Origin of the sequence: Mesorhizobium argentiipisi (SeqCode) (assembly GCF_037179585.1) — a bacterium.
Lineage (GTDB): Bacteria > Pseudomonadota > Alphaproteobacteria > Rhizobiales > Rhizobiaceae > Mesorhizobium > Mesorhizobium argentiipisi.
Genome location: NZ_JAPYKO010000015.1, coordinates 54,862 through 110,351 on the forward strand (window position 1 = coordinate 54,862; position 55,490 = coordinate 110,351).

General features: G+C 64.1%; 55 protein-coding genes, 1 tRNA gene and 1 pseudogene (1 of these 57 running past the window's edge). 27 read left to right on the top strand and 30 right to left on the bottom strand.

From position 1 onward, the window contains the following. Positions 1 to 640, bottom strand: the 5' portion of a protein-coding gene (locus tag O7A05_RS20610; RefSeq protein WP_112128661.1) for a response regulator transcription factor. The gene continues 44 nt to the left of window position 1, outside the view; only the first 640 of its 684 coding nucleotides appear in the window; it begins with the start codon at positions 638 to 640; its stop codon lies off the left edge, out of view. A gap of 147 nt (positions 641 to 787) precedes the next feature. Between O7A05_RS20610 and O7A05_RS20615 the strand changes: the two genes are divergently transcribed. After that, on the top strand, positions 788 to 1,321 hold the full coding sequence (locus tag O7A05_RS20615) for a L,D-transpeptidase family protein (RefSeq protein WP_337094809.1): 534 nt from the start codon (positions 788 to 790) through the stop codon (positions 1,319 to 1,321). Between the two features lie 73 nt (positions 1,322 to 1,394). Here the strand turns inward: O7A05_RS20615 and O7A05_RS20620 are convergent, their stop codons facing one another. After that, positions 1,395 to 1,655, bottom strand: coding sequence for a hypothetical protein (locus O7A05_RS20620; protein ID WP_224640078.1), 261 nt, complete (start codon positions 1,653 to 1,655; stop codon positions 1,395 to 1,397). Positions 1,656 to 1,785: 130 nt separating this feature from the next. On the opposite strand from O7A05_RS20620, the gene gcvA reads away from it, so the two are divergent. Beyond that, complete coding sequence (gene gcvA, locus O7A05_RS20625; protein ID WP_337094810.1) at positions 1,786 to 2,706, top strand: transcriptional regulator GcvA; 921 nt, start codon at positions 1,786 to 1,788, stop codon at positions 2,704 to 2,706. Between the two features lie 206 nt (positions 2,707 to 2,912). On the opposite strand, the gene O7A05_RS20630 is transcribed toward gcvA, so the two are convergent. From O7A05_RS20630 to tsaD, 6 genes are all read right to left on the bottom strand, one after another. Continuing rightward, entirely contained in the window at positions 2,913 to 3,338 is a 426-nt protein-coding gene (locus O7A05_RS20630) for a DUF1761 domain-containing protein (RefSeq protein WP_337094811.1), read from the bottom strand. A 51-nt stretch (positions 3,339 to 3,389) separates the two neighbouring features. Then, positions 3,390 to 4,088 carry a class I SAM-dependent methyltransferase gene (locus O7A05_RS20635; protein WP_337094812.1) on the bottom strand — a complete coding sequence of 233 codons (699 nt, stop codon included), beginning with the start codon at positions 4,086 to 4,088 and terminating at the stop codon, positions 3,390 to 3,392. Further along, entirely contained in the window at positions 4,043 to 4,468 is a 426-nt protein-coding gene (locus tag O7A05_RS20640) for an EVE domain-containing protein (RefSeq protein ID WP_224531891.1), read from the bottom strand. The genes O7A05_RS20635 and O7A05_RS20640 overlap by 46 nt, the downstream gene beginning before the upstream one ends. A gap of 90 nt (positions 4,469 to 4,558) precedes the next feature. Continuing rightward, a complete protein-coding gene (locus O7A05_RS20645; protein WP_337094813.1) occupies positions 4,559 to 4,855 on the bottom strand; it encodes a YciI-like protein in 297 nt (98 codons plus the stop codon). Positions 4,856 to 4,871: 16 nt separating this feature from the next. Then, positions 4,872 to 5,873, bottom strand: a complete 1,002-nt coding sequence (locus tag O7A05_RS20650; protein WP_337094814.1) for an NAD(P)H-dependent glycerol-3-phosphate dehydrogenase — start codon at positions 5,871 to 5,873, stop codon at positions 4,872 to 4,874. After that, a complete protein-coding gene (gene tsaD / locus O7A05_RS20655; RefSeq protein ID WP_337094895.1) occupies positions 5,870 to 6,955 on the bottom strand; it encodes a tRNA (adenosine(37)-N6)-threonylcarbamoyltransferase complex transferase subunit TsaD in 1,086 nt (361 codons plus the stop codon). The genes O7A05_RS20650 and tsaD overlap by 4 nt, the downstream gene beginning before the upstream one ends. Before the next feature lie 226 nt (positions 6,956 to 7,181). Here tsaD and hemC point away from each other — a divergent pair, with 226 nt between their 5' ends. The 6 genes from hemC (at position 7,182) to O7A05_RS20685 (ending at position 13,242) form a co-directional block, all read left to right on the top strand. Continuing rightward, complete coding sequence (gene hemC, locus O7A05_RS20660) at positions 7,182 to 8,105, top strand: hydroxymethylbilane synthase (protein ID WP_337094815.1); 924 nt, start codon at positions 7,182 to 7,184, stop codon at positions 8,103 to 8,105. A 1-nt stretch (position 8,106) separates the two neighbouring features. Further along, a complete protein-coding gene (locus tag O7A05_RS20665) occupies positions 8,107 to 8,820 on the top strand; it encodes a uroporphyrinogen-III synthase (protein WP_337094816.1) in 714 nt (237 codons plus the stop codon). A gap of 100 nt (positions 8,821 to 8,920) precedes the next feature. Beyond that, positions 8,921 to 10,396 (top strand): COG4223 family protein, encoded by a 1,476-nt coding sequence (locus O7A05_RS20670; RefSeq protein WP_337094817.1) that lies wholly within the window; start codon positions 8,921 to 8,923, stop codon positions 10,394 to 10,396. Positions 10,397 to 10,405: 9 nt separating this feature from the next. Continuing rightward, positions 10,406 to 11,983 (top strand): heme biosynthesis protein HemY, encoded by a 1,578-nt coding sequence (locus O7A05_RS20675; protein WP_337094818.1) that lies wholly within the window; start codon positions 10,406 to 10,408, stop codon positions 11,981 to 11,983. A gap of 44 nt (positions 11,984 to 12,027) precedes the next feature. Continuing rightward, positions 12,028 to 12,507 carry a tellurite resistance TerB family protein gene (locus tag O7A05_RS20680; protein WP_224712204.1) on the top strand — a complete coding sequence of 160 codons (480 nt, stop codon included), beginning with the start codon at positions 12,028 to 12,030 and terminating at the stop codon, positions 12,505 to 12,507. Positions 12,508 to 12,525: 18 nt separating this feature from the next. Continuing rightward, complete coding sequence (locus O7A05_RS20685) at positions 12,526 to 13,242, top strand: glutamine amidotransferase (RefSeq protein ID WP_337094819.1); 717 nt, start codon at positions 12,526 to 12,528, stop codon at positions 13,240 to 13,242. Between the two features lie 46 nt (positions 13,243 to 13,288). On the opposite strand, the gene O7A05_RS20690 is transcribed toward O7A05_RS20685, so the two are convergent. Further along, positions 13,289 to 13,495, bottom strand: coding sequence for a hypothetical protein (locus O7A05_RS20690; protein ID WP_337094820.1), 207 nt, complete (start codon positions 13,493 to 13,495; stop codon positions 13,289 to 13,291). Positions 13,496 to 13,637: 142 nt separating this feature from the next. Between O7A05_RS20690 and O7A05_RS20695 the strand changes: the two genes are divergently transcribed. The 3 genes from O7A05_RS20695 (at position 13,638) to O7A05_RS20705 (ending at position 17,726) form a co-directional block, all read left to right on the top strand. Then, a complete protein-coding gene (locus tag O7A05_RS20695) occupies positions 13,638 to 15,320 on the top strand; it encodes a PIN domain-containing protein (RefSeq protein WP_337094821.1) in 1,683 nt (560 codons plus the stop codon). A 440-nt stretch (positions 15,321 to 15,760) separates the two neighbouring features. After that, complete coding sequence (locus O7A05_RS20700; protein WP_224712207.1) at positions 15,761 to 17,056, top strand: RES family NAD+ phosphorylase; 1,296 nt, start codon at positions 15,761 to 15,763, stop codon at positions 17,054 to 17,056. Positions 17,057 to 17,495: 439 nt separating this feature from the next. Then, a complete protein-coding gene (locus tag O7A05_RS20705) occupies positions 17,496 to 17,726 on the top strand; it encodes a hypothetical protein (protein WP_217574228.1) in 231 nt (76 codons plus the stop codon). Between the two features lie 87 nt (positions 17,727 to 17,813). On the opposite strand, the pseudogene O7A05_RS20710 reads toward O7A05_RS20705, so the two are convergent. The 7 genes and pseudogenes from O7A05_RS20710 to O7A05_RS20740 all read right to left on the bottom strand — a co-directional run bounded on the left by O7A05_RS20710 (position 17,814) and on the right by O7A05_RS20740 (position 26,799). After that, positions 17,814 to 19,052, bottom strand: a pseudogene (locus O7A05_RS20710) (MFS transporter). Between the two features lie 157 nt (positions 19,053 to 19,209). After that, positions 19,210 to 20,310 (bottom strand): aminotransferase class I/II-fold pyridoxal phosphate-dependent enzyme, encoded by a 1,101-nt coding sequence (locus O7A05_RS20715; RefSeq protein WP_337094822.1) that lies wholly within the window; start codon positions 20,308 to 20,310, stop codon positions 19,210 to 19,212. 232 nt (positions 20,311 to 20,542) lie between these two features. Continuing rightward, on the bottom strand, positions 20,543 to 21,004 hold the full coding sequence (locus O7A05_RS20720; protein WP_337094823.1) for a Ros/MucR family transcriptional regulator: 462 nt from the start codon (positions 21,002 to 21,004) through the stop codon (positions 20,543 to 20,545). Positions 21,005 to 21,211: 207 nt separating this feature from the next. Continuing rightward, the gene (locus tag O7A05_RS20725) at positions 21,212 to 21,916 is read right to left on the bottom strand and encodes an ROK family protein (protein ID WP_337094824.1); all 705 of its coding nucleotides are present in this window, start codon (positions 21,914 to 21,916) and stop codon (positions 21,212 to 21,214) included. A gap of 17 nt (positions 21,917 to 21,933) precedes the next feature. Beyond that, positions 21,934 to 23,310 carry a glucose-6-phosphate dehydrogenase gene (gene zwf, locus O7A05_RS20730; protein WP_337094825.1) on the bottom strand — a complete coding sequence of 459 codons (1,377 nt, stop codon included), beginning with the start codon at positions 23,308 to 23,310 and terminating at the stop codon, positions 21,934 to 21,936. Positions 23,311 to 23,323: 13 nt separating this feature from the next. Further along, complete coding sequence (gene gnd / locus O7A05_RS20735) at positions 23,324 to 24,337, bottom strand: phosphogluconate dehydrogenase (NAD(+)-dependent, decarboxylating) (protein ID WP_337094826.1); 1,014 nt, start codon at positions 24,335 to 24,337, stop codon at positions 23,324 to 23,326. Between the two features lie 50 nt (positions 24,338 to 24,387). Further along, positions 24,388 to 26,799 (bottom strand): glucan 1,4-alpha-glucosidase, encoded by a 2,412-nt coding sequence (locus tag O7A05_RS20740; RefSeq protein WP_337094827.1) that lies wholly within the window; start codon positions 26,797 to 26,799, stop codon positions 24,388 to 24,390. Between the two features lie 184 nt (positions 26,800 to 26,983). On the opposite strand from O7A05_RS20740, the gene O7A05_RS20745 reads away from it, so the two are divergent. From O7A05_RS20745 to O7A05_RS20760, 4 genes are read left to right on the top strand one after another with little or no spacing between them, the layout of a single operon-like run. Further along, complete coding sequence (locus O7A05_RS20745; protein WP_337094828.1) at positions 26,984 to 28,000, top strand: ABC transporter substrate-binding protein; 1,017 nt, start codon at positions 26,984 to 26,986, stop codon at positions 27,998 to 28,000. Between the two features lie 46 nt (positions 28,001 to 28,046). Beyond that, positions 28,047 to 29,510: a sugar ABC transporter ATP-binding protein gene (locus O7A05_RS20750; protein WP_337094829.1), complete on the top strand. Its 1,464-nt coding sequence runs from the start codon at positions 28,047 to 28,049 to the stop codon at positions 29,508 to 29,510. A 1-nt stretch (position 29,511) separates the two neighbouring features. After that, a complete protein-coding gene (locus O7A05_RS20755; RefSeq protein WP_337094830.1) occupies positions 29,512 to 30,489 on the top strand; it encodes an ABC transporter permease in 978 nt (325 codons plus the stop codon). A gap of 3 nt (positions 30,490 to 30,492) precedes the next feature. Continuing rightward, positions 30,493 to 31,440 carry an ABC transporter permease gene (locus O7A05_RS20760; RefSeq protein WP_224518417.1) on the top strand — a complete coding sequence of 316 codons (948 nt, stop codon included), beginning with the start codon at positions 30,493 to 30,495 and terminating at the stop codon, positions 31,438 to 31,440. Between the two features lie 3 nt (positions 31,441 to 31,443). Here O7A05_RS20760 and ppa read toward each other — a convergent pair whose 3' ends face one another. From ppa to O7A05_RS20785, 5 genes are all read right to left on the bottom strand, one after another. Further along, positions 31,444 to 31,977 (bottom strand): inorganic diphosphatase, encoded by a 534-nt coding sequence (ppa, locus tag O7A05_RS20765; protein WP_125004240.1) that lies wholly within the window; start codon positions 31,975 to 31,977, stop codon positions 31,444 to 31,446. 332 nt (positions 31,978 to 32,309) lie between these two features. Next, the gene (locus O7A05_RS20770; protein WP_040991512.1) at positions 32,310 to 32,819 is read right to left on the bottom strand and encodes a GNAT family N-acetyltransferase; all 510 of its coding nucleotides are present in this window, start codon (positions 32,817 to 32,819) and stop codon (positions 32,310 to 32,312) included. Between the two features lie 104 nt (positions 32,820 to 32,923). Continuing rightward, positions 32,924 to 33,562 carry a TPM domain-containing protein gene (locus O7A05_RS20775; protein ID WP_337094831.1) on the bottom strand — a complete coding sequence of 213 codons (639 nt, stop codon included), beginning with the start codon at positions 33,560 to 33,562 and terminating at the stop codon, positions 32,924 to 32,926. A 6-nt stretch (positions 33,563 to 33,568) separates the two neighbouring features. Beyond that, entirely contained in the window at positions 33,569 to 34,393 is an 825-nt protein-coding gene (locus O7A05_RS20780; RefSeq protein ID WP_337094832.1) for a TPM domain-containing protein, read from the bottom strand. 229 nt (positions 34,394 to 34,622) lie between these two features. Then, a complete protein-coding gene (locus O7A05_RS20785; RefSeq protein WP_337094833.1) occupies positions 34,623 to 35,270 on the bottom strand; it encodes a LemA family protein in 648 nt (215 codons plus the stop codon). A 242-nt stretch (positions 35,271 to 35,512) separates the two neighbouring features. On the opposite strand from O7A05_RS20785, the gene O7A05_RS20790 reads away from it, so the two are divergent. From O7A05_RS20790 to O7A05_RS20815, 6 genes are all read left to right on the top strand, one after another. After that, positions 35,513 to 35,764 carry a hypothetical protein gene (locus tag O7A05_RS20790; RefSeq protein ID WP_337094834.1) on the top strand — a complete coding sequence of 84 codons (252 nt, stop codon included), beginning with the start codon at positions 35,513 to 35,515 and terminating at the stop codon, positions 35,762 to 35,764. A gap of 12 nt (positions 35,765 to 35,776) precedes the next feature. Next, on the top strand, positions 35,777 to 36,661 hold the full coding sequence (gene pdxY / locus O7A05_RS20795) for a pyridoxal kinase PdxY (RefSeq protein ID WP_337094835.1): 885 nt from the start codon (positions 35,777 to 35,779) through the stop codon (positions 36,659 to 36,661). Beyond that, positions 36,658 to 37,422, top strand: a complete 765-nt coding sequence (locus O7A05_RS20800; protein ID WP_337094836.1) for a DUF429 domain-containing protein — start codon at positions 36,658 to 36,660, stop codon at positions 37,420 to 37,422. The genes pdxY and O7A05_RS20800 overlap by 4 nt, the downstream gene beginning before the upstream one ends. 138 nt (positions 37,423 to 37,560) lie before the next feature. After that, entirely contained in the window at positions 37,561 to 38,202 is a 642-nt protein-coding gene (locus O7A05_RS20805) for a carbonic anhydrase (protein ID WP_337094837.1), read from the top strand. 10 nt (positions 38,203 to 38,212) lie between these two features. Then, positions 38,213 to 38,731: a nuclear transport factor 2 family protein gene (locus tag O7A05_RS20810; RefSeq protein ID WP_337094838.1), complete on the top strand. Its 519-nt coding sequence runs from the start codon at positions 38,213 to 38,215 to the stop codon at positions 38,729 to 38,731. 87 nt (positions 38,732 to 38,818) lie between these two features. Next, positions 38,819 to 40,867, top strand: coding sequence for a M3 family metallopeptidase (locus O7A05_RS20815; RefSeq protein WP_415927033.1), 2,049 nt, complete (start codon positions 38,819 to 38,821; stop codon positions 40,865 to 40,867). A gap of 166 nt (positions 40,868 to 41,033) precedes the next feature. Here the strand turns inward: O7A05_RS20815 and O7A05_RS20820 are convergent, their stop codons facing one another. From O7A05_RS20820 to O7A05_RS20835, 4 genes are all read right to left on the bottom strand, one after another. Continuing rightward, entirely contained in the window at positions 41,034 to 42,506 is a 1,473-nt protein-coding gene (locus O7A05_RS20820; protein ID WP_337094839.1) for a M81 family metallopeptidase, read from the bottom strand. 81 nt (positions 42,507 to 42,587) lie between these two features. Beyond that, positions 42,588 to 43,412, bottom strand: a complete 825-nt coding sequence (locus tag O7A05_RS20825; protein ID WP_337094840.1) for a carbohydrate ABC transporter permease — start codon at positions 43,410 to 43,412, stop codon at positions 42,588 to 42,590. After that, positions 43,409 to 44,278 carry a carbohydrate ABC transporter permease gene (locus O7A05_RS20830; RefSeq protein ID WP_337094897.1) on the bottom strand — a complete coding sequence of 290 codons (870 nt, stop codon included), beginning with the start codon at positions 44,276 to 44,278 and terminating at the stop codon, positions 43,409 to 43,411. The genes O7A05_RS20825 and O7A05_RS20830 overlap by 4 nt, the downstream gene beginning before the upstream one ends. Before the next feature lie 299 nt (positions 44,279 to 44,577). Next, a complete protein-coding gene (locus O7A05_RS20835; RefSeq protein ID WP_337094841.1) occupies positions 44,578 to 45,810 on the bottom strand; it encodes an ABC transporter substrate-binding protein in 1,233 nt (410 codons plus the stop codon). A 172-nt stretch (positions 45,811 to 45,982) separates the two neighbouring features. Here O7A05_RS20835 and O7A05_RS20840 point away from each other — a divergent pair, with 172 nt between their 5' ends. From O7A05_RS20840 to O7A05_RS20850, 3 genes are read left to right on the top strand one after another with little or no spacing between them, the layout of a single operon-like run. Beyond that, complete coding sequence (locus O7A05_RS20840; protein WP_337094842.1) at positions 45,983 to 46,753, top strand: SDR family NAD(P)-dependent oxidoreductase; 771 nt, start codon at positions 45,983 to 45,985, stop codon at positions 46,751 to 46,753. A 2-nt stretch (positions 46,754 to 46,755) separates the two neighbouring features. Beyond that, positions 46,756 to 47,823 carry an ABC transporter ATP-binding protein gene (locus tag O7A05_RS20845; RefSeq protein WP_337094843.1) on the top strand — a complete coding sequence of 356 codons (1,068 nt, stop codon included), beginning with the start codon at positions 46,756 to 46,758 and terminating at the stop codon, positions 47,821 to 47,823. A 7-nt stretch (positions 47,824 to 47,830) separates the two neighbouring features. Beyond that, entirely contained in the window at positions 47,831 to 48,712 is an 882-nt protein-coding gene (locus O7A05_RS20850) for a MurR/RpiR family transcriptional regulator (protein ID WP_337094844.1), read from the top strand. 396 nt (positions 48,713 to 49,108) lie between these two features. On the opposite strand, the gene O7A05_RS20855 is transcribed toward O7A05_RS20850, so the two are convergent. Together O7A05_RS20855 and O7A05_RS20860 are read right to left on the bottom strand one after the other, a co-directional pair. Continuing rightward, positions 49,109 to 49,432, bottom strand: coding sequence for a DUF167 family protein (locus O7A05_RS20855; protein WP_337094845.1), 324 nt, complete (start codon positions 49,430 to 49,432; stop codon positions 49,109 to 49,111). Next, a complete protein-coding gene (locus tag O7A05_RS20860) occupies positions 49,432 to 49,731 on the bottom strand; it encodes a YggT family protein (protein ID WP_135888880.1) in 300 nt (99 codons plus the stop codon). Before O7A05_RS20860 ends, O7A05_RS20855 begins: the two co-directional genes overlap by 1 nt. 167 nt (positions 49,732 to 49,898) lie before the next feature. Here O7A05_RS20860 and O7A05_RS20865 point away from each other — a divergent pair. Together O7A05_RS20865 and O7A05_RS20870 are read left to right on the top strand one after the other, a co-directional pair. Further along, a tRNA-Ala gene (locus O7A05_RS20865) sits at positions 49,899 to 49,974 on the top strand. Positions 49,975 to 50,153: 179 nt separating this feature from the next. Continuing rightward, a complete protein-coding gene (locus O7A05_RS20870) occupies positions 50,154 to 50,597 on the top strand; it encodes a lipid-binding SYLF domain-containing protein (protein WP_095770069.1) in 444 nt (147 codons plus the stop codon). 205 nt (positions 50,598 to 50,802) lie between these two features. On the opposite strand, the gene O7A05_RS20875 is transcribed toward O7A05_RS20870, so the two are convergent. Both O7A05_RS20875 and O7A05_RS20880 read right to left on the bottom strand, forming a co-directional pair. Next, on the bottom strand, positions 50,803 to 51,138 hold the full coding sequence (locus tag O7A05_RS20875) for a hypothetical protein (protein ID WP_337094846.1): 336 nt from the start codon (positions 51,136 to 51,138) through the stop codon (positions 50,803 to 50,805). Positions 51,139 to 51,349: 211 nt separating this feature from the next. Further along, the gene (locus tag O7A05_RS20880) at positions 51,350 to 54,385 is read right to left on the bottom strand and encodes an AsmA family protein (protein WP_337094847.1); all 3,036 of its coding nucleotides are present in this window, start codon (positions 54,383 to 54,385) and stop codon (positions 51,350 to 51,352) included. Between the two features lie 192 nt (positions 54,386 to 54,577). On the opposite strand from O7A05_RS20880, the gene O7A05_RS20885 reads away from it, so the two are divergent. Further along, entirely contained in the window at positions 54,578 to 54,862 is a 285-nt protein-coding gene (locus O7A05_RS20885; RefSeq protein ID WP_337094848.1) for a hypothetical protein, read from the top strand. A gap of 33 nt (positions 54,863 to 54,895) precedes the next feature. Here the strand turns inward: O7A05_RS20885 and O7A05_RS20890 are convergent, their stop codons facing one another. Further along, positions 54,896 to 55,390, bottom strand: coding sequence for a hypothetical protein (locus O7A05_RS20890; RefSeq protein WP_337094849.1), 495 nt, complete (start codon positions 55,388 to 55,390; stop codon positions 54,896 to 54,898). Between the last annotated feature and the right edge of the window lie 100 nt (positions 55,391 to 55,490).

Below are 55,490 nucleotides of genomic sequence, written 5' to 3' on the forward strand. Positions count from 1 at the left end.
CGGCATTGGAAGGATCGCGCTCGATCTTCTGGCGCAACCGGTAGACATGGGTCTCCAGCGTGTGCGTGGTGACGCCGGAATTGTAGCCCCAGACCTCTTCCAACAGCACGTCGCGCGTCACCACCTTCTGGTCGGCGCGGTAGAGGTATTTAATGATCGAGGCTTCCTTTTCTGTCAGCCGCACCTTAGCGCCGCGCGGATCGATCAGCAGTTTCTGGCTGGGCTTGAACGTGTAGGGGCCGACCGAGAAGGTCGCGTCCTCGCTTTGCTCGTGCTGGCGAAGCTGGGCGCGGATGCGCGCGAGCAGCACGGCGAAACGGAAAGGTTTGGTCACATAATCATTGGCCCCGGCCTCGAGACCGAGGATCGTGTCGGAATCGGTGTCGTGGCCGGTCAGCATGATGATCGGCGCCTTGTAGCCGCCCTTGCGCAGGATCTTCACCGCCTCGCGGCCATCCATATCGGGCAGGCCGACATCCATGATGAGCAGGTCGACGACGCCGCTGCGCGCCGCGGCAACGCCTTTTGCCGCGGTCGATTCCTGCTGCACGTCGAATTCTTCGTAGAGCGCCAGCTGCTCAACCAGGGTGGCGCGCAGGTCGTCGTCGTCATCAACGATCAGAATGGTGCGTGATGTCATGGATCAATCCGTTGTTTTAAAAAGAATATTCAGTTGACCTCCCCCCATTTATGCGGAAGCTCACCGGCGCAACAGCCGATCACAGTGATTTGTTCCGTGACCCAATCATACAAGAAAAAACGTAAGCGCAATGCGGCGGGCGCATTTTTGCCGAAAGGCCTGAGCGTTTTGGTTGTGCGCGCGCGCCCCGGCAACCCCGCGCAAGGCTTCCTGCAAGCCGGCAAAACGGTGTTTCCCTGCGCGCTGGGGCGCGGCGGCATCTCCGCCAACAAGCATGAAGGGGACGGCGCGACGCCGCTGGCGTCGATGCGCATCCTGTCGGGCTATTTCCGGGGCGATCACTTTGCGGCCGGGCGCCGGACGAGGCTGCCGATGGCGCCGATCGGCCCGGATCTCGGCTGGTGCGAGGTTCCGAACGACCGCAACTACAACCGTCCGGTGAAGATCCCCTATGGCGCGAGCCATGAGCGGATGAAGCGCGACGACCGGCTCTACGATGTCTGCCTGGTGCTCGACTGGAACATCGCGCCGCGCCGTCGCGGGCGCGGCAGCGCGATCTTCTTCCATCTGGCACGGCCGGACTTCACGCCGACGCAAGGCTGCGTGGCGGTGACGGCGCGGACCATGGCGAGGCTGCTTCCGTTGCTGTCGGACAGGACGGTGGTGAAGGTGATCAGGTAGGGCAGTAGGGCAGTAGGGCAGTAGGGCAGTAGGGCAGTAGGTGTCTCCTTCGCTATTGCCTACTGCCTAATCCCTACTGCCTCTTTCCCGGTTTCTGCCACCCCGTGCCGAGCAGCCCGATCTCGCGGAGCTCCCTGTCCATCGTCTTCGCGATGTCCCGGCGTCCAGCGCCGATGTCGCGCAGCTGGCCGTCGGAAAGGTCTTCGACTGACTCGTGCGGCAGCCAGACGGCGACGCGAGCCTGGCGCAGCCAATCGCGTGCTGAACGCAGCCAAAGCGTGAAGCCGGAACGGGATTCCAGGGTGGTGCATGACTTCAGGACGATCTCAGACATGGCTCTATCCGTGTTCTCCGGACATCAAATCCGGTTTTATAGTGTTTCGATGAAGCCATGATGCCGGATTGAAAAACAAACGGGAAACGAGTAGTTCTTTTCTGATCATCAAGTTTTGTTTGGAGATCATATGTCCAAGCTGCTGCCGGGAACGCGTGCGCTGCGGACGTTCGAAGCGGCCGCCAGGCATCTCAACTTCACCCGCGCCGCCGACGAGCTCGGCCTGACGCCGGCGGCGGTCAGCCACCAGATCAAGGAAATAGAGGATCAGCTCGACCTGGTGCTGTTCACGCGCACCAGCCGCACCATCCGGCTGACGGAGGCAGGCAATGTGTTGCTGGAGGCCTCGGTCGATGCCCTCGACCTGCTGAACCGCGCCGTCAGCCGCGCCCGCAAGATGACCCGCGGCACGGCGCTGTTGAAGGTGACGCTCGACGCGCAGTTCGCGACGAAATGGCTGATGCGCCGCGTCGACGACTTCCGCCAGCAGAAGCCCGGCGTCGAGCTGCGTTTCGACATCACCTATGACGTCAGGGATTTCGAGCTCGACGATGTCGATATCGGCATCCGCTTCGGCGCCGGCAAATATCCGGGGCTCTGCGCGCATCGGCTGTTCGAGAACATCATCATCCCGGTGTGCAGCCCGGCGCTGCTGGCGTCAGGTCCGCCGCTGAAGGAGCCGCGCGACCTCTTCAACCACACGCTGGCGCATATCGACTGGTCGCGGCAGGGCGTGACCTGGCCGAATTGGAGCATGTGGATGCACGCGGCCGGCGTCGACGATTTCGACGACAGCCGCACGCTGGTCTTCGCGTCCTCGACCGATGCCACCCAGGCGGCGCTCGACGGCAACGCGGTGGCGCTCGCCGACTTTGCCATGGTGGCCAACGATCTCTCGCAAGGGCGCCTGGTGCGGCCCTTCGAGCTCGGCATCAAGGTCGCGCCGGAATTCGCCTATTTCCTGGTCTATCCCGAGGCGGCGAAGGACGACGCGCGGGTCATCGCCTTCCGCGAATGGCTGCTGGAAGAGGTGGCGAAAACGCCGACCTGAATCAGAGCATTTCGCCGTTTCATGGAAACGGTGAAATGCTCTATCTCATTGTTTTTACGCAATTCCGGACGGAAAACCGCTCACATTTTTCCTGGAATTGCGCTAAAGCGCGTCGCAATCTTTCAGATTCGCTCCATGCGCTTCAGGTTCTTGATTTTGCGCATGTCTTTATCCCGAAACCGGTTCCCACTTTCGGGAGACATGCTCTAGCCCGCCGGCGCCGCGGGCGCGCCGAACCAGCCGATGATGGCGCCGATGATCAGCGTCACCCCCAGCCAGTGGCCGGCATCGATCAGCGTCAGGGCCCAGCCGAAGCCTTCATAGCGGTGGTTGACGGTGAGCGTGGTGGCGATGAAGCCCAGCCAGAGCACGAAGCCGAACAGCAATCCCGCGATCAGATTCGGCTCGCCGCCGGTTATGGCGCCCACGACGAGCGTCAGCACGAGCGCCATGATCAGCTCGGCGATGAAGCTGACGACGAACGGAACGGCCGAGCGTTTCATGGTGGCCGGGTCGAGCTTGGCCGCTTTCAGCCAGGGCTTGCTCAGGCTCATATACCAGGCGGCGCCGAACAACCATGCGACGACGGCGGCGCCAATCACCGCCAGCCAGTTCACGACCGAAAAATCCATGCTTTTCCCCTCCAAGTCGAAAGGCGATGGAACGCTTGTTCGCCCATCGCGTCAAGCAAGGCGCCAGACGGTCGTACGCTTGACCTCGGCATCCTCCAGCACGCGCGTCACCGGAACCTGATAGACGGCAAGCGATTGCAGCCCGGTCTTGGGGAGGTAAGCGCGGCCGGGATCGCCGACGAGGATCTCGGCGCCGCGCGCCCTCAGAGACCCGAACCAGGGCAGCAGCCGGTCGGCGAAAGCCTTGTCGTAGAAGACGTCACCGGCGAGCACGACGTCCCAGCCATCGTCGGTGCCGACGCAATCCGTGCCGCGGAATTGCGCTTCAACGCCGTTGGCTTCGAGGTTGATGGCGATTGCCGTTTCGCAGAACGGGTCGATGTCGGCGGCGATTACTTGCTTCGCGCCGGCTTTCATCGCTGCGATCGCTACGAGGCCGGAACCGGAGGCGAAGTCGAGCACCCATTTGCCGAGCACGGTCCCTGGATTGTCGAGCACATAGCGGGCGAGGCCCTGGCCGCCGGCCCAGGCAAACGCCCAGAAAGGCGGCGGCAGGCCGATCTCGGCCAATTCCTCCTCGGTGCGCAGCCACAGGTCGTGCGCCTCGTCGGCGAGGTGCAGAAGCACTTCCGGCACATGTGGCGGCGCCATCAGCGCCGTGTTGTCGAGGATGAACTTTTTCGCGCTTTTCGGCGTGAGCTTCGTCACGGCGCCGGATTGAGCTCGGCCATGCGGCAGACCTCTTTCCATTCGGCCGGCGTCACCGGCTGCACGGAAAGCCGGCCGAGCCGGACCAGCGCCATATCGGCGAGCTTGGGATTGGCCTTGACCTGTTCCAGCGTCACCGGCTTCGGCACGTCCTTATAGGCGCGGATGTCGACGCATTCCCAGCGCGGATCGTCGGTCGTGGTGTCGGGATGCGCCAGCGCGCAGACCTCGGCGATGCCGACGATGTCGAGGCCCTCATTGGAATGATAGAAGAAACCGAGATCCCCGATCTGCATCGCCTTCATGTTGTTGCGGGCGGCGTAATTGCGCACGCCGTCCCACTGCGTGCCGGCCTTGCCTTTGGCCTTCAGCGCCTCGAAGGAAAAGACCGAAGGTTCGGACTTGAACAGCCAGTAGTTCATATCGCTTGTCCCGTTGCTTTGTCGCACCGCCACGCATGGCATTCCCGTCTATGCTTACTCTCTCGCCGTCATTGGGGCGAGAGCAGCCAATCATGCGCTGGTGGGCTTCTGGAAGACCCAGTTCCATGCACGGATCTCGACGCTTTTGAACAGGCCGGCCCTGGCGTAGGGATCGGCCGCGGCCAGGGCTTGGGCACCAGCCATGTCCGGCGCCTCGATCATCACCAGGCTGCCGTCCGGTTTGCCGTCGGCGTCGAGGAAGGGACCTGCAAAGGCAAGCTTGCCTTCGGCGATCAGGCCTTCCAGGAACGCCGCGTGCGCCGGCCGCGTGTCGACGCGCAGCTGCAGGCTGCCGGGCTTGTCCTTGCAAATCAACGCAAACAGCATTTTCAGCTCCGGTGGTTCATATGTCGGTTTCGGTCTTGAGCGGGCGTGTCATCAGCGCGGTCACGGCCTGGCCGATGGTCACCTTGCCGTCGAGAATGGCGGCGACGGCCGAGATGATCGGCGCCTCGATGCCGCGCTCGGCGGCGATACGGGCGGCGATGCCAGCCGTCGGCACGCCTTCGGCCAGCGGCAGGCCGGCAAGCGGCTTGCCCTGGCCGAGCGCCAAGCCATAGGCGAAGTTGCGCGATTGGGCGGAAGAGCAGGTGAGCAGCAGGTCGCCTAGGCCTGAAAGCCCCATCAGCGTCTCCGGCCTGGCGCCGAAGGCGGCGCCGATGCGGCGCAATTCGACGAAACCGCGCGTCACCATGGCGGCCTGGGCACTGGCGCCGAGACCTGCGCCGGTGACGGCGCCGGCGGCGATGGCAAAGACGTTCTTCAGCGCGCCGCCGATCTCGACGCCGATCAGGTCGTCGCTCGAATAGCAGCGCAGGTTCTCCGCCGAGAAGCGCGCGGCAAGCTCGGCCGCCAATTCCGCATCGCGGGCGGCAACCACCACGGCGGTCGGCAGGCCGCGCGCGACATCGCTGGCGAAGCTCGGGCCGGAAAGCGCCGCCACCGGATTGCCCGGCAGGCTTTCCTCGACGACCGCCGAGAGCAGCGCGCCGGTGTCGCGCTCGATGCCCTTGGCGCAGAGCACCAGCGGCACGCCTGCAGGAACGTGGTTGCGGGCATTGGCCAGGACAGCGCGCAGCGACTGCGCCGGCGTCGCGGCGAGCACGCAGTCGGCGCCGTCGAGCGCCGCGGCAATATCGCTGGTGGCCGCGATGCCGGGCGCGATCGTGATGCCGGGCAGGTAGTGCGGGTTCTCGCCGCGGGCGATGGAGGCAACGGTTTCAGCGTCGCGCGCATAGAGACGGACATCATGGCCGGCGCGCAACATGGCCAGCGCCAGCGCCGTGCCCCAGGCGCCACCGCCCAGCACCGTAACGCGCCAGTCGCTCGTGCTTCTCTTGGTCATGCCTTGGCACCACGCCGGCCAGAGCCGACCAGGGGTGCGGAAACGCTGTCGAGCGGCCAGCGCGAGCGCGGCACGAAATCGGCGGTGTTTTCGTCGGCGATGCCGGCGCGCAGCCGCTCGATGCCGGCCCAGGCGATCATCGCCGCATTGTCGGTGCAGAGTTTCTGTGGCGGCGCGACAAAGGCGAAGCTGGCCTCGGAACACAGCGCTTCGAGCGTCGCCTTGATCGTGCGGTTGGCGGCGACGCCGCCGGCAACGACCAGCGCCGGCTTTGCCTGGTCCGGGAATTCCTGGCGGAACCGGGCAAGGGCGCGGCCGACACGATCGCCAAGCGCGTCCGCCACCGCCGCCTGGAAAGAGGCGCAGATGTCGGCGACGTCCTGCTCGCTCAGCGGCGCGATCGCCGTTGCCGCCTGGCGCACCGCCGTCTTCAGTCCGGAGAAGGAGAAATCCGGCTGCGCCGAGCCTTTCATCGGGCGTGGGAAGGCAAAGCGGCTTGCATCGCCGCTGGCGGCCGCCTTCTCGACATTCGGGCCGCCGGGATAGGGCAGGCCAAGCATCTTGGCGGTCTTGTCGAAGGCTTCACCCAGCGCATCGTCGATGGTGGTCGCCCAGCGCTGGTAGTCGCCGACTCCGCGCACCGCGACGATCTGGGTGTGGCCGCCGGAAACGAGCAGAAGCAGATAAGGAAAATCGAGGCCGTCGGTCAGCCGCGCGGTCAGCGCATGGCCTTCGAGGTGATTGATGGCGATCAACGGCTTGTTGGCGGCGGCGGCGATTGCCTTGGCGGTCATCAGGCCGACGATCAATCCGCCGACCAGGCCGGGACCGGCAGTGGCGGCGATGGCATCGACCTCGTCGAGCGATACCCCCGAATCGGCGAGCGCCGCCTCGACGATACCGTCCAGCGCCTCGACATGGGCGCGCGCGGCAATCTCGGGCACGACGCCGCCGAAGGCCGCATGCTCCTCGATCTGGCTGAGCACGACGTTGGACAGGATTTCGGGCGCGGCGCCGCCGTCCAGCGCCACCACGCTGGCCGCCGTCTCGTCGCAGCTCGTCTCAATGCCCAGAACGCGGATCAATTCGTCGCTGTCCTCGAAGATTGTACAACCGGCTTTTCCCCGATAGGAGGTCTGCCGATATTGAGTGATGCCGGCCTGCAAGTGGCGGCTCTCTGCGCTTCCGGTGCTCACGTACTTTAAGTACGCTCCGCTCCGGTTCTCGCAAGCCACCACTTTCGGCTCGGCCTGACCTGAATCTCGACAAACCTCGGCCAAGGACGGGGGTTATCACGGACCGCGCGCCATGCAAACTTTGAAAATCGGAACACGCGGCAGCCCGCTGGCGCTGGCCCAGGCGCATGAGACGCGGGCGCGGCTGATGCAGGCGCATGGCCTGCCCGAGCGGGCGTTCGAGGTGGTGCCGATCTCGACCAGCGGTGACCGCATCCAGGACCGGCCGCTGTCGGAGGCCGGCGGCAAGGGCCTGTTCACCAAGGAAATCGAGGAGGCGCTGCTCGACGGCCGCATCGACATAGCCGTGCATTCGTCGAAGGACATGCCGACGGTGCTGCCCGACGGGCTGGAGCTTATCACTTTCCTGCCGCGCGAGGATGCGCGCGACGCCTTCATCGGCAAGAAGGTGAATCGGATCGCCGATCTGCCGCATGGCGCGACGGTCGGGTCGTCGTCGCTTCGCCGCCAAGCGCTGCTTCGCCGCATGCGGCCGGACCTCGACGTGGTGATGTTTCGCGGCAATGTGCAGACCAGGCTGCGCAAGCTGGACGAAGGCGTCGCCGAAGGCACCATCCTCGCTTATGCCGGGCTGAAAAGGCTCGGGCTCGAACATGTCGTCACCGACCTGATGCCGCTGGAGGTTTTTCCGCCGGCGCCGGGACAAGGCGCGATCGGCATCGAAACGCGCATCGGCGATCGCGACGTCGAGAGAATGCTGGCGGCGATCCATCATGTGCCGACCGGCCAGGCGCTCACCTGCGAGCGCGCCTTCCTCGCCGCGCTCGACGGCTCCTGCCGCACGCCGATAGCCGGCCATGCGACGGTGTCGGGCGAGAAACTGTCCTTTGCCGGGCTGATCATCTCGCCCGACGGCACGGAATCACACGAGGTCCGGCTGGAGGGCGAGGCCGCGGACGCGGCGGAGATCGGCTTGGACGCCGCGCGGACGGTTCGCGCCAGGGCCGGCGTGACATTCTTCGACGGCTGGGCCTGACATGGTCCGCGTGCTGGTGACGAGGCCGGAGCCGGGCGCGTCGCGCACGGCACGACGCCTCGAAGCCCTGGGATTTCAGCCTGTGCTGCTGCCGCTGACCGAGACGAGCGCATTGCCGGTCGAGGCGAGCATCGGCGGCGATACCGTCGCGGTCGCGGCCACCAGCGCCAATGCGGTGCGGCATGCGCCGAAAGCTCTGGTCACGGCACTTGCGGGCCTGCCTTGCCACGCGGTCGGGAAAAGGACGGCCGAAGCCTGCCGCGCGGCGGGATTTTTCGCCGTCACCGAAGGTCCGGGCGATGCCGAGGCGCTGGCCAATGCCATCGCCGGTGGCCTTGCCGGCGAGGCAATCGTCTATCTGTGCGGCCGCGTCCGCTTCTCGGGGTTCGAGCAGCGGCTGGCGGCGGGGGGCGTGCATGTCCAGGCGATCGAGACCTACGACACGACAGGTGTCGACCATGACGATGCCGATGTGGTCGCTCGCCTCTCGGACCGGCCGATCGACGCCGCGCTGCTCTATTCGGCCAAAGCCAGTTTGGCGCTGGCCAGCCTGATTGCGCGGCCGGCCTTGGGGCATCTCTTTGAAAAAACGGAATTCCTGGCGCTTTCGGCGCGTGTCGCCGAGCCGGTGGAGGAGGTTGCCGGTAACAGGGTCCGCACTGCATCCAAACCTGAGGAAGAGGCGCTGCTGGCGCTTTTGTCGCTGCCCGCCTGAGCCGCGTCATCACACCGCCCCTTTTCACCGCTTGGTGATGTGCTAGAGCATCCCCTGGACCCTTTGAACCATCCTCAAGCCAGTTCGCGGAGCCCAAAGCATGGTCAAGACGCCGAAGACGCGACATTCGAAGACCCGGCGCGAGCCGGTGACCATCGAACTCGAGCCCGGCGCTGTCTCGCGAATCACCGACGAGGATGCCGCCAAGGCCGAGGAAGGGGCAGCGCAAACCGACGAGGCGAAGGCGGAAGAGGCGGCCGCCGCTTCGCAGCCGGAGGCGCCGGAAGAGCCGATCCATGCCGAGCAGGCCGATATCGAGCCTTGGGAGCACAGCGACGTCGCCCAGGCAGCGGCCGATAAGCCCGATGCCGGCAACGACGAGCCGGAGGCGCCATATCCCGGCGGTTCCGACGCGCCGAAGAGCCAGCCCAAGGGCTTCGATTACAATTTCGAGGACGCATCCGCGCCTGGCGCCGGCGCTTCGGCATCGAAGGCAAGCGAGACACGAAGTGAGGCACGGGGCGAGGGTCGCGTGCCGCAGCCCCCACGCAGAACCGGCGTCAACGCCATCGCTGCGGGCGTTGTCGGCGGTGTGATCGCGCTTGCCGGCGCCGGCCTGCTGCAGGCGGTCGGGCTGGTCGGCTCGTCGGGATCGGGCGGAGGGCCGCTCGATAGCGTCAACGGCGAGATCGCTTCGCTGAAAAGCGAGATCGCGACGCTGAAAGCAAGTGGCGGCACCGGGACGTCGGCCAAGGTCGACGGCCTGTCCTCGGCGCTCGAGCAGGTCAAGGCCGATGTCGCGGCGCTGAAATCCTCGGCCGGCCAGGGCGGCGACGGTGCCGCGCTCAAGGCGCTCGGCGACAAGGTCGGCCAGATCGCGACAGCCGTCGCCGAACTGCAGAAGAAGGGCAATGCGGCGCCCGTCGATCTCGGTCCGCTCAACGAGAAGATCGCCGGGCTCGACGCGCTGGTGAAATCGACCGGCGACGCGGCCAAGGCCGCGGACGGCCGTGTGGCTGCGCTGGAGCAGTCCGTGTCGCAGCTTTCCGGCAAGGTCGAGGCGCAGGCCTCCCAACCCAAGATCGCGCTGGCGATCGCCGCCTCGGCGCTGAAGTCGGCGCTCGATCGCGGCGCGCCCTTCGCGACCGAGCTCGACACCTTCGCGGCGATCGCGCCCGACGCGCCCGAGCTCGCGGCGCTGCGCTCCTATGCCGAAAAGGGCGTGCCGACCCGCGCCACCATCGCTGCGGAGGCCGATGCCGCCGCCAACGCCATGGTCGAGGCGGCAAAGCCGGCCGACCAGAATGCCGGCTTCTTCCAGAGCCTGGTGTCGAGCGCTGAATCGCTGGTCAAGGTACGGCCGGTCAGCGCCGTCGAAGGCAAGGGCGTGCCGGAAACCGTGGCGCGCATGGAAGTGGCGGTCAATCAGGGCGACTACGCCAAGGCGCTCAGCGAATATGACACGCTGCCGGACGCGGCAAAGGCAGCCGGCTCAGACTTTGCCGGCAAACTGAAGGTGCGGCTCGAGGTCGAAAAGCAGCTCGAAGCGCTGATTGCCGGCGCGACGAAGGCTTAAGGAGACAAGATGATCCGCCTTCTCGTCTTCCTCGCCGTCGTCTTCGCGCTCGGGCTCGGCTTTGCCTGGCTGGCCGACCGTCCGGGCGAGATGATCGTCACCTTCAACGGCTACCAATACCAGGTCACGCTGATGGTGGCGGCGGTGGCGATCGTCGCCGTGGTCGCCGCGGTGATGATCGGCTGGTGGCTGATCAAGTCGCTGTGGAACAGCCCCTACACGATCTCGCGCTATTTCCGCGTGCGCCGCCGCGACCGCGGCTATCAGGCGCTGTCGACGGGCATGATCGCCGCCGGCGCCGGCGACGGCGCGCTGGCGCGCAAGAAGACCAAGGAGGCGGCGAAGCTGATCAGCTCCGACCGGGAGCCGCTGATCAACCTGCTCGACGCGCAGGCCTCGCTACTCGAAGGCGACCATGAGGGCGCGCGCGAGAAATTCGAGCGCATGCTCGACGATCCCGAGATGCGGCTGCTCGGCCTGCGCGGGCTTTATCTCGAGGCCGAGCGCCTCGGCGACCGCAATGCCGCGCGCCACTATGCCGGCCGCGCCGCAGCGGTGGCGCCGCAGCTTGCCTGGGCGGCGGAATCGACGCTGGAGGAACTCACCGAACGCGGTGACTGGGACGGCGCGCTGAAGCTGGTCGAGGCGCAGAAATCGACCAGGCAGATCGAGCGCGACGTCGCCAACCGCCGCCGCGCCGTGCTGCTCACCGCCAAGGCGCAGGCGCTGGTCGACAGCGACTCGAACGCGGCCCGCACCGCGGCGCTCGAAGCCAACAAGCTGGCGCCGGATTTCGCGCCGGCGGCGGTGATCGCCGCCGATCTGGTTATCCGGCAAAACGACGTGCGCAAGGGCTCCAAGATCCTCGAAGCCGCCTGGAAAGCCGAGCCGCATCCCGACATCGCCGAGCTCTATACCCATGCCAGGCCGGGAGACGCCGTGCTCGACCGCCTCAACCGGGCGAAGAAGCTGCAGGAATTGAAGAAGAACCATGCCGAGTCGGCGATGGCCGTGGCGCGCGCGGCGCTCGACGCGCAGGATTTTGCCACCGCGCGGCGCGAGGCGGAGGCCGCGATCCGCATGGATCGCCGCGAGGGCGCCTATCTTCTGCTCGCCGATATCGAGGAAGCCGAGACCGGCGACCAGGGCAAGGTGCGGCAACTGCTCTCCAAGGCGGTGCGCGCGCCGCGCGATCCGGCCTGGGTGGCGGACGGCGTCATTTCCGAGCGCTGGGCGCCGGTGTCGCCGGTCACCGGCAAGCTCGACGCCTTCACATGGCGCGCGCCGATGGAACGTCTTGGCCAGCTGATCGACAGCGACGCGGATGTCGAGGTGCCGGCGATCACGGCTGCGCCGCCTGTCCAGCCTGTCGCCGAGAAGGCGATCGACATCGTCGCCGATGCTCCGGCCGAGAAGCCGGCGCCGGTGCCGTCGAACGGCGGCGAGAAGGACGCGTCCGTTGCGGAAGCCGTCAGCGAGGCCGAAATCGGCGAGCCCGGTTCGGAGCTGCCGCCTCTGCCGGATGACCCTGGCGTCGCGCCGGAAGAAGAAGCGGAAAAATCGCAGCGCCGCTTTCGTTTGTTCTGAGGCTGTGTTCTGGGACCGAGTTGGTGGGCAGGGAAAAAACATCGATGTTCGAGCGCGTATTGTCCTTTCTGAGGGATCTGCCGGCTGGGCGCGAGGCCAAGCCGAGCGCCGACGATCCGCGCGTCGCGGCTTCGGCGCTGCTCTATCATGTGATGAACGCCGACGGCGTGCGCCAGGACGTCGAGTGGGAACGGTTCAAGCAGATCCTGGCCGAGACCTATTCGGTGAGCGGCGAGGAGCTCGATGCGCTGGCGGCGGCCGGCGAGCGCGCCGACAACGAGGCGATCGACCTCTACGCCTTCACCAGCGTCTTGAAGCGCCACCTCGACCCCGAGGCGCGCAAGGCGTTCATCGGCCTTATGTGGGAAATCGTCTATGCCGACGGCGAGCTTGACGAGCTCGAGGACAATACCGTCTGGCGGGTTGCCGAGCTGATTGGCGTCGAGCGTCGCGACCGCATCGAGGCGCGCCGCAAGGCGGCAGCAGAGGTGCCCGGCGCGCGGGGCGAATCGAGCGACGAATAGCAGGATCCTTCGCCTTCCATGCCACCCAGATCGAGGCCGAGACCAAAAATCCTGATCGTGCTGCATCAGGAGACTTCGAGCCCCGGCCGCGTCGGCCACATGCTCCTGGAAGAAGGCTTCGACCTCGACATCCGCCGGCCGCCATTGGGTGACGAATTGCCCTGCACGCTGGACGGTCACGCCGGCGCGGTCATCTTCGGCGGGCCGATGAGCGCCAATGACGAGGACGAGTTCGTCCGCCGCGAAACCGACTGGCTGGAAATCCCGCTCAAGGAGAACCGACCGTTCCTCGGCATCTGCCTCGGGGCGCAGATGCTCGCCAACCATCTCGGCGGCAAGGTCGAGGGCCACGGCGAAGGCCTGGTCGAGATCGGCTGGTATCCGCTGAAGGCGACCGAGGCCGGCAAGAAGCTGCTGCACTGGCCGGAGATGGTCTACCAGTTCCATCGCGAAGGCTTTTCGCTGCCGAAGGGAGCGACGCTGCTGGCAACCGCGGAAACCTATCCCAACCAGGCGTTCCGCTATGGCGAGAATGCCTGGGGCATCCAGTTCCATGGCGAGCTGACAAGGATGATGATGCAGCGCTGGGTGGTGCGCGGCGCGCATCGCTTCGAGTTGCCCGGCGCCCAGCCCGGCCGCGACCATCTCGGCGGCCGGCTGATCTGGGACATGCACCTCAAGCGCTGGCTGGGCGAGTTTTTGAGGCTGATTTTTGGGCGGCCGGCTGTGGGGTAGGGCGAAAGGCCATTGCTCTGAATGGTTGGGTTTGACCGAGAATGGCTTACGCCCGCCGGGGCATGGAAAGGCCGCTTTGCGCCTCCACTGGCGACATTGGGGCGAGCCGCTCAGCACCCAAAAACCAGACGTCCGATGTTCCGCGACGAGCGAGTATCGAACCGGAGCGTTTCAAGACATGATTATTGGCACGCAAGCATTCGTCTTGATCGTACAGCTCCGAGTTCAGCGGCACGGTGGCGATGATCGACATTCGTGCTTAGGCGGAATGGCTCGCCAAGTAATGACCGGCAGTTTCGTTGCGGAAATGTTCTCGCCTCGCTATATACCAATGACATCGGCGAACTCCGCGCAAGCGACGTGATTCGACCGGGTTTACCGCTCGTGAGGGTCGAATGGAGCATGTGTTTGTAGCCGATACGAATCTCTTCTTCGAGTGCAAGCGCCTGGAAGAGATTCCCTGGTTCGACCTCGCGGTGGACCCGATTGTGATCGCATTAACCAAGCCCGTTTTGGCGGAGATCGACAAGCACAAGAAGGGTGGCGGCAGAACGCGCAAGCGGGCGATCGAGATTTCGGGGCGCATACGTGGAATGCTTGCGACCCTTCCGCCGGAAGTCGTTATCCAGGAAGCTGGGCCGCGTGTCGTGCTGCGGCTCATGCCTATCATCCAGCCCGCCCCAGAGCTCGCCAGCTCACTTGACTACAGCATCAACGACGACCGGATTGTCGGGACTGTCGCCACCCTTTCGAAGGATGAGACATTCGCCTCCGTCTCATTGCTGACAGATGACAGTGTCGCGGCATCCACTGCGCAGGGCATCGGCGTCTCCTTCTTTCTGATCCCGGAGAGTTGGAAGCGACCGCCGGAAGAGACTACCGAAGCGAAGCGGATCAAGGAACTGGAAAAGGACATCTCGATCTACAGGGCGCAGGAGCCCGTCATTAGCATTGTGAACGCCTCAGGCGAGGCAACAGCGGCCAATGTGGTCCGCCGGGTCGCTTTGGCACTTAAGCCGTCCGAAATTGACCAGCTGATCGGCAAGCTGAAAGCGCGTCATCCGGCAAGGGAGAATTTTGATGCTCCGGAAGCCGAGATTCAGGCCGATGGAACCGAAATTTCCTACGAAGCGCCGGACGCTGAAGCGATCGGCAAATACTCGTCCGAAGCCTACCCGAAGTGGATCGACGCGTGTCGCTCAACCTTTGAGTCACTGCACAAGGACCGCACGGAGCCCGAGCCCGAGATAGCGCTAACATTTGGCGTTGCTAACGGCGGCACTCGACCTGCGTCAAAGATGCGCGTGTCGTTTGAGGCTATCGGCAACATCGATTTGAGTCATAACGCACATGATCCGGACGATGACGAGGATCAGAATGACGACGACCGCCAATCCGCGCTCCCCCCGATTCCCAAGCTGCCCGCACCGCCTGTTGCGCCAGCGGTCCGACGCATCGTGAAGCGGCCGCTTACTGCGTCTAAAGGGGTTGATATCGCTACACTGATGGCCGGCAGTGGTCTCAGGATCTCCGAACTGGAGAAGGCGTCGCGCGGAGTGATGAGCGGTCTTGGTCCCCAATTGGCGGCAATGCGCAGCGCGCAATCGATGTTCGACAATCTCCACGGCAAAGGAGCGCTCGCAGATCTCGCACGTGGCATAGGGCCTATGTCGGACATGATGAGAATGGCAGAGGAGCATGACCGCGTGCGCAGGTCGCTTATTCAACCCACTGGTCTTGCTAGCCCAACCTACATCGATATCCCTACTATCCGGATGCCGCCGATGCCAGAGAAGCATAATCCTGAGGGGTTTTACTACGATCGGTGGCCGAAAAGGAAACCGACCAAGCGTGGCGCTCTGACCTGCGATCTCTTCCGTCATCAGCGCGGCGAGGAATTCTTCGATGTCGACGTGCTGTTTCCCGACGATGGGGACGTCAGCGGCGCAGTGCGGTGTACCGTCGAGGCCGAGAACCTGACCAAGCCGACGGAGCTTCTGATACCCGTCAGCCGCAAGGTCGAAGCCTACAGTCTCATGGCGATCGCAGATGAGATGGTCGAACGCTGTGGCCGTTAGATCGACCCCTTAGATGTGGCGCTCGATTTCATCGAGCGCCACATCTTCTGATCGTGGATCATACAGCTGCGTGGTGCGCGTATCGGCATGGTTTGCCATGTCACGCGCTTTCTCGAAGATCTCGCCATTCTTACTGGGCTTGCGATCCGTCCCTCTATGAACGGCAGCTACCTTACAGCGGCCCCTGAAAGCCGTCGGTCCGTTCACGGCCCCGGAACTGCCGACACAAATCCTTCACATCTGGAGGTCCATAAGATTCCCGTTGGTATTGGTTTGGGTGGAAGCGAAATGGCGGCTTGCAAGCTGCACCCAGCCCAATTAGGCATTCTGCAACTTCGTTCGAGCAAAAAAGTGGCAGTCATGGACGGTTTGGGGATCACCGATCGCTGGGCTCGCGGGATCTGTGACCAGAACGATTGTTATCGACTCCGGAGAAGAACTTGAACGTCTGCCCTGATTGCTTTTCCGCAAGCGGATTGAAGAGGCGGATCCAGGAGGAGAGGCGATCTTTTCCTAACGGAGTCTCTTGCGATTTCCACTCTACGAAAAAGGGAATTCCGATTGCGGCAGTTGCCGCCATAGTTGACCCAGTATTTAGAGAGAATTTCGTGGGCGGACCGTACGACGCCTATTACGATAGATATATCGAAACTACGGGAACTGACCTTGAAGACACGCTACTCGACTTAACAGGTGCCGACGACACAAGAGTTATTGATGGTTTAATCGCCGAACTCATCGAGGCAGACAGTTATTGGCCGCCCGACGGTGAAGAAGCATTTTACGACAGTGAATATCGGTACTCGAGAGAGCAGACTGGGCTAAGCGAGCACAACCAGCTTTGGTCGGCATTTAAGACCAGTCTGATGCACCAACGCCGGTTCTTCAATACTGAAGCAGAGGACCTGCTACGGCGGATCTTTGAGGATGTGCACCAGCAGCGAGACATGAATAGTTCAGGGCCGGTCTACATGATAGTCCCTGACGGGCAAGGGTCTAGCTTCGTCCGCGCGAGGGTTGCCAACGAGCCTGCCAAGCGCGAGGAGATTAAGGCGGACCTCCCTGGGAAACTGGGGCCGCCGCCAGAGCGAATGCGAAAGCCAGGCCGCCTGAACCCGTCGGGTATTTCGGCGTTCTACGGTGCCTATGATGCCGACACCTGCATAGCAGAGCTTAGACCCAGTGTCGGCGAACTTGTAGCCGTTGCCGAATTCCGCATCACTGAGCCTATCTGCGTGTTGGACACCACGTTGTTTGGTGCCAGGCCGAAAGCATATGACCCATTTGCGGCCAAGGCCCGGAAACGAGCTGCGCAGTGGTTGTTTATGACGGGCTTCATGAACGAGATTGCTCGTCCGATCCTCCCGGACGATGTCCACTTGGACTACGTACCAACGCAAGCAGTAGCGGAGTATCTTTCGAACCGCGAATTCGAGTTCGCTCGTGGCAAGCGCACGATCGATGCGATAATTTATGGATCTGCGCAACATCCCGGTGGGCGGAACATCGCACTTCTTGGCTTGGCGTCTGTGGTAGGTTCGATAGTCGAACCGGCGAATGAGCCGCCACCATCGGGCGATTCTGACCTATGGTCGGATTGGCTTCCGCCGGAGCCTCCGCCAAGGACGCGGATCGTGCCTATTCCCGAGAGCTTTCGCGTGCATCGCGTAGACGGGGTGACTTTCAGCGCTCCGGCTCCCGAGCCTGTTAACGGCCAAGAGGAAGATGCGGACTAACTTTCGCCAATGAGGTTATCATGACTGTCTCGACTGCGATGCGCCACCAGAGGAGATGATGTCGCTCACCTGTCTGCATCGAGGACGTTTTAGGAGTAGATCAGACCGAAATAGGGCGGAAGCTGACGAGGCAAACTTTGCTTTAATGAGACAGGACGCGGAATGGCAGCTTTCCAGCGACGGCTCCCATAACCGGACCGTCCGCAACCGGCCCATCTCGGCCCTTGCCGATCCCCGGGGCCGTTGATCCTGCCGCTTATGACCGCCGCCCGATCGGTGGCGGCTGTTCAGGGGCGACCTGGCCGCAGCGCCGGGACCATAGCCCTGCAATGCCGCCGATCACCGCCGCGCGGTACCGATCAGCGGGCAGTCTCGGCGGTCTCGGCGGAGCCGCGAATCTGTGCTAAGCCGCCGCCCGATCAATTAAAGGAAGACACCTGTGAGCGAACTGACCTTGGCCGAGGCGACCGAAAATATCTATGCCTCACTGCGAGCGGACAATGCCGACCTCGATGCGCATATCGCGGCACTCAAGGCAGCGCTGGCGCGGGAGGGGAAGAAACAGGCGGTGTTCGATCCGGCCAAGCTGGTGCAGAACAACCGCGCCGGCCGCAAGTTGATGCAGGCCTATTTTCGGCAGCGGGGCGTCAGCGTGAGCTTTTCGGAGTAGAAACAGCTTCCGACCCTACCTCGCTGGTCGACGGCGCAGCGTGATTGGCCCGAACGTCGGATCCAGCGGCTTGGATTCAGAACTCAGTCAATTCCGGCTGTTGAGATGCCGCACCTGCCGCAGCGCCGGGAACAGATAGGCCCATAAGCCGGCGACGGCGATGGCGCCGATGCCGCCGATCACCACGGCGGGAACCGTGCCGATCAGCGCCGCCATGGTGCCGGCGCGGAATTCACCGACCTCGTTGGAGGCGCCGACGAAGACCTGGTTGACGGCGTTGACGCGGCCGCGCACCTCGTCCGGCGTCCAGAGCTGGATCAGCGTCTCGCGGATGTAGACGCTGAACATGTCGGTGGCGCCGAGCAGGGCAAGTGCCGCGATCGACAGCCAGGTAATGGTCGAGACGCCGAACAGCACGGTGAAGGCGCCGAACAGAGCGACGAAGCCCAGCATGATCTTGCCGGCGTGGTTGCGGATCGGGTGACCGGCAAGCCAGACGGCGACGCAGATAGCGCCGATGCCGGGCGCCGAGCGCAGCAGGCCAAGGCCCCAGGGGCCGAGCTCGAGGATATCGCGCGCATAGACCGGGAGCAGCGCCGAGGCGCCCGACAGGAGCACGGCGAACAGGTCGAGCGAGATCGCGCCGAGCACGATCTTCTCGCCCCAGATCTAGCCGAAGCCGGCAAACAGCGTCTGCATCGTCGGCTTGTCGGTGGCCGTCTGCTGGGCGGGTTTCGGGATGGTGAAGATGAGCAGCCCGGCGGCGAGCATGAGGACCGCTGCGGTGGCGTAGGCGACTTCCGCCGACACGCCGTAGAGCAGGCCGCCGGCGACCGGGCCGACGATGGTCGCCGTCTGCCAGGCCGACGAATTCCAGGCTATCGCATTGGCGAAATCTTCCTGCGGCACGAGATTGGCGAACAACGAGGACGAAGCCGGTCCGTAAAAGGCGCGGGCTATGCCGAACATGACCAGCACGAGGAAGATCGGCAGCGGGCTGGTCAGGCCGCGCAGCGTCAGAAGCAGCAGGGCCAAGGCGCAACCGGCCTCGACCAGGGTCGCGAGCGTCATGATCAGGCGGCGGCCGTAGCGGTCGGCGACGACGCCGGTGACCAGGACCAGGAGCAGCGAGGGCAGGAACTGGACGATGCCGACAATGCCGAGGTCGAACGGATCGCGGGTCAGGTCATAGACCTGCCAGCCGACGGCGACCGAGACGATCATGGTGGCGAAGGTCGTGAGGAAGCGCGCCGTCCAGTAGCTGAGGAACGGGCGGTGCCTGAACGCGGCGTAGCGCTGGTCTGGTGACGTTGCTTCGACGGTCATGGTTCGAGGGCCCCTATGCGACGATGGCCGGCGGGGCACTTCCACGGTGGGCGCTGGTCCGGCCGCAACCCTTTAGCCCAGTTCATCTTGCCATGCGCGCAAAAAATCCGGGCTGGGTCTAAGAAAAATCGAAATTCCCTGCTCTGGTGGGGGGCGTTCAGCCTCTCAATGCGGCCGAGATGGCCTTGAGCCCGCCGCGCAACTCCGCTTCCGTCGGCCAGCCGAAACCGAGGCGGAAGAAGCGCTTCGGCATCTCGAACCAGTGGCCGGGACCGACATAGGTGCTGTGCTGCTCCAGCAGCCTCGTGTAGAATTTGTCGAGGTCGAAGCCGGCATCGACGTTGAGCCGCGGGAAGCCGACGACGCCGCCTTGCGGCCGCACCCAGTCGACCAGCGGCTCGCCGTCGATCCAGTCCTGCACGATGTCGCGGCGCCTGGCCATTTCGGGGAGCAGCGAGGCGAGGAAGGCATCACGGCGTTCGAGCGTGGCGCGGGCGATCGCCTCGTCGATGACGCTGCCGCAGATGCCGATCTGCTCCTTGGCGGCGAGGAAAGTTTCCTGCAGTTGCGGATCGCGGGTCACCAGCCAGCCGATGCGGATGCCCGGAATGCCGAAGGCCTTGGACAGCGAGCAGACGCTGATGGCGGCGGGGCTGAGCGAGGCCGCCGGCGGCAACCGGGCGCCGTAGGAGAGGTCGCGATAGGTCTCGTCGACCAGCAGGCGGCATTTGCGGCTCTCGGCAAGCGCGACCAGCGTGTCGAGGTCGGCGCGTGTCATCATCGTGCCGGTCGGGTTGTGCGGGCAGGTGACGCTGATCAGTCTGGTGTTCGGCCGCAGCTCTGCGCTGACGCGCTCGATATCGAGAGCGAAGCCCTGATCGAAATCGAGATCAACATAGGAGATGGCGCAGCCGATCGCTTTCGGCGTCTCGATGTTGGTGGCGTAGTTCGGCCGCACGACCACGAGATGGTCGCCGGCCGACAGAAGCGCGGTGGCGATGATGAACAGCGCGCCGGCCGCCCCAGCGGTCACCAGCACCTCGCCGGGAGAAAGGCCCTTGTCCTGCGCGGCGATCAGCGCCCGCAGATCCTTGTCGCCGCGATGCTCGCCATAGAACAAGGTGAGGTCCGGCAGCGCGAGGCCGATGTCGGAGAGTTTCTGGTCGGCGATCGAGCTTTCGGAGAGATTGTAGCGGATGCGGCCGTAGCCATATTCCTCCGGCGCTTCCTTCTCGATCACCATCCTGGCGTAGTTCATGGCCATCTCCCCCAGTGGAGCATCTTGCCGTCTCGCGGACACGGCAAACCGCTCCATTTCTCTGTTTTTACGCAATTCCGGACGGAAGGTTACGGCGAAGGCGCCGAGCCTAACCGCTTTGCACTTTTCCTGGAATTGCTCTGGTGGCGATATCCAAGCCATAAAAGCAGGAAGCCTGCCAAGGCGGATTCCTCGGCAGGCTTGCTTAAACCATTGGTGCAGTCGCGTTATTTCAGGCCGTCGCCTTGGCCTTCCTGCCCTTGGCGGGCTTCACCGGTTCCGGTTCGGCCTTGCGGCCGAGGCCGATCGACTTAGCGAGCTGCGAGCGCGAGGCCGCATAGTTGGGAGCAACCATCGGATAGTCCACCGGCAAGCCCCATTTGGTGCGGTAGGCTTCGGGCGTCAGGCCGAAATGCACGCCGATATGGCGCTTCAGCGATTTGAACTTCTTCCCGTCCTCGAGACAGATGATGTAATCCGGTGTCACCGAGCGCCTGGGATTGACGGCGGGGACCGGCGGGGGTGCCGCGGGTTCCGCCGGCCGGCTGATCCCGCCGATCGATGAGGCGACGCTGGCGATCAGTCCGCCCAGGTCCGAAGCGGGCAGGCGGTTTTTCGCGACATAGGCCGATACGATGTGAGCGGTGAGCTCGAGCAGATCGACTTCCTTGGCTGTGCTGGTGTCCTCGTCCACGTAGTCCCTCCATTTCTGCCGCAAGGCCGCGGAACCGATCCGGTTTTCGCGGTGTGTAATATCGATGCGCTGCGAGCGTTGTTGGCGAATTCGGAATGCCGCAGGGGCCGCAGGCCGGCGAATTCCTAGTCGGCAAATCTGCCCAACGCAACGTTTTATCGCGTCAATACACGCTGTTTTGAACAATTATACTGGAATGTAACAATATCAGACGATCAGCGCCTTGTCGCGCCATAGACGAAATCCACCCTCGAAAGCGCGAGTGTTGTCGCCGCGCCGGGATTTTTCAGGCAATTCATCGAGCTTGTCGACATTGCCGCCACCGATCACGACATAATCCGGCTGCAAGGCGGCGCGAAGCCTGTCGACGACGTCGAAAACGTATTTGCGCCACTTCTTCTTCCCGTGCTTCACCAGGCCGCGTTCGCCGACGTAATCCTCGAAAGTCGCTCCCTTCTTGTAGGGCAGATGAGCGAGCTCCATGGGCTGGCCGACATTCTTGATGATCATGGCGGCGCCCAGGCCGGTTCCGAGGCCGAGGAACAGCATGCGGCCGCCGTCATAGCTGCCGATGGCCTGCATCAGCGCGTCGTTGACGAGCTTCACCGGCTTGCCGAAAGCGGCGGTGAAATCATAGCCGTTCCAGCCCTTGCCGAGATTGAAGGGATCGAGCGAGGGCTTGTTGTCGCGCACGGGGCCGGGATAACCCATCGAGATGACGTCGTAGTCCAGGCCCTCGGCCAGTTTCTTGACCGACGAGACGACCTGGTCCGGGGTCAGGCTCGGTCCGGACGCGACGCGGCGCATCTCGCCGCCTGCGCTGGTGAGGATCTTCACATGCGAGCCGCCGACATCGACGGTGAGCACGATCGGATCGCTGCTTACCGCAGCTTTCTTTGCTGCCTTCGCCATTCCGTCCTCCCCGGAAGTTACTTGGCCGGATTGATCCAGCCGTTCGGTGGACCGAAACCTTTCATGGCATCGGCCGGCCCCCAGGTCTTGGGCGCATAGATCGCCGGCGGCGTAGTGTCGCCGAGCACCGGACCGACGATGCGCCAGGCAAGCTCGGCCGCGTCCTGACGGGTGAAGAGCTGGCCATTGCCGTTCATGGCGTCGCCGATCAGCCGCTCATAGGGCGGCATGTCGCCCTTGGTGTCGTCGAGCGCGGTCAGCTCCACCTGCTCGCCGATCATGTCGTCGCCTGCGACCTTGCGCTGGGCGCCGATCGAGATCGCCACCTGCGGGTCGATGCGGAAGCGCACATAATTGGCGTCGCCCGGCTTGATCGGATCGAAGACATCGAGCGGGGGCCGCTTCAGCCGCACGATCACCTCGGTGGCGTGCACCGGCATGTTCTTGCCGGCGCGGATGAAGAAAGGCACGTCCTGCCAGCGCCAGGTGTCGACGAAGAAGCGCACTGCGGCGAAGGTCTCGACCGGCGAGTTCGGCCGCACGCCCGGCTCGGCCAGATAGCCGTCGAACTGGCCGCGCACGACATCGTCCTTGGTCAGCGTGCGGATGGCGCGCAGCACCTGCACCTTCTCGTCGATGAGGTCGTCGGCCGAGCGGCCGACCGGCGGCTCCATGGCCAGAAGCAGCAGGATGTTGAGCAGGTGGTTCTCGATCACATCGCGGATGCAGCCGACATCGTCGTAGAATTTGCCGCGGCCCTCGACGCCGAAATCCTCGGCCATGGTGATCTGCACGCTCTCGACGAAATTGCGGTTCCAGATCGGCTCGAGGAAGGAGTTGGCGAAGCGGAAATAGAGCAGGTTCTGGATCGCTTCCTTGCCGAGATAATGGTCGATGCGGAAGATCGACTGCTCGTCGAACACCAGATGCAGCACCCGGTTCAGCCAGCGCGCCGACTGCAGGTCGTGGCCGAACGGTTTTTCGATCATCAGCCGCGCGCCGCGCGCGGTGCTGGACTGCTCCAACCCTTGCACGACCGTTTCGAACATGGTCGGGGGGACGGCCATGTAATGCAGCGGCCGCTGCGCGGAGCCCAGCGCCGTCTTCAGCTTCTCGAAGGTCGCGCCGTCGCGGTAGTCGCCGCTGACATAGCGCAGCAGCGAGGCGAGCTTGGAAAAGACCTTGACGTCCACCGCGCCCAGCGCGGTGAGAATGCCGTCGCGCGCACGGTCCACCAATTTGGGGAGCTCCCAAGGATCGAAGGCGACGCCGATCACCGGCTCGCTCAGCGTGCCCTTGGCGACCATCTGGTAGAGCGCCGGGAAAATCTTCTTATGCGCAAGGTCGCCGGTGGCTCCGAAAAGCACCAGTGTGTCGGACCTCTCCTGGCTCATGCAGTCTCTCCCCTCACGCGCCGGTCTTCGGCTTCTCGACATGGCCGCCAAAGGCATAGCGCATGGCGGACAGAAGCTTGTCGGCGAATTGCGATTCGCCCTGCGAGGAGAAGCGGTCGAACAGCGCCGAGGACAGCACAGGCGCCGGGACGCCGGTGTCGATCGCCGCCTTCAGCGTCCAGCGGCCTTCGCCGGAATCGGAGACGCGGCCGCCGAACTGGGCAAGTGACGGGTCGTTCTTCAGCGCGCCGGCAGTGAGATCGAGCAGCCAGGAGCCGATGACGCTGCCGTGCCGCCAGACCTCGGCGACCTGCGGCAGGTCGATGTCGAACTGGTAGTATTGCGGGTTTTCGAGCGGACTGGTTTCGGCGTCGGCTGTGCGCTGCCTTTTGCCGGCATTGGCCGACTTCAGGATGTTCATGCCCTCGGCATAGGCGGCCATCACACCATATTCGATGCCGTTATGCACCATCTTGACGAAGTGACCGGCGCCGCTCGGTCCGCAATGGAGATAACCGAAGGGCGCCGTGCCGGCATCCTTGGGCGGATTGGCGCCCGCATCGGCGCCCGGCGCCAGCGTGGCGAAGACCGAATCAAGATGCTTCACCGCCTCGTCAGGCCCGCCGATCATCAGGCAGTAGCCCCGCTCCAGCCCCCAGACGCCGCCGCTGGTGCCGACATCGACGAAGTTGATGCCCTTAACCGCCAGCTTCGCAGCCTGGTCGACAGCGTCGTGATAATAGGAATTGCCGCCGTCTATGATGATGTCGCCCGGCTCCATCAGCGCCGCGACCTGGTCGACGATCCTGCCGGTGATCGCCGCCGGCAGCATCAGCCAGGCGCAGCGCGGCTTGGCGAGCTTGCCGACGAACTCCTCCAGCGAGGCGGCGCCCACCGCGCCGTCCTTGACCATGCCGGCGACGCTTGCCGAATTGATGTCGTAGACGACGCATTCATGGCCGTCGCGCATCAGGCGCCGCACCATATTGGCGCCCATTCTGCCCAGTCCCATCATTCCGATCTGCATGGTTTCATCCCGATTGCTTGAGGAGAGGAGAGTCCAATGGCCCTGCCGGATCACGATTGAGCGTCAATGCCGACGCTGAAGTCGACATTCTCCCAACGCATCGCCCCGGGCCAGAAAAAAGTGAAGACGATGGTGGTTCCCGGCTGCAGGCGGTCAACGGGCAAATCCACCAGATGAATGCCGAACGCATTCTCGGCCGTCTTGCTGTCCTGCACGGTCAACCATTTGTCGCTGCTCCAATGGACGACACCGGGCGCCGACAATTCGACGCGCAGCGCCTTGCCGGCCGGAATGGAGCGGATCTTGTTGTTGAAGCGCCAGATCCGCAGCGGCGAGACCGTCTTGCCCTTGATGTAGCGTTCGACGCCTTGCGGCGGCAGGTCGAAAACGGCGCCGTCGCGCAGCGAGCGCAACAGCTTGATGTGCTCGGCATGCGCCCAGACCAGCGGCATGGCGCTGCCGGACGGTTTGCCCAGCCACAGCTCGCGGTCAGGCATGTCCGGGCGATCCCAGACCTGCTCCGGCAGGAGGCCGCCCACGCCGGCCGAACGTTCGAAAGTCTCAAGCAGCTGCGCCGCTCTGTCCCTGCGGCCGGCGGCCAGCTCGTAATGGGCGCGCTCGCCGGCGAGCAGCGGCCACGGCCGGCCCCGGCCGGTGCCGCCGAAAGGCGAGCCGTCCTCGTGCTCGCCATAGCCGTCGCCGGTGTAGCGGTACCAGAGCGGGCCTTGCGGCAGGTCGCAGCGCAGCTCGGCGTCGATGGCCTTGACGGTGTTGAGGATACGCAGGTCGTCCGCGGCCCTCAGGCCAAAGCGGACCAGCGCCAGGGCGTCCGGGCTGATGATCGCCTCGGCCGGCTTGTCGCTGTCGCCCGGCGGCCGGTTCTTGATCGGCACGAAGCCGTCCTTCGGCGAGGCAACGCTGCCATCATCGGGCGGGGCGATGCGGACATAGTAGCCTTCGATTCCCGCCCTGGTGCTTGCCTGCGTGCCGGTCACATAGGTCCAGCGCTCGATCTGGTCGTTCCAGCAATCGGCGATCTCGCGCAGATAGCTTGCCGGCTCATTCTTGCCGCTGGCGTCGAGCATGTCGGCCGCCGCAAGTAAGGCGGCGATCTCGACGGCCAGTGTGAAAGGGCTGTAGCCGGCATCCTCTTCCCAGCGATCCTGGCCGGTGACGGGGCCGTTGCGCACGACATAGGCGGCCGCGTTCTCGATCATCGCCAGGAATTCGGCGAGCTTCGACTTCGGCAGATGGCCGGCGCGGCGCAAGGCATCGGCGAGCAGCAGCGGAAAGGCGCATTCATCCATCTGGATGCCGGGCCAATAGGCGGTGCCGTCGGACCAGCAATTTTGCGGCCAATGGCCGTCCGGCTGCTGGATCGAACGCAGATAGGTGAGGATCTGCAGCGCCTGCCTGCCGTCGCCGGCCGCCAGGAAGCCGCCCGCCGTCTCGACCAGGTCGCGCGGCCAGACGAGATGATAGCCGCCGAGATCGTCGTCGCCCTTGTTGAAACCCCAGGGGATCGACAGGCTGGCGACGGCGGCGCCCGGTGTCGCGATCGACAGATGCGTCGCCAGCACCGCCGTGCTGGCGCGGTAGGTGTTCAAACCGGCGGCGCCGCGGCGGTCGAGTTTTTCCAACCCTGCCTGGAATGTCCGCCAGGTCTCGACATAGGTCTTCGCGGCCGGCTCGAAACCCTGTTGCAGGCTTGCAAGCGCAAGGTCGGCGGCTTCCTCCGGCGAAGCGCCGAAGCCCAGCGCCAGCAAGGCAACCGTCCTGCCGGCCGAAAAGCCGATCTCGCCGGTCAGAGCTACATTGCCGTTTTCGGCTGTATGACAGGAAGGATCGAGGGCGCCGTTATCGTGCAGTTGCTGCCAGCCGTCGGAAAAGCCGACATAGCCGGCCGAGCAGGCGCCCCAGGGCAAGGACGAGGCGAGCGCGAGCGACACGCCGCGCCCTGTGGCGAAGAGAAAACGCTGTCCCTTGTGCTCGCCGGTCCAGGCCGTGTTGCCCATGCCGGCGTTGACGAGATGCGGCGCAAGCAGCGCGTAGACGCGATAGTCGGCCCCCGAGCCCTTGATCGCGCTGAAACGCACTTCCTGCAGCAGGACAGGTCGGTTTGAATCCGTAACGATATGCTTCTCGATCCGGTAAGTGCCGCCGGAGGCGATGTTGGTCAGCCGGTAGCCGGGCACCCCGTCCTCGAAAGGTTCGACCGTATGGGCCGCATCGCGCTTCTCTTCGGAAAAATAACCGCCGGGGCCGGTGACGATCAGCCCCAGGTCGCGCGTGCAGGCGCTGTCGAGGCGCGGATAGTAGATTTCGTTCAGGATGCCGTGGCTGGTGGTGAACCAGAGCGGGCTTTTTGCCGAGAGGGCGGTTCCGACGCCGGTCTTTGCGCTTGACTTCCAGCGCGCGGGAATTCCGGGCGCGCCTTTGGCAACGGTCGGCGTCACTGCCATGCATTGGCCTCCTGCCGCGTTCCTAGACCAGGAGTCGCCGTCTTTTCAATCGTCGCACCGCAAGTTGATCGAGCAGTGCCAATGCTTTGCAGTTGACAGCTTGCGGTTCCTCTGAGATTTGTCTGACAATAGATAAAAAACAGAGAATTCGCGGTTAGTAGCAGCAACCTCGGGAGGAACCGACATGAAGAAACTGCTCGTATTGAGTGCATTCGCGGCGATGCTCGCCTCGGGCACCGCGCTTGCCGACACCAGCGGCAAGAAGATCGCCTTCTCCAACAATTATGCCGGCAATTCCTGGCGCCAGGCGATGCTCGACAGCTATGCGATCGTCACCAAGAAAGCGGTCGACGACAAGATCGTCGCCGCGGCCGATGTCTTCACCACCGCCGACAAGGAAGTGCCGACCCAGGCCGCCCAGGTGCAGAACCTGATCCTGCAGGGCTATGACGCCATCGTCATCAACGCCGCCTCTCCGGATGCGCTCAACGGCGCCATCAAGCAGGCCTGCGATGCCGGCATCGTGGTCGTCTCCTTCGACGGTATCGTGACCGAGCCTTGTGCCTATCGCGTCGTCGTCGACTTCAAGGATATGGGCAAGCAGGAAGTCGAGCAGATGGCCAAGTTCCAGCCCAAGGGCGGCAATCTGCTGGAAATCCGCGGGCTCGCCGGCACCTCGATCGACGACGCCATCCATGCCGGCATCCTCGAAGGCGTCGCCGCCCATCCCGAGTTCAAGATCGTCGGTTCGGTGACGGGCGACTGGGACCAGACCACGGCACAGAAGGCGGTGGCGACCATCCTGCCGTCGCTGCCGGACATCGTCGGCATCGTCGACCAGGGCGGTGACGGCTATGGCGCCGCGCAGGCCTTCGCCGCCGCCGGCAAGCCGCGTCCGACCATCATCATGGGCAACCGGCAGGACGAGTTGAAGTGGTGGAAGGAGCAGAAGGAGAAGGACGGCTACAAGACCTGGTCGGCCTCGATCGCGCCCGGCGTGTCGACGCTGGCCTTCTGGGTGGCGCAGCAGGTGCTCGACGGCCGCAAGGACATCCCGCACGACCTGCTGGTGCCCTATCTCGCCTTCACCCAGGACGATTTCGAGGCCGCGCTGCCGAAGATCAAGGAAGGCGGCGTCGCCACGCACGAATACACGCAGGAAGAGGCTATCGCGGCCATCAAGGCCAACATCAAGCAATAGCGGTGGGCATATTGCGGTTCGCATTGCCAACTGGGTAAAGTTGAGGATGCTCCAGGCTATTGCGGATATCGTCAGGCTCAACGGCGCCGAAAAGCATTTCGGCGCCGTTCGGGCGCTTAACGGCGTCGACTTCCATGTCGGCGCCGGCGAATGCGTAGGGCTGGTCGGCCATAACGGCGCCGGCAAGTCGACGCTCATGCATATGGTCGCCGGCACGCTGCGGCCGGATGGCGGGCAGATCGCCGTGCGCGGCACTCAGGAGGCGAGCTACTCGGTGGCGCGCGCGCTGGAGCTCGGCATACGCTGCGTATTCCAGGAACTGTCGCTCTGCCCCAATCTCGGCGTCGCCGAGAACACGCGCATCAACCATCCCTCGCTCACTGGCTTCGGCTGGCGGCGCAGGGCCGCCGAGCTCATACGGGCCAAGCTCGACGAGATCTTCCCCGGCCACGGCATTTCGGCGGACGACATTGCCGGCGACCTCTCGATCGGGCGGCGGCAGATGGTCGAGGTGGCGCGCGCCTTCACCCTAACCCGCGAGCCGCTGCATCTGGTCATCCTCGACGAGCCCACCTCGTCGCTCGATGCGCACACCGCGGGGCAACTGCTTTCCTTCGTGCGCCGCTTCGTGGCGGCGGGAGGCAGCTGCATCCTGATCTCGCATGTGCTGGGCGAGGTGCTGCAGAACGCCGACCGTATCGTGGTGATGCGCGACGGCAAGGTGGTCGCGGCTGATGCCGCAAGCGCGTTCGACCGCGACAGGCTGGTCGCAGCCATGGGCGGCGCCGAGGGACATCAGAAGGCCGCTGCCGAAGCCCGGAAAACCGAGGGCGGCGCGCTCAGGGTTCGCGCGCGTCCGGTCAGGCAGCAGGACGACAAGGAGCTTGTCGCCCGCGCCGGCGAGATCATCGGTCTTGCCGGGCTGGCCGGCCATGGCCAGACGGATCTTTTGCTGGCGATCTTCTCGGCCGCATCCCGCGCCAAAGCCGGCATCGAGGTTGCCGCGCCGGTGGCGCTGGTCGCCGGCGACCGTCAGTCGGACGGCATCTTTTCGCAATGGTCGATCGGGCAGAATATCGGCATCCGCTCGCTGGCGCGCCTGCGCAACGGGTTGCTGATCTCGCCGCAGCGCGAGGCCGAGCTTGCCGAATTCTGGAAAAAGAAGATCGGCATCCGCACGCCGGACATGAACAACAACATCTATTCGCTGTCGGGGGGCAACCAGCAGAAGGCGCTGTTTGCCCGCGCGCTCGGCTCCGACGCCGAGATCGTGCTGATGGACGATCCGATGCGCGGCGTCGACATCGGCACCAAGCTCGAAGTCTACGACCTCGTGCGCGAGGAGGCCGCCAAGGGCCGCACCTTCCTCTGGTACACGACCGAGACCGAGGAGCTCGACAATTGCGATCATGTCTATGTCTTCAAGAACGGCCGGATCGTCGCCAATCTTGGGCGCGACGAGCTGACGGAGGAAAAGATCATCCAGTCCTCGTTCGGCGATGCGGCCTGAGATGACGGCGATCGCTCCCGGAACGCTCCCGAAAGCCTCGCCGCGCGGCAGCGCGGCCAGGGCGCGCACGCTGCGCGGTCTTTTGCCGGCCTTGTCGCTGGCGCTGGTGCTGATGGCCATCGCTTGGCTCAACCCGCGCGCCATCAGCTATTTCGGCTTCAACCTGATGCTCAACCTGGCGGTCCCGATCGCGCTGGCGACGATAGCGCAGATGTTCGTCATCGCCGGCAACGAGCTCGACCTGTCCATCGGAACGTTCGTCGGCTTCGTCGGCTGCGTCACCGCGACATGGCTGAGAGAGGCGCCGCTCATCGGCATTCTCGTGCTCATCGGCTCGATCGGCGTCTATTCATTGCTCGGCGCACTGATCCACCTGCGCAATTTGCCTTCGATCGTGGTGACGCTCGGCATGAGCTTCGTTTGGCAGGGGCTTGCCATCCTCATCCTGCCCAAGCCCGGCGGCAAGGCGCCGGACTGGCTGCTGTCGATCATGTCGTTCAAGCCGCCTTACGTCCCGTTCCCGATCCTTGCCGCGCTGCTGATCGCCGCGGTCGTGCATTTCGGCCTGATGCGCACGTCCTATGGCGTCATCCTGCGCGGCTCGGGCGGCAACGCCGCGGCACTGCGGCGCGCCGGCTGGTCGCTGCTCAAGACCAAGATCGTGCTGTTCGCGCTGACCGGCCTGTTCGGCGTGCTTTCCGGCATGGCGTTGATCGGCATCACCACGTCGGCCGATGCCAACATAGGCAATGGCTATACGCTCCTGTCGATCGCCGGCGTCATTCTCGGTGGCGGCGAGTTCGTGGGCGGGCGCGTCTCGCCGATCGGCGCGGTCATCGGCGCGCTGACGCTGGCTTTGGCCGCCTCGCCGCTTTTGACCTTCATGCACATCCCGCCCGACTGGCAGGTGGCCGCCAATGGCGCGATCCTGATCATCGTGCTGGCGGCGCGGGTGCTGATCAGCCGCAGGGAGAGGTAGGCGATGACCTCAGTGCGGACGCTGCTTGAAAAACCCTGGATCTGGTCCTTCGTCGGCGCGGTCGTCGTCTGGCTGGCAACGATTGCCTTCACCGGCGGCTACGGCGCCGGCGGCATGGTCACGGCGGCGCTGTCGCTTGCCGTCTTCACCGTCATTGTCGGCGTCGGCCAGATGTTCGTCATCACGCTGGGACCCGGCAATGTCGACCTGTCGCTGCCGGCCAATATCGGGCTGGCAAGCGCGGTCGCCATGAAGGTGATGGGCGGCAGCGATTCCATGATCCTCGTCGGGCTGCTTGCAGCACTTGCCTGCGGCGCGGCGATCGGCGCCATCAACTATCTATTGATCTGGGCGCTGCGCATCCCGCCGATCATCGCCACGTTGTCGGCGAGCTTCATCATCCAGTCGGTCGACATCAGCTACGGCCGCGGCCTGCAGATCAAGCCGCCGCCCGGCTTCGCCGACTTCACCAACTGGCAGGTGCTGGGCATTCCGGTGCTGGCGATGCTGACGGTGATCTTCACCATCGGCGCCGCGCTTGCGCTGCAGCGCATGATCTACGGCCGCTCGGTGCTGGCGATCGGCCAGAACATCCGCGCCGCCTGGCTCGCCGGCGTCCATGTCGGCCGCATCCGCTTCCTCACCTACACGCTGTGTGGCGCTCTCGGCGGCATCGACGGGGCGCTGCTTGCCGGTTATTTCCGCGGCGCCAATGTCGATATCGGCAACGAATACCTGCTCGCCTCGATCGCGGTCGTGGTCATCGGCGGCACCTCGGTCGCCGGCGGCAAGGCCAATGTGCCCGGGGTCTGGGGCGCCGGCCTGTTCCTGGTGCTCCTGCTCACCATGCTCAACACGTTCGGCGTCAGCGCCGGCGTGCGGCTGCTGCTGACCGGGCTGATCATCGTCGGGGTGATCACGGCGGCCGGCGGCGAGAAGGCGGTGCGGTAGCCTTTATTTGGCTGCCTTAGCCCGCTCGATCGCGTCGACGATCATCTTCTTGGCGTATTTGGAATCGTGCCAGCCTTCGATCTTGACCCATTTGCCGGGCTCGAGATCCTTGTAGTGCTCGAAGAAGTGCTGCACCTGCTGGCGCGTGATCTCAGGCAGATGCGTGTATTCGGTGACGTTCTCGTAGCGCAGCGTCAGCTTGGGCGAGGGGACGGCGATCACCTTCTCGTCCTGGCCGGCATTGTCTTCCATGATCAAGACGCCGATCGGCCGCACATTGATGACGCAGCCCGGCACCAGCGCGCGGGTGTTGCAGACCAGAACGTCGATCGGGTCGCCGTCGCCCGACAGCGTGTGCGGCACGAAGCCGTAATTGCCGGGATAGCGCATCGAGGTGTGCAGGAAGCGGTCGACGAACAGCGTGCCGGCCTCCTTGTCCATCTCGTATTTGATCGGCTCGCCGCCGATCGGCACCTCGATGATGACGTTGACGTCCTCAGGCGGGTTCTTTCCGGTGGCTATCGCTTCGATACGCATGGTCTATCCCTCTCTCGATTCCAAGACGGATAGCGGGCGAAGCGTCATGGTGCAATGCGGCGAATGGCACTGTACGCTGATGGAAGCGCACAGTTTGTGATGGCCTGTAACCTAGGCTGTGTTGATATTCAGGTGATGCCGGCCTGCGAACGGTGGTTTCCTGCGCTTCCGGTGCTCACGTTCTTTAAGTACGCTCCGCTCCGGCCTTCGCCGGCCGAAGCCCTCATAAGTGTCTCCGCTTTATATAGGGCTACGGCCGGCGTAGGCCGGTTCTCAGAAACCAACGTTCTCGGCTCGGCCTGACCTGAATCTCAACACATCCCTAGGCGACGTTAGTCATTCCAGACGAAAGCCACTTTCTTAAGCGCCTTCTGCTCGAAGACCTCGACGCCTTCGGCGATATCGCGGCCGCCATTGCCGGCGTAGAAGGCCAAGGCGTTGTGATTGTCTTCCAGCGCCCAGACCACGAGGCCGCGCAGGCCGTGGTCGGCGAGCCGGGCCTTGGCCGCCTTGAACAGTCGGCTGCCGAGCCCGATGCCCTGATATTCCGGACGAAGATAGAGCTCGTAGATCTCACCCTGCTGCCTGAGCTCGCGGGCGCGGTTTTTGCCGATCGTGGCATAGCCGGCGACCGTTCCGCCGATCTCGACCACCAGCACGGTGGCGGCGCGGCGAATCGCGTTGGCCCACCAGTCGACACCGCGACGATTGATCATCGAGGTCAGCGTGCGGTGCGGGATGATGCCCGAATAGGCGCCGCGCCATGCCTGCTGGTGCACCTCGGCGATGGCGCTCGCGTCGCGCGGTTCTGCCTTCCGGATGTCGATCGTCAGCGTGTTCATGATTGGTTAACCATAAACCCGCCTCGCCCGATTGCAAAGAGTCCCCCAACACGCCTCCTCGCTTTCGCACAGGCGAAAGGTGCGTCCGCCGACGAGGCGCCGTGTCAGATTTCGACGAGATGATCGTCGAGTTCGTTGGCGTCGCCTTCGGTGACCGGGAAATGCTCGGCGAGTACCGCGCCGACCGTGCCGATAGCCTTCAGGAAGCCGTCGGCCAGCCGGTCATCGCCGGCATGTTTGGTCAGGTCGCCCACCACGCCGTCCCAGACATGCTGGCCGACCTTGGCATCGATGCCTGAGTCGGCGACGACCTCGGCATAACGCTCGGCTATGGAGACGAAGATGAGCACGCCGGTACGCGCCTGCGTGCGGTGGACGTTGCGGGCCAGGAACTGCTTCATCGCATTGGCGTGCGCGGCCTGATAGCGCAGCCTTCTCGGCACGAAATGAATGCGCAAGGCGGGCAGGAGCCTAAGCAAAATGAACACCGAGGCCAGCGCCAGCAATTGCGCCAGCACGAAATGCGGCAGCCGGATCGACAGCCACCAGGCTTCCAGCCCATAGGCGACGGCGAGGCTGGCGATAAACAGGCCGATCGTGGCGGTGAAGGCGGCCGGAAAAAAGTAGCCGTCGCTGGCCCTGGCGACGACGCAATAGATCTCGCCGTCGGTCTTCAGCTCGGCCGTCCGGATCGCCTCGGCGATGCGGTCATGGTCCTCGGCGCTGATCGGTCGTGTTGCCATGGTGCCTCACCAGCTTCCCGAAGAGCCGCCGCCGCCCGACGAGCCGCCGCCGCCGGAAAACCCGCCACCGCCGCCTCCGGAGGACCAGCCACCGCCGCCCGACGACCAGCCTCCGCCACCGGACGACCAGCCGCCGGAGGAAGAGCGCCGGTTCTGATCGAAGGTCATGCCGAGCCAGCGATAGCGGCCGGGTCCGATCTTCTGGCCGAAAATCGGCGGCAGAATCGTCATCGCGATGCCGCCAAAAAAGATCAGCGCCCAGATGCTGATGAAGATGGCGAAGAACAGATCGTCGGAATTGAACGGCGCCTGCTCGTTGCGCTTGCCGCGCGCCTCGAGCTCCTCGGGATTGCCCTGCAGCACCATGATCATGTCGTCGACGGCCTTGGTGATCCCGCCGGAGAAGTCGCCGGCGCGGAAGGCCGGTACCATGTCGTTTTCGATGATCAGCTTGGTGTGCAGGTCGGTGAGCGTGCCTTCCAGCCCATAGCCGACCTCGATGCGCATCTTGCGGTCGTTGGGCGCCACCAGCAGCAGCACGCCGTTGTTTTCTTTGGCCTGGCCGAGTTTCCAGAAGCGGAACAGCCGGTTGGCGTAAGGCTCGATCTCCTCGCCGCCGAGGCTGGGTATGGTGGCGACGACGATCTGGTCCGAGCCCTTGGTTTCGAAGTCCGCGAGCTTTTGCGTCAGCGCCGCGCGCGTGCCGGCATCGATGATGCCGGCATTGTCGACGACGCGGCCGGTGAGCGCGGGAAGGTCGGCGGCGAGGGCGGCGATGGGGAGGAGGAAAAAGGCAAGAAGGCCAAGATAGACGAGGTAGCCGCGAGGCACCCCCCTCTGGCCTGCCCCCCTTCGCCAAGGCTTCGGGGGCCAAGCCGGCCATCTCCCCCGCAAGGGGGGAGATTGATAGCTTCGCCGCCGGCTTTCTCTTTCAGACGCTGAAAATTGGCGAAAGCGCGGATGACGGCTGATCTCCCCCCTTGAGGGGGAGATGTCCGGCAGGACAGAGGGGGGCGCGAAGGAACGCAAGGCTGGTAAGCTCGGTAAACTGGTTCGCCGCTTACCCGCCCTGCTTGGTGGTGCTCGTGCCGAAATCGACCTTCGGCACCTGCATCTTGTCTTCCTCGACGGTGAAGTTCGCGAAGGGCTCGTTGCCGCGGAACCAGAAGGTCGCCCACAGCACGGACGGGAAGGTCTTCAGCGTCAGATTATAGTCCCTGACTGCCTGGATGTAATCGCGCCGCGCCACCGCGATGCGGTTCTCCGTGCCTTCGAGCTGCGCCTGCAGTGCGAGAAAATTCTGGTTCGCCTTGAGGTCGGGATAGGCTTCCGACACCGCGATCAGCCGCGATAGCGCGCTGGTCAGGCCGGCCTGGGCATCCTGGAACTTCTTCAGCGCCTCGGGATCCTTCAGCGTGTCAGGCGTCACCGTGATCTGCGTTGCCTTGGCGCGCGCCTGGACGACCGCGTCGAGCGTATCCTTTTCATGCGAGGCATAGCCCTTCACCGTCTCGACCAGGTTCGGGATCAGGTCGGAACGGCGCTGATATTGGTTGAGCACCTCGCTCCAGGCCGCATGGGCGTTCTCTTCCGCCGTCGGGATGGTGTTGTAGCCGCAGCCGGCAAGCAGCGGCAGCACGAAAGCCACCATCAGGAAGGCGGGCAGACTGCGGAAGGCGGAGGGTAGTGAGAGGCGCTCGGTAGTCATGATTGGTCCCTCGACAGAAGTTGCGTGCGAAGCATTACCACAATCCACGCGTAAGAAAATGTCCGGCCGATGACGCCTGCTCCGGCTCCGGCGCGAGCCACTGTGAATAGTCGAGCGAACAGGATTTCATCTTCTTGTTTGACGCAATTCCGGTCGGAAGGCTACGGCGAAGTCGCCGAGTCTAAACGCTTCGCACTTTTCCTGGAATTGATCTAAGCTCCGGGCAGGAAAGGGCAATTGCCATGGCCGAGCGCCGGGACGACGAGACCGAATCGCGCCGCATCCTCGAACGCGTGGCGCGCGAGACGGCGCCGGGCGGCGCGTCGTTCGTAACCCGCACGGCGAAAGATGCGCGCGACCATGTCACCGCCGCTGACGCCGACCGCGCCGATCCTATCGAATATTGGGGAACCCGCATTGGCCGAACGCTCGGCGTCATGATCGCCATTGGGCTATTGGTCTGGCTGGTGTATGCCGTCACGCGTGGCGGCTAGGAACAGATTTCCATGAGTGCAGAAAAAATCGACGCGCCGCGCGCGGTCATCGTCATCTCCAGCCATGTCGCCCGCGGCTCGGTCGGCAACCGCGCGGCGGTATTCGCGCTGGAGACGCTGGGCTTCCCGGTCTGGGCGGTGCCGACCGTCATCCTGCCCTGGCATCCGGGCCACAGCCGGGCCACGCGCATCGTGCCGCCGCTCGATCAGTTCAAGGCGCTGATGGCCGATCTCGAGCGCGCGCCCTGGCTGGGCGAGGTGAGGGCCGTGCTGTCGGGCTATCTCGGCGAGGCTGGCCAGGCCGACGCGGTCGCCTCGCTGGTTGCCGCCGTCAAGGACAAGACGCCGAACGCACTTTACATCTGCGACCCGGTGATGGGCGATTCGGGCGGGCTCTACGTGCCCGAGCCGACCGCCGCCGCCATGCGCGACAAATTGATGCCGATCGCGGATATCGCCACTCCCAACCGCTATGAGCTGGAATGGATGGCGGGTGCGCCGCTGCCCGACATCAAGGCGGTGACGGCGGCGGCGCTTCATGCCGGCCCTTCGACCATGCTGGTGACTTCGGCGCCCGCGATGATGATGGGCGGCACCGGGAATTTCCTGCTCGACGGCAGCCAGGCGCTGCTTGCCGAGCACCGCGTGATCGAGAAGCCGCCGAACGGGCTTGGCGACCTGACGGCCGCGGTCTATCTGGCGCGCGTTCTCTCCGGCCAGCCGCCCCTCAAGGCGCTGCAATCGACCACCGCCGCGGTCTACGAGATCCTCGCCCGCACCGCGAAGCGCGGCGGCGACGAGCTGCAGCTCGAAACCGACGCGCAGAGTCTTTCGCACCCCATGGCCATGGTGCAACTGCGTCATCTCTTGCATCCCGGGCGGGACAAGCGGGCGTGAAGCCTGACGGCCGGCTGGCAGGCGTCGACGGCTGCAAGGCCGGCTGGATCGTCGTCCACCGCGAAGCGGACGCCGCGCCGTCGGTCTCGGTCTTCCCCAGCTTCCGGGCACTGCTCGACGCGCTGCCCAATGCCACCATCGCCGTCGACATGCCGATCGGCCTGCCGGATTTTTCGCGCAGAGGTGGTCGCGGGCCGGAAGCGCTGGTGCGGCCGCTGCTCGGGGCGCGGCAAGCGAGTGTCTTCGCCATCCCCTCGCGGGCGGCGCTCTATGCCGACACCAGCGACTTCACCACGATCGAGGGCTGGTATGCGGCGCATCGAAGGGCAAGCGCGGTGGCGATGGGGACCTCCGACCCGCCGCGCGGCGTTTCCATCCAGGCCTTTGGCATCTTTTCGAAGATCCGCGAGATCGACGCCTTGCTGATCGCAATGCCGGATTTGCGCCGCCGCGTCTTTGAATCTCACCCCGAAGTCGCGTTCTGCCGCTTGAATGGCGGCACGGCGATGGCGCTGCCGAAGAAGATTAAGGGAGCGGTCAACCCGGCCGGCATGGAGGAGCGCAAGGCGCTGCTTTGCCGGCATGGCTACGAAAAAGCATTCCTCGATCAGGCGCCGCCACGGGGCGCAGCGAGCGATGACTTCCTCGACGCGGCGGCGATGATGCTGATTGCCGGGCGTATCGCCGGCGGCGAGGCGCGGCCTTCACCCGATCCGCCGCCGGTGGACCGTTTCGGCATCCCGATCGCCATCTGGACATAGTCAAGCCACGCCCCCGCATCGCGATTGCGACGGAGCCATCCGCAATTCGGCATTGCCCGCGACCGGCTTTTGCCGTTAGAGCCTTCTTCGATCGCAACGAGCTGCCGCCTCCAACCCCCGGAAAGGCTTTAGCCGCCCATGCCCCATCTTCCCGAACATCTGCTGACCGGCTATCGCAACTTCATGACCAGCCGCTATCCGGCCGAAAGCGGACGCTATCGTTCGCTGGCGCACGAGGGCCAGGCACCGGAAACGATGATCGTCGCTTGCTGCGATTCCCGCTCCGCTCCGGAAGCGATCTTCGACGCCGGGCCGGGCGAGCTCTTCGTGCTGCGCAATGTCGGCAATCTCGTGCCGCCCTACGAGCCGGACGGCGAGTTCCATTCGACCTCGGCCGCGCTCGAATTTGCCGTACAGAGCCTGAAGGTGAGGAACATCGTGGTGATGGGCCATGGCCGCTGCGGCGGCATACGCGCCGCGCTCGACACGAACTTTGCGCCGCTGTCGCCCGGCGATTTCATCGGCAAATGGATGAGCCTGATCGCGCCTGCCGCCGAGACTGTCTCGTCCAGCACCTTCATGACGGCGACCGAGCGGCAGACGGCGTTGGAGCGTATTTCCATCCGCTACTCTATCGCCAATCTCAGGACCTTTCCCTGCGTCTCGATCCTCGAGGGCAAGGGCAAGCTCACGCTCTACGGCGCATGGTTCGATATCTCGACCGGGGAGCTGTGGGTGATGAACAAGGAAACCGGCGATTTCGAACGGCCCGAGCTCTAAGGGAGCGGTGATGCAGCGAAGCTGGTGGAGAATCTTACTGGAGCGGTTCACCGCTTCACGGAAACGCCGAGCCATTCGAGCTCCTTGGTTTTGCGCAATTCCGAGCGGAAAACCGGCACCCACTTTTCCTGGAATTGCTCTGACGGCGACGCTGCTGCTGTCCTCGCTCGTACCTGCCGCCGCCGATGACGGCGCCATCATCGACCGCTGGTACTCGGCACTGCTGGTCGCCGACCGCACAGAATTGTCCGACCTGCTTTCCGACGACGTGCGCATGAAGCTCGACGACGTCGGCATCGTGCAGACCAAGCAGGATTTCATCGCCTCGATCGATGAATGGCAGAGCGCGGTGGCGGGCGCCGCCATTCGTCACCGCATCGAGAAGAGCGAGGACGGCGAGACCACGGTGCTCGCCTGTTACGACTTCCCCAGCAACGACACGCTGATGCGCGAGACCTTCACCGTCGCAGGCGGGCGGATCGTCGCCAGCACCCAGAGGGCGGTGGCGCAGGACTGCAGCGCCTATTGAGGCGAAGCCCGAGTTGCGCGTCGCGCGGCACCGCCCTACATCGGGAACTGCCCTCCGCCTATCGAAACTCCCCGATTGGATCTGTCCATGTCAAAAACCGTCGATCTCGCCGCCCATCCGCTGACCGTCTGGCAAGGGCCGCTCGGCCTGCCGGACTTCTCGCGCATCGGCGACAATGATTTCGGCCCTGTCTTCGACGCGGCGCTTGCGGCGCATCAGGCCGAGATCGACGCGATCGCCGGCAACAGCGAGGCGCCGACTGTCGAGAACACACTTGCCGAGCTCGAGCTTGCGGGTGAAGCGCTTGACCATGTCTCGTCGATCTTCTGGTGCCGCGCCGGCGCTCATACCAACGACACGATCCAGGCGATGGAGCGCGAGGTTTCGCCAAAGATGTCACGGCATTTCTCGGCGATCTCGATGAACGAGAAGCTGTTTGCCCGCATCGACGATCTCTATCAGCGCCGTGACACCCTGCAGCTCGATGCCGAAACGCTGCGCGTCCTGGAAAAGACCTGGAAGGGCTTTGTCCGGTCGGGCGCTAAATTGGATGCCGAGGGCAAGAAGCGGCTCGCGGCCATCAATGAGGAACTTTCCTCGCTCGGCACCAAATTCGGCCAGAATGTGCTCGCCGACGAGCGCGACTGGGCGCTGTTCCTCGACGAGGCCGACCTTGCCGGCCTGCCGGACTTTTTGAAGAGCGCCATGGCCGAGGCCGCCGAAATGCGCGGCCAGAAAGGCCGTTACGCGGTGACGCTGTCGCGCTCGATCTACGAGCCGTTCTCGACCTTCTCGGAGCGCCGCGACCTGCGCGAGATCGCGTTCAAAGCCTTCATCATGCGCGGCCAGAATGGCGGCGCCTCCGACAACACCGATGTTGTGCGCGACATGCTGAAGCTGCGCGCCGAGAAAGCGAAGCTTCTGGGCTACGGCTCTTTCGCAGCGCTGAAGCTCGACGACACGATGGCGAAGACGCCGAAGGCCGTGCACGAGCTGCTCGATCCCGTGTGGGAGAAAGCACTGGAAAAAGCGGCCGCCGACCAGAAGGAGCTGGAGCGGCTGGCCGCGGAAGCCGGCAGCAACGAGAAGTTCGCGGCCTGGGACTGGCGCTTCTACCAGGAGAAGCTGCGCGCCGAGAAATTCGCCTTCGACGAAGCGGAGCTGAAACCTTACCTGCAGCTCGAACGCGTCATCGAAGCCTGCTTCGATGTGGCGACCCGCCTGTTCGGCATCACTTTCGAGGAAAAGAAGGGCATAACAGCCTGGCATCCCGACGCGCGCGTCTTCGTGGTAAAGAATGCCGACGGCAGCGAACGCGGCCTGTTCCTCGCCGATTATTTTGCGCGCCCGTCAAAACGCTCCGGCGCCTGGATGAGCGCGCTTCGGTCCGGTTACAAGCTCGGCGACGGCGCCAAACCGGTGATCTACAACATCATGAATTTCGCCAAGCCGCCGGCCGGCGAGGCGGCGCTGCTGTCGGTCGATGAGGCAAAGACGCTGTTCCACGAATTCGGCCACGCGCTGCACGGCATGCTGACCGACGTCACCTGGCCGTCGGTTTCCGGCACTTCGGTCAGCCGCGATTTCGTCGAACTGCCCTCGCAGCTTTACGAGCATTGGCTGACGGTGCCGGCGGTGCTGGAAAAGCATGCGCTGCACGTCAAGACCGGCAAGCCGATGCCGAAGGCGCTGCTCGACAAGATGCTCGCCGCCCGCACCTTCGGCGCCGGTTTCGCCACGGTCGAGTTCACCGCTTCGGCGCTGATCGACATGGCCTATCATGCGCGACCTGACGCGCCCGCCGAGCCGCTTCGATACGAGGCTGAAACGCTGGAAAAGCTGCATATGCCCGACACGATCGCGATGCGCCACCGCACCCCGCATTTCGGCCATATCTTCGCCGGGGACGGATATTCAGCCGGCTATTATTCCTACATGTGGTCGGAAGTGCTTGACGCCGATGCGTTCTCGGCCTTCGAGGAGACAGGCGATGCCTTCAATCCGGAACTTGCCGAGCGGCTTCGGAAGAACATCTATGCCGCCGGCGGATCGAAGGACCCGGAAGAGCTTTATACGGCGTTCCGCGGCAAGATGCCTTCGCCTGAAGCGATGATGGTGAAGCGGGGGCTGGTGTAGCGCGGGTGATCTCCCCCCTTGAGGGGGAGATGTCGCCGAAGGCGACAGAGGGGGTCGCCTCAACTGCTACTACGCTCCAGGGCGACGATGGGGATTGTTGGCGCTTCACGCGCGGCGACCCCCTCTGGCCGCTTCGCGGCCATCTCCCCCTCAAGGGGGGAGATCATCAGCGCCACGGATCAGCCACCCGCGGCCAGATCGGCCGGTTGAGCTTTCTGTAATCCGTCACCGCCGGATTGCTCGGATAGGAACTCGGCGCAGCCACATAGATGATCTCGGCGGCGATCGGCGCGAAGCCGGCGTAGAAATGATTCGTCGACTTGATCAAGAGGACGTCCTTCGACAGCGGATCGATGCCGATGTTGGAAAAGATATCCGGCTCGAAGGTCTGGGTGCGGTTGGTGTTCAAGATGACATCGACCTCGGTGCCTTCGATGCGCACCACCGCCGATGGCCCCAGCGTCACGCGGCTCGGCCCGAAACTCTGCCATCCTTCGTTGGTTGTCTTTAGCACCCTGACGCGGGCATCGATCGGCTCGCCGGCCTGAGGGCCGGCCTTGCCGCCGAATCGCAGGTCGATGACCGCGCCTTCGCCGGCCGCATGGCAAAAGGTCACGGCGATCGGGTCCCAGATCGTCGCCACGCCGACCTTGGTCACGCCACGCGAAAGCAGCTCGCGCAGCACGATGGTGCCGTCGCCCGGCACGCCGCCGCCCGGATTGTCCCAGATGTCGGCGATGACCGCCGGCTTGTCCTTGCGTTCGGCGCGCACTGCTAGCGCCCGCTCGATGCCGGCCGATGCAGACAGCATCGTCATGGCTGTCTTTTCGCGCAGGTCATAGAGCTCACGCCCGAGCGTTTCGGCGAGCTTGTCGCCCTTTTCCTTGGCATTGTCGGTGACGACCAGGATGCGCGTGCCCATTTCCGGCACGTCGGCGGCCATGAAGCCGTGGATGACCGAGACCGACAACACGCCGTCCTTGCCGTGCAGCGCCTTGATCCTGTCGACGAAGGAGCGCATCGGCTCGCGGCTGGTCGGCAGCACCTGGATCATGCGGCAGTCGAAGGTCGAGATCACCGGCTTGATCTCGCCGCGCGCCGCGGCGAGGCCGAGCTCGACCACATGCTCGCCGCGCTCGTAGAGATCGGTGTGCGGGAATTCCAGGAAATAGGCCATGACATTGCAGGCCGCGACGCGTTTCGGCGTCAAATGGCTGTGCGGATCGAATTCCGATGCGATTACCACTTTCGGGCCGACGATGGCGCGCACGCGCTCCAGGAGATCGCCTTCGCAATCGTCATAGCCTTGCGCCACCATGGCACCATGCAGGCCGAGGATGACGGCATCGACCGGCAATGCCTCCCTTAGCTGGCCAAGGATCTCGTCGCGCAGCGCTTCATAGGTCTGGCGTTGCACCAGACCGCCGGGCTCCGCCCAGGTGGCGGTACCTTCGATGACGGTCAACCCTTCTTTCGCGGCGCGCTTGCGCAACGCCACGATCGGCGAGGAGCAGAGCGTCGGCGTCTCCGGATGTTTTCCGGGGCCGGCATAGAAGGCCATCTCGAAGGAAGCCCGGTCTGTCGGCACCGGCGAGAAGGTGTTGGTTTCCGTCGCCAGCGAGGCGGTGAAGATGCGCATGAGGGCTCCGTGATGACCTTTTGTTTTTCGCAATTCCGGACGGAAAACCGCTGCACACTTTTCCTGGAATTGCAGGGATTGCTACTTGACCGCGCCGAGCGCCAATCCGCGGACGAGGTAGCGCTGCAGCCAAATGAAGAGGATCGCCACCGGCAGTGTCGCCAGCAGCGTGGCCGCCATGACATGGTGCCATTCGATCGTATAGCGGCCAGCGACCAGCGAGAAAACCTGGATCGGCAACGTGTAGCTTTCCTGGCTGCGCAGCATGGTGAGCGCCACGACGAACTCGTTCCAGGCATTGATGAAGGTGAAGATCGCCGTCACCGCGATCGCCGGCAGGCAAAGCGGCAGGAAGACTTTGCGCAGGGTGAGCCAGCGCCCGGCGCCTTCCATCCAGGCGGCCTCCTCCAGGTCGCGCGGGATGGTGTCGAAATAGCTCTGCAGCATCCAGACGGTGAAGGCCACGTTGAAGGCCATATAGATGAAGCCGAGCGCGGTGGTGCTCTCGACCAGGCCCCAGGCCGCCATCAGCCGGAACAGCCCAAGCACTAGCACGATCGGCGATATCATCTGCGAGATCAAAAGGAACTGGCGGAAGGCGCCATAGCCGGCAAAGCGGAAGCGCGACATGGCGTAGGCCGCCGGCACCGAGATCAGGATCGCGCCGATGGTCGCCAGCGCCGAGACATAGAGCGAGTTGACGAGCGCCTGGCCAAAACCGGTCGCCACCCACATGTCGGCGAAATTCGACCAGTGAAATTCGCTCGGCCACCAGGTGGGCGTCAGTACTTCGGTGCGCGGCTTGACGGCGGTGAGGAACATCACCGCGAACGGAAAGATCGTCACCGCGATCAATGGAGCCAGCAGCAGCCAGGCGATGATGGTGCGTTTCATCTTAGGGGTCATGCGCGCTGCTCCCGCATGGCAAGGCGCACATAGATCATGGTGAAGACGAGCAGGATCGCGAACATCACCAGCGAGACGGCGGAAGCCTCGCCCAGCTTGCCGATCCGGAAGGCGAGCTTGTAGAGATGCGTGACCAATATGTCGGTCGAGTTCGCTGGCCCCCCTTGAGTCATCACCCAGATGATCGGGAAGGAGTTGAAGACATAGATGGTGTTGAGCACGATTGCGATGTTGATGAAGGGTTTCAGCAGCGGAAAGGTGATCTCGCGGAACTGCTGCAAGGGCGTCGCGCCCTCGAGTGCCGCCGCCTCGTAGAGATCGTCGGGGATCGAGGACAGGCCGCCGAGGAAGATCGTTGTGGTGAACGGCACCGTCACCAATATGCCGATCAGCACCTGCATCGGGAAGGCGGTCTCGGCGCTCGCCAGCCACTGGATGTTCTGGCTGATCAGGCCGAGCTTCATCAGCGCCGAATTCAGCATGCCGCTTTCGCCGTTGAGCGCCCAGCGCCAGACCACCGCGGTCATGGTCAGCGACACCGCCCAGGGCAGCATGATGATGACGCGGGCGAGGCCGCGGCCGTAGAAGTCTGTATTGAGGATGATCGCTACCGGGATCGACAAAAGCAGCGCGCCGCCGACCACGAGCACGGTCCAGAGCCCGGTGCGCCAAAGCGCTGCGATGAAGTCGGGATCGGCGGCGAGCGCCGAGAAATTGGCCAGGCCGCTGAACTCGCGAAGCTGGCCAAAGCGGTTCACGTCATGCGTCGCTATCTGGATCAGGTCCCAGACCGGCCAGAAAATCACCATCGCCGCCAGGAGCAGGCTGGGCAGCGTCAGCAGATAAGGCACGAAACGATTTTGCATCGGCTCGATGGCACCATGTTGCGGGTAGGCAGCAGTGGCAGTGGCATTGGTGCTCAAGACACGTCCTTTGAATTCCTCGCCGACGTCTGCGCTGCCCCTCATCTGCCTGCTGTCGCCGGCGATTTCGTCAGTCGCGGCAGGAAAAGCGCCTGCATTGCGGACAGCTCTTTCTCCCCGTCACTATACGGGGAGAAATGCCCGGCAGGGCAATGAGGGGCGGCGCCGACGTAGAACACCTTCCAAAAAGGTGTGGCGCGCTCCGACGGGTGGAGCGCGCCACGGGCGCAGGGAGATACGCCCTATTTCTTCTTCAGGACGGCGTTCGCCTTGTCGGCGGCGTCCTTCAGGGCGGCTTCCGGCGTGGCGCTGCCGAGATAGATCTTCTGCATGGCGTCCGACGTGATCTGGGCGATCTCTTCCCAGCCCGGGATGACCGGCGCGAAGCGGGCGTCGGGCAGAAGCGCGGTGAAGGCGGCGAGGTCGGCGTTGTTGACGTAGTAGTCCATCTTGGCCTCTTCCTTGTTCACCGGCAGGAAGCCTTCGCCCTGCGTGAACTTGGCGCGCTGCTCCTTGGTGAACAGGAAGTCGAGCAGCTTCCAGGCCTCGTCCTTGTTCTTGGAGTTCTTGAACATGATGATGGAGTCTGTGACGCCATAGGTGCCGCGCGCGCCGGTCGGGCCGGCGGGGATGGCGGCGACGCCGTATTTCAGCTTCGGCGCCTCTTCCTTGATCTGGTTGGAGAGGAAAGGCGCGGTGATCATCATGCCGACCTTGCCCTGCTTGAACAGGTTCTGCACGTCCTCGCGGTTGTTGGAGGTGACGCCCGGTTCCGTCAGGCCCTCGTCGATCATCGACTTGTAGAGCTTGGCGGCCTCGAGCGCGCCCGGCGTGCTCAAGCCGGATGTGCCGTCCTTGTTGAGGATCTCGGTGCCGAAGGACCACATCGCATAGTAGTAATAGACGTCGGTCTCGATCTCCTTGCCTTGCAGGCCGTAGCCGAAGGCGCCTTGAGCCTTGATCTTGCGCGCGTCCTCCTGCAGCTCGGTCCAGGTGGCCGGCGGCTTGGCAATGCCGGCCTTTTCGAACAGCTCCTTGTTGTAATACATGGCGCGCGCGGAAGCCGCGATCGGCAGGCCGTAGGTGTGGCCGTCCATGATCGAGGGTTGCAGGAAGGTATCGATGAAGCGGTCCTTGAACTCGGGCTTGATGTAGCTGTCGAGCGGCTCGGCGACATCCTGCTGGACGAAGTCGATCAGCCAGCGCGTGCCGATGATCGAAAGGTCGGCATTGGTGCCGGCGGTGATGTCGGTTGTGAGTTTTTGCAGGAGCACGTCCCACGGCACCACTTCATATTTGATGGTGATGCCGGGATTGGCCGCCTCGAACTCCTTCTTCACCGCTTCGAAATAGGGGCCGGTCTTGGCGCTGTACTCGGCGACGGTGACGCGCACCTCTCCCGCATCGGCGGGTGCGGCAAAAGCCAGCATGCTCATTCCGGCCAACAGGCCGACTGTCCATTTCGCAAGGCTCATCTGATTTCCTCCCATGATGCCCATTCGCGCCTGGCCTTAGAAGCACAGGATTTATGTTACTTTCCTACATTATCGAGGGTTAGGCCCAATGCAAGCAGTTTATCATGTTGCTAAATTACATTTTGTTGGGTAGCGTTCCGTCGCTGTCTGGCGGGGCGGAGGAGCGCGCATCGTGGTATCAAGGGCCGATTTCGAGGGCAAAACCGTTGTCGTCACGGGCGCCGGCGGCGGCCTCGGTTCGGCGATCGTTGAGCTTATGGCCGAGCGCGGCGCGCGCATCATCGGCTGCGACCAGTCGACGGAGGCGCTGGCCGGTCCGCATATCGCCTCTCGCCACGTCTTCAACCTGCTCGATCGGGCCTCTATCGAAGCGGCGATCCCGGCACTGCTCGACAAGGACGGCGTTCCCGACATCCTGATCAACAATGCCGGCTGGACGCGCGCCGAGACCTTGAACGCGCTGACGGCGGACAAAATCGAGCAGGAGCTCGGCCTCAATCTGACCGGCGTGATGACTTTCGCCGATCCGCTCATCAAGGCGATGTCCAAGCGCGGCTCGGGCAGCGTCGTCTTCATCTCCTCGGTCAACGCCATCGCGCATTTCGGCAATCCGGCCTATGCGGCGGCCAAGGCCGGCATCAACGCCTACGCTAAATCGATCGCCGTCGAGCTTGGCCGCAGCGGCGTGCGCGCCAATGTCGTCTGTCCGGGTTCGATCCGCACCGCCGCCTGGGACCACCGCCTCGCCAAGGATCCCGAGATCCTCGGCCGGCTCAAGCGGCTCTATCCGCTTGGCCGCATCGTCAACGCTTCCGAAGTAGCGGAAGCCGTGGCTTTCCTTGCCTCGGACCGCGCTTCCGGCATAACAGGTGCCGCGGTGCCCGTGGATGCCGGGCTGACAGCTGGCTACCTGCCTTTTATCGACGACATATTGGGAACGTGACCATGACCGACGTCCAGTTCCGCAACCTGTCGAAATCCTTCGGCCAGCACAAAATCCTCGAAGACATCAATCTCGACATCCGGACCGGTGAGTTCGTCGTGCTGGTTGGCCCCTCCGGCTGCGGCAAGTCTACTTTGCTGCGCATGTTGGCCGGGCTGGAGACGATCACCTCTGGCGATCTCGTCATCGGCGGCACGCGCGCCAACGACCTGCCGCCGCAGAGGCGCAACATCGCCATGGTGTTCCAGTCCTATGCACTGTTTCCGCATTTGAAGGCCGCCGAAAATATCGGCTTCGGCCCAAAAATCCGCGGCGAGACGCGCGCCGCGATCGACGACAAGGTGAAGAAGGCCTCGGGCGTGCTCAACCTCTTCTCTTATCTCGACCGTTATCCCAGGCAGTTGTCCGGCGGCCAGCGCCAGCGCGTCGCCATGGGCCGCGCCATCGTGCGCGAGCCTTCGGTCTTCCTGTTCGACGAGCCCCTTTCCAATCTCGACGCGCAGTTGCGCGTGCAGATGCGCACCGAGATCAAGGCGCTGCACCAGCGGCTGAAATCGACCATCGTCTATGTCACCCACGACCAGATCGAGGCGATGACCATGGCCGACCGCATCGTGGTGATGGATCGCGGCCGCATCCAGCAGGTCGGGCAGCCGCTGGAGCTCTACGACCGGCCGGCCAATAAATTCGTCGCCAGCTTCATCGGCTCGCCCTCGATGAGCTTCGTCTCCGGCGCGCTGAAGACCGCCGGAGCCAAGTCCTGGTTTGAAACGACAGGCGGCGGCCGTCTGGCGCTCCCGGGCAAGGCTACGTCCGGCAGCGACACGGTCGAGGCCGGCATCCGGCCCGAGCACTTCATCGTCGGCGCCGGCGATGATGCCCTCGCAATCGAGGTGGACGTCGTCGAACCGACCGGCTCGGAAACGCATGTCTATGGCTTCGTCGGCGACGACACGGTGCGCGCTGTGTTCCGCGACCGCCTGCAGGTGAAGCCCGGCGACCGGCTGCCGGTGAGCGTCGACCCGCGCAACATCCACCTCTTCGAGAAGGCGACGGGCCTGCCGCTGTGAGAACATGATGAAGAGCCCGGCCGACATCATCACCCGCCTGCAATTGATGTCGCAGGACGGCACCAAGTCGGACCGCCGGCTGGCCGGGCTGGTGCTTTCCGACCTCGATTTTGCCTCCAAGGCCGCCATCTCGGAGATCGCCGCGCGCGTCGGCGTCAGCGAGCCGACCGTCACCCGCTTCTGCCGCAATCTCGGCTGCGAGGGCCTGCGCGATTTCAAATTCTATCTGGCGCAGGCGATCGCCATCGGCGGCCAGTATCTGTCGCCGGAGCCGCTCAGCCGCGACGCGCGCGAGCAGCGCATCGCGTCGGCAATCACCGAGGCGGCGATCGCCGCCATCCAGCGCGCCAGCGAAAATCTCGACATGACGACGCTGATGGATGTCGCCGCCCGCATCGCCGGTTCGGGCAATGTGCTGTGCATCGGCTCCGGCGGCATCTCCTCGATGATGGCGACCGAGATGCAGAACCGGCTGTTCCGGCTGGGTCTCTCGGCGCTCGCCCAGACCGACGGCCAGCTGCAGCGCATGTATGCCGCGGTGGCGACGCCGGAGACGACGCTGCTTGCCTTCTCCGTCTCGGGCTATGCGCGCTCGGTGATCGAAGCCGTCGAGGTCGCCCAGCAATATGGCGCCGCCACCGTCGCAATCACCGCGCCGGATTCGGCCTTGGCCAAAGTCGCCGACACGGTGATCCTTTTGCAGTCCGTCGAGGACGGCAACATCTACAAGCCGACCTCGTCGCGCTACGCGCTTTTGGCCATCCTCGACATGATCGCCACCACGGTGGCGGAAGCGCGGGGGCCGAAAGTGCTGGAGAATCTGCGCCGCATAAAGCAGAGCGTGAATACGCTGAAGGTCGACGATCCGAAGCTGCCGCTTGGGGATTGAGCGGTTGCAGCGGCTTGCGCCGCCGAGATTGGCGATCCTTCGCGCCCCCCGCTGCCCTGCCGGGCATCTTCCCGATTGGCAGCTTCCGCGCCCCTCATGTAGCGCTGGTCGACCCCCACTCCGTCTCGGCTTCGCCGAGCCACCTCTCCCCCGATCGACGGGGTAGAGGAAGGCGTGCCAAGCTTTTTGCCGTCAACGCCCGTCCAGCAACGCTCCCTTCCTTTCCCTCCGGAGGGGGGAAAGGTGGCGCTGCGAAGCAGCGACGGATTGGGGGAACCACCTGGCAATCAAGCCTCGGCCTGATCAGTCGCGCCAGTCACAGAAGATGTGTGCATAGCGTAGCCAAGCGAGGGAGATGTCCGGCAGGACAGAGGGGGGCGCCGTCCCGCCTGCGTCTCAGATCTTCGATTGCTTAGAAAGAGCCTCGACGCTTTTCGCCAGCTCGGCCCCATCACCCATGACCCGCAGCGTCTTCAGCCGCGATGTGCCGCCGGCGGCCACCGAAACGGCCGACACCGGCACACCCAGCGCCTTGGCCATCAGCCGTTCCAGCGCTGTATTGGCGGCGCCGTTCTCCGGCACGGCGCGCACGCGCGCCTTGAGATGACTGCGACCGTCGGCGGCGGTCTCGACGCCGTCGATCCGGTCGAGCGCCGCTTTCGGCGTCAGCCGCACGTAAAGGTCGATGCCGTTCTCGCGAAGCCGAAACGGCGGGCTCATCAGCCGCCGGTCACGACCCAGGACCAGACGGTGGTGACCAGAAACTGCCGGATGAAGAAGATGATTAGCAAAAGAATGATCGGCGAAATGTCGATGCCGCCGAGATCGGGCATGAAGCGGCGGATCGGGCGCAGCGCCGGATCGGTTAGCCGATAGAGCATATTGCCGACGCTGCCGACGAACTGGTTGCGCGAGTTGACGACATTGAAGGCGTAGAGCCAGGAAAAGATCGCCGAGGCGATGATGATCCACCAGTAGATATCAAGCGCCATGACGATGGTCTGAATAAGGGCGATCATGCCGGTCTCCAAAATTGTCGCCGACATGTAGCCATTGCTTGGCGAGCGGGCAAGGCCCGCGGGCTTGGCGTGCGGGCAAGGCCCGCCCCACCACGGCGCTTGTGCCGGCCCGGTCTTTCGCCTTGACATCAAACGGCCGCGACCGATACAAGCCCATCCGCTGGAACGGGGCTGTAGCTCAGCTGGGAGAGCGCATCGTTCGCAATGATGAGGTCAGGGGTTCGATCCCCCTCAGCTCCACCAGCCAGCACACGCATATACTTCTCATCGGCTTTTGCTTTCCTCGCTCAGCATTTTGTGACAGCCGGATTTCGGGCCGCGTGCTTGGAACAAATGGCGGGGCAAGACGGTTCAGCTATACTTTTGAAGCTGATATTCCCCGGCCGGCTGGGTAAGCGGCGATGCTTGAGGAGTTCTCCATCATGAAGATTTCGTCCAGGTTCCGTTCAGTCGCGGTTGCGGCCATTGCTGCCGCCAGCGTTAGCATTGCCAGCGCCGCGCATGCCGACAGCGGTACGATCCGCTTCTCCGTCTACAAGGCGGCCTTCTTCATCGGCGGCTCCGGCGGGGAAGGCACGCTGACCTTCCACGGCAAACGGTATCCGATCTCGATCGGCGGCATCTCGGGCGGCCTGGCCTTCGGCGCATCCAAGACCTATTTTCAGGGCAGGGTGCGCCACATCCGACGCGCCAGCGATGTGACGGGCGTCTACGGCGCGGCCGGCGGTGGCGGCGCGCTCGGCAGAGGCGCCCAGGTGATCGTGATGACCAATGACAAGGGCGCCCAGCTCGAGCTCACCGGCCGGCAGGTCGGCCTGCAGGTCAACGCCGACCTCAGCGGCATGAGCATCGCGCTGAAGAGGTAGGAGCCCCAGCTCCATCCGTTATTCCCGGATGGGCCGGTTCAGGCGTGCCCGGGCGCGCAATGTCAACGACAAGGTCGCGCCGGGCAGGCCAGACGGCGAGTTTCATCGACCTCTCCGCCGACCTGCCAGACCAATGGCGGGGGTGTCCGCCCTGATGAATAGCGGGCCTGCAGGCGTCCCGCTTGCCAATGAAGGGCGGCTCGCCTCAATCGTCCCAATCATCCCAATTGTCTTCGTCCGGCGGCGGGTAGTCGGGAACGACCCGGATAATCGGCCGTGCACGCTGATAGCGCCAGTAATCCTCGTCCGGTAGCTGACGCTCATAGGTGCGGTAGGCAGGCCGGTCGTAGTGGTGGCGCTTCCAGTATTTGTGCTTCTTGTGCGGCCGCACGCAGTAGCCGTCCTCGGTCAGGTAGGCGCATGTGACATGCGCCTGCTGCACCAGGCCATTCCTGGCCGGCATGCCAATCATCGGCGCCGCATGGACTGCTGGCATCACCGCCAGCATGGTTCCGGCAAGGGCAAGAACAGACAATTTCATCGGCCTCTCCAATCTGTGCAGATTAAGGCCGGAAGAACGTCCTGATTGGGGACGACTTGCGGCGGCCGAGATCACTTTGATTTGCGGCCGCACATATGAGCGTTAGATCATGTATTGCGCCGGTATGCCCAAACCCGCCTTCAGGCTTGAAGTCCACGGAGCCGCCGGTGTCCTTCACGCAATCCTTGGCGACCCGACGCATCCCATAACGCTAATTCGCCAGCTGATCGAGAAGCGTGTCGATTTCCCCTTTCTTTGGCGCTTCAGGCGAAGCAGGGGCGGCCTGCGGGTCGGCGGAAGCGGGTTCGGCCGCCGGCGCGGTGATCTCTGCTTCGGCCTCGCCACCGGCGTTCGAACCTGGCGGTGGCGCCGCATTATCCGTCTTGCCGGCGTCTGGCGCCACGGCGGGTTCCGGAGCCGCGGGCGGGGCTTTGGGCCGGGGCGCGGCTTTGCCCAGAAGGTCGCCGATCAGATCCGCCGCTCCCTTGCCGGAACCGTCGCCGTTCGAGCCCGTTTGACCCGGGATCAGCTCGTCGAGATTCAGCTTCCCGGTTGGCAGCCCAAGGCGGCTCAATATGTCCAGCGCGCCCTGCGGGTCCTTGGCCAACGCGCTCAGGTCCGGATAGGCACGGGGCGCAAACAGCGGGCCTTGGACCACGATCGGCACCCCAATGCCCTTCACGGCAACGTCGCCTCCCTGCCCGGCAAGCGAGGCAACGACGCGGGGGTTGAGACGGATGTCGAGCGTCTGGTCGGCGAAGTCGATCTTGCCCGAGCCGTCCATTCGCACCAGCGGACCCAGCAGGCTGATATCCGTCGTCTGCGCGACGCCGCTCTCGATTGCAAAAGAGGCGCCGAGTTCGGTGAACGTCGTCTTCTTGGTCTGATCCTGCTTGAAGCCGCTGGAAAGCAGCCCGACCAGATTGTTGTAGACCTCCGCTATGTCGATGCCGCGGAAGGCGCCGTCGCCGAATTTTGCCGCCGCCTTGCCGCCAAGGGAGCGGGCAAGCGATTTCGTGGTCTTTCCCGAGCCTGAAACCGCGACCGTCGCATTGAGCGATCCTTCGATGCGGTCGAAATCCGCCGCATCATGGAGCAGGGAAGCCGCCGCCGCGCCGGCGATCGCAGTGTTCAGGTTCAGGGAAGCGGCGTCGTGGGAGCCGTCGGCTGTCATTTCCGCGGCAATCGTGCCGCCGTAGAAGGGACTTTGCGGCACGTTCAGGTGAGCCTTCCCATCCGCCACCGTCAGGGTGGTGGCCACCGGCCCGGCGAAGACCTTTCCATAGCCGAGCTTGTCGGCTTGGATATCCACCTTGGCATCAAGTCCCTTGAGGAAGGAGAGATCGATTGGCGCGTCGGTGGCGCCGTTCGGCTTCTGCGTTCCTCCCGTGGCGGCCTCGCCGCCGCCGGCGAACGCCGCGAAGTCAAGTTTCGCGAAATTGAGCGACGTCCGGATGTTGAGGGGCTCCCCAAATTTCATCGAGCCCTGGCCCGACGCCTTGACCCCGTTCAAGGCAACAGAGGCTTTCTGAAAGGAAAGCTGTCCTGGCCCGGCGTCCACGTCACCTTTGAAGGCAAAGTCCCGCAGACCGTGGGAAGCACTCTGCCCCAGCCATTGCATGAGCTTGTCGACCGAGGCCGATGTGACTGAAACCTGACCCTTGAACGTGCCGCCACCCCCGGCAGCGCCGCTTATGCTGCCTTCGAGGTATTTGGAGGAAACCGAAAGGCTGATCGGCCCGGAGGCATCGGCAACGGAGCCGCTGGCCAGAAAGGATGCAGGTGCGAGCTGGGACTTGAACGTCACGGCCTGTCCCCGCCAGACGAGCTTGCCCGTCAAATCGACCGGCTTGCCGACATCGTGAACCTTCGCGTCAAGATTGAGCCCGGTGACGTCGTCGGCCGTTCGGGCATCGGCAAGTGCTGCAAGCGGAAGCTTGCCTTCCCGAATTCCGACCGTTCCCTGCAGATTGACGCTGCTGCGTATGCGCTCCGCGGTGAGTCCGCGAAAAGCGAACCCCATATCGGCGGTCAGCTTTCCGGACAACGGCACGGATTGTCCTGCCAGCTTCGCTATAGAGCCGATGTCCAGCCCTGAACTGGCAATATTGCCCCGTATGGTCGGAGGCGTTTCACCGACATTCATCGAGGCTTTCGCGGTGACGCTTCCCGCATCGAGGCCGAAGTGCTCCAGCTTTGCCTCGAGATGTCCGTCGCGCAGCGTCGCGGCGAGCTGGACATGGGAAGCCCGTATCTTGCCGCCGACCAATTCATCGATGGCGACGCTGATGTCGGCGTCGAACGCAGAGAGCATCGCGAGGTCGGGCTCGCCGGAGCCGGCCGAAGCCTTGCCCGCGCTGGAGCCACCCTTTCCAATATCGCTCAAGGCGTCGATATCGACGCGCTTTGCCGCCAGGTCGGCGAAGAAGCGATGCCGCGCCCCGGGCTGAAAGAGCGCGTCCATCTGGAAGCTCTGGTCGCCGATCTCGAACTTTCCGCCCTTGATCTGATAGCTGCCGTTGCCGTTGAGCTGGATCTCTCCACTGGCATGCACTGAAGAGAATTTGGCAGCCGGCGCCGGGTCGAGTCGCGCCTCGATGGCGATCTGGGCCGGCAGCCGTTTCAGGATAGGCCTCAAGGCGGAAAGGCTCCCGCTCATTCCAACGCGGCGGCCGCCGCTGGTGCCGGCCAACGAAAACGAGACCTCCCGGTCGAGGTCCGGAATCCTCAGATCGGCGTCGATTGCCGTCACCTTAGCGGCATCGCCGGTCGACGCGCCTGAGGTAAGGGTACCATTCGTTATCGTCAGTTGATTGATCGCCAGCCGCTCGAGCGTATCGACAATCGCCGCAAACGGATCGGCCTGAACATCATTCGGTTCCGGAGGTGACGTCGCGTTTGCCGAAGCCTTGAGCGCGATTGTCGGATCCGCCAGCGCGACGGACTGTATCTCAAGCTTTTTCGACCATAGGGACGACAGCGTTATCGAAGTCGAGAACCGCGGAGCGGATATCGCGATGTCGCCCGTGCCGGTCGAGAGCGAGATATCGTCCGCAACCACCGCCAGCTTGGGCAGCAGCGATAGTCTGACAGGCCCGCTCAGCCGAATTGTCATTCCGGTTGCGGATGACAGTTGCCGGCTCAATTCGGCACGCACCCAGTCGATTGAAACAAGAGCGGGCACAAGGAAGAGCAGCCCGACGGAAAGAACTACAGCTACGGTGAGTGCAGCGACGATTTTTCTCACATCGACCCGCCAAAATGATCGGAAGAATCAGTATCGTTAAACATACATGCTTCTGGCGCTCGACTGAATCCTACCGAAGCACGGGCTTCGCGCCGGACGAATTTCCCACTGCTCCACGGATCCGTCGGCTCTTTCGCCCAGGGCCCTCGCGATCGAAGCCATTTGCACGCAAGTGTTTCCAGACCATAGGGTTTGGAAACGATCAGCCGGTTTCCGAGCCATTCCCGTGAAACAGACCAGGCGCATTTTCCGGCATCCGCCGCCGACATATCAGCCATTTCAATGGAGGAAGTGCCAATGTCAGTGCTCGGAACCCTGCTCCGTTTCAGCCGCGCCATCATCCACGCGCACAACAATGCCAAGGTCAGAAACCTGATGGATGTCCCGCCGCCCGAAACTCGCAGGGACATGAGCCGGCATGTTTCGCCCGATGCCTCCGAAAAAGGGCCCGGCGCCATTCACTCCGGAGGACGCTGACACAAGCGGAGTCTCGGACCGGCCTCGTCCCACTCACCGGGAGACTGGTGTTGCTTTGTGATTGCGTTGGCGCGCATAGGCCACACAGGCGTCTACCGTGCTGACGCAGAGCGCATCGACGCTGTTCGGCAGATTGTTGTCGCCGGCATAGGCAACCTCGGCGACACGACCGCCGATCATGCGGATCTGCGTGTTGCAGTAGCCGCCGGGAGCGACGTTGACCGACCCTCCAACCGCCGGGATCGCGCCCACGGCCATCGTCGGCACTGCGATGCTGAGGTTGCCGCGTTGCACTGTGCGCTGGTAGGTCCAGATCTGGCCGGATGAACCCACGTCGGCCGTCGCGGTCGGAAAGCCGGCGCACATGCGGACATCGGCCTCGCTGAGACCGACCATCTCCTTGCGGGCAGCGGCCGTGGTGGCGTCGACCTTGGCGATGCTCGACGTATCGTCGGGGATGACGCAGGACGACAGGATGGAGATGCCTGCCGCAACAAAGGCAAGTTTTCGAATATGCAAGGATGTCATGCCGTCGGTCGGAGTTGTGTGCCGCCCCAGCGCCCTCCTGCCTACCTAGGCAATCGGCCAAACGCGTCAACCCGCTGAATGCCGACGCATTCCGCGCCAA

Excerpts from the sequence above, each read along its gene's own strand:
- O7A05_RS20620 (WP_224640078.1), bottom strand. The coding sequence starts at position 1,655 with ATGTCTGAGATCGTCCTGAAGTCATGCACCACCCTGGAATCCCGTTCC.
- gcvA (WP_337094810.1), top strand. The coding sequence starts at position 1,786 with ATGTCCAAGCTGCTGCCGGGAACGCGTGCGCTGCGGACGTTCGAAGCG.
- O7A05_RS20630 (WP_337094811.1), bottom strand. The coding sequence starts at position 3,338 with ATGGATTTTTCGGTCGTGAACTGGCTGGCGGTGATTGGCGCCGCCGTC.
- O7A05_RS20635 (WP_337094812.1), bottom strand. The coding sequence starts at position 4,088 with ATGGAAAGAGGTCTGCCGCATGGCCGAGCTCAATCCGGCGCCGTGACG.
- O7A05_RS20640 (WP_224531891.1), bottom strand. The coding sequence starts at position 4,468 with ATGAACTACTGGCTGTTCAAGTCCGAACCTTCGGTCTTTTCCTTCGAG.
- O7A05_RS20645 (WP_337094813.1), bottom strand. The coding sequence starts at position 4,855 with ATGCTGTTTGCGTTGATTTGCAAGGACAAGCCCGGCAGCCTGCAGCTG.
- O7A05_RS20650 (WP_337094814.1), bottom strand. The coding sequence starts at position 5,873 with ATGACCAAGAGAAGCACGAGCGACTGGCGCGTTACGGTGCTGGGCGGT.
- hemC (WP_337094815.1), top strand. The coding sequence starts at position 7,182 with ATGCAAACTTTGAAAATCGGAACACGCGGCAGCCCGCTGGCGCTGGCC.
- O7A05_RS20665 (WP_337094816.1), top strand. The coding sequence starts at position 8,107 with ATGGTCCGCGTGCTGGTGACGAGGCCGGAGCCGGGCGCGTCGCGCACG.
- O7A05_RS20670 (WP_337094817.1), top strand. The coding sequence starts at position 8,921 with ATGGTCAAGACGCCGAAGACGCGACATTCGAAGACCCGGCGCGAGCCG.
- O7A05_RS20675 (WP_337094818.1), top strand. The coding sequence starts at position 10,406 with ATGATCCGCCTTCTCGTCTTCCTCGCCGTCGTCTTCGCGCTCGGGCTC.
- O7A05_RS20680 (WP_224712204.1), top strand. The coding sequence starts at position 12,028 with ATGTTCGAGCGCGTATTGTCCTTTCTGAGGGATCTGCCGGCTGGGCGC.
- O7A05_RS20685 (WP_337094819.1), top strand. The coding sequence starts at position 12,526 with ATGCCACCCAGATCGAGGCCGAGACCAAAAATCCTGATCGTGCTGCAT.
- O7A05_RS20690 (WP_337094820.1), bottom strand. The coding sequence starts at position 13,495 with ATGTCGATCATCGCCACCGTGCCGCTGAACTCGGAGCTGTACGATCAA.
- O7A05_RS20695 (WP_337094821.1), top strand. The coding sequence starts at position 13,638 with ATGGAGCATGTGTTTGTAGCCGATACGAATCTCTTCTTCGAGTGCAAG.
- O7A05_RS20715 (WP_337094822.1), bottom strand. The coding sequence starts at position 20,310 with ATGAACTACGCCAGGATGGTGATCGAGAAGGAAGCGCCGGAGGAATAT.
- O7A05_RS20725 (WP_337094824.1), bottom strand. The coding sequence starts at position 21,916 with ATGGCGAAGGCAGCAAAGAAAGCTGCGGTAAGCAGCGATCCGATCGTG.
- zwf (WP_337094825.1), bottom strand. The coding sequence starts at position 23,310 with ATGAGCCAGGAGAGGTCCGACACACTGGTGCTTTTCGGAGCCACCGGC.
- gnd (WP_337094826.1), bottom strand. The coding sequence starts at position 24,337 with ATGCAGATCGGAATGATGGGACTGGGCAGAATGGGCGCCAATATGGTG.
- O7A05_RS20740 (WP_337094827.1), bottom strand. The coding sequence starts at position 26,799 with ATGGCAGTGACGCCGACCGTTGCCAAAGGCGCGCCCGGAATTCCCGCG.
- O7A05_RS20745 (WP_337094828.1), top strand. The coding sequence starts at position 26,984 with ATGAAGAAACTGCTCGTATTGAGTGCATTCGCGGCGATGCTCGCCTCG.
- O7A05_RS20750 (WP_337094829.1), top strand. The coding sequence starts at position 28,047 with ATGCTCCAGGCTATTGCGGATATCGTCAGGCTCAACGGCGCCGAAAAG.
- O7A05_RS20755 (WP_337094830.1), top strand. The coding sequence starts at position 29,512 with ATGACGGCGATCGCTCCCGGAACGCTCCCGAAAGCCTCGCCGCGCGGC.
- O7A05_RS20760 (WP_224518417.1), top strand. The coding sequence starts at position 30,493 with ATGACCTCAGTGCGGACGCTGCTTGAAAAACCCTGGATCTGGTCCTTC.
- ppa (WP_125004240.1), bottom strand. The coding sequence starts at position 31,977 with ATGCGTATCGAAGCGATAGCCACCGGAAAGAACCCGCCTGAGGACGTC.
- O7A05_RS20770 (WP_040991512.1), bottom strand. The coding sequence starts at position 32,819 with ATGAACACGCTGACGATCGACATCCGGAAGGCAGAACCGCGCGACGCG.
- O7A05_RS20775 (WP_337094831.1), bottom strand. The coding sequence starts at position 33,562 with ATGGCAACACGACCGATCAGCGCCGAGGACCATGACCGCATCGCCGAG.
- O7A05_RS20785 (WP_337094833.1), bottom strand. The coding sequence starts at position 35,270 with ATGACTACCGAGCGCCTCTCACTACCCTCCGCCTTCCGCAGTCTGCCC.
- O7A05_RS20790 (WP_337094834.1), top strand. The coding sequence starts at position 35,513 with ATGGCCGAGCGCCGGGACGACGAGACCGAATCGCGCCGCATCCTCGAA.
- pdxY (WP_337094835.1), top strand. The coding sequence starts at position 35,777 with ATGAGTGCAGAAAAAATCGACGCGCCGCGCGCGGTCATCGTCATCTCC.
- O7A05_RS20805 (WP_337094837.1), top strand. The coding sequence starts at position 37,561 with ATGCCCCATCTTCCCGAACATCTGCTGACCGGCTATCGCAACTTCATG.
- O7A05_RS20810 (WP_337094838.1), top strand. The coding sequence starts at position 38,213 with ATGCAGCGAAGCTGGTGGAGAATCTTACTGGAGCGGTTCACCGCTTCA.
- O7A05_RS20815 (WP_415927033.1), top strand. The coding sequence starts at position 38,819 with ATGTCAAAAACCGTCGATCTCGCCGCCCATCCGCTGACCGTCTGGCAA.
- O7A05_RS20820 (WP_337094839.1), bottom strand. The coding sequence starts at position 42,506 with ATGCGCATCTTCACCGCCTCGCTGGCGACGGAAACCAACACCTTCTCG.
- O7A05_RS20825 (WP_337094840.1), bottom strand. The coding sequence starts at position 43,412 with ATGACCCCTAAGATGAAACGCACCATCATCGCCTGGCTGCTGCTGGCT.
- O7A05_RS20830 (WP_337094897.1), bottom strand. The coding sequence starts at position 44,278 with ATGCAAAATCGTTTCGTGCCTTATCTGCTGACGCTGCCCAGCCTGCTC.
- O7A05_RS20835 (WP_337094841.1), bottom strand. The coding sequence starts at position 45,810 with ATGAGCCTTGCGAAATGGACAGTCGGCCTGTTGGCCGGAATGAGCATG.
- O7A05_RS20845 (WP_337094843.1), top strand. The coding sequence starts at position 46,756 with ATGACCGACGTCCAGTTCCGCAACCTGTCGAAATCCTTCGGCCAGCAC.
- O7A05_RS20850 (WP_337094844.1), top strand. The coding sequence starts at position 47,831 with ATGAAGAGCCCGGCCGACATCATCACCCGCCTGCAATTGATGTCGCAG.
- O7A05_RS20855 (WP_337094845.1), bottom strand. The coding sequence starts at position 49,432 with ATGAGCCCGCCGTTTCGGCTTCGCGAGAACGGCATCGACCTTTACGTG.
- O7A05_RS20860 (WP_135888880.1), bottom strand. The coding sequence starts at position 49,731 with ATGATCGCCCTTATTCAGACCATCGTCATGGCGCTTGATATCTACTGG.
- O7A05_RS20870 (WP_095770069.1), top strand. The coding sequence starts at position 50,154 with ATGAAGATTTCGTCCAGGTTCCGTTCAGTCGCGGTTGCGGCCATTGCT.
- O7A05_RS20875 (WP_337094846.1), bottom strand. The coding sequence starts at position 51,138 with ATGAAATTGTCTGTTCTTGCCCTTGCCGGAACCATGCTGGCGGTGATG.
- O7A05_RS20890 (WP_337094849.1), bottom strand. The coding sequence starts at position 55,390 with ATGACATCCTTGCATATTCGAAAACTTGCCTTTGTTGCGGCAGGCATC.